The sequence below is a fragment of the Jiella endophytica genome (assembly GCF_004519335.1).
Taxonomy (GTDB): domain Bacteria; phylum Pseudomonadota; class Alphaproteobacteria; order Rhizobiales; family Rhizobiaceae; genus Jiella; species Jiella endophytica.
In genome coordinates this window covers 113,429-154,842 of the sequence record NZ_SOZD01000008.1, presented here as the reverse complement: position 1 = coordinate 154,842, position 41,414 = coordinate 113,429, and the positions used below count along the sequence as shown (strand labels likewise).

Sequence of the window (41,414 nt, the reverse complement as noted above, 5' to 3'; positions counted from 1 at the left end):
GGCGCCTCGCCCTCAACGTCGCCAGACTGCATCCCGACAAGACCCCCATGCGACGAAAACTCCTCAAGGCCGGATGGGACGAAAGCTTCTTCTTCGATCTCATTCGCCATATGCGATAGACCTGCCCCTTGAGGGGGAGATGCCGGCAGGCAGAGGGGGGCGCGACAGCAGCCAACCTGTCCGAACGCCGGCGCCGCACCCCGACCTGGGTTGCCACCCTCAAGGGCGGAGATCGAAGCGTCAGCGACGGCGCTTGCCTTCAGGCGATCGCCCTGACCGGCGGCGGGCGCCCTTGATTGTCGGCCCCGCGCCGTCGTAGTCACGCGCGACCGGCGGGCATCGGCCGGACGGTCGAAACGGACGGAATTGCGATGACCGATGCGAGGCAGACGGACGAGGCAACGCAAGCCGCCGACTTCCGCCGCCACGTCTTCTACATCCACGGTTTCGACCCGCGCGGCGCCTCGATCTATCACGGCCATTTCCGGTCCGGGCTCAAAGCCGCCTCGGCCCGCTGGCAGCGGCGGATCGAGATTGCGGAAGCCGAGCCCGAGGCAATCGAAGCGGCCGCCTGGACCGTTTCGGCGAAGATCGGTGCCGAGGGGCCGAGCGTCACAGCACGCTACGAAATGCTCCTGTGGACGGATATCGTCGGGCGCTACTGGTTCCCGCGCCGGCAGATCCGGCTCGCGGGCGAATCCTTCCGCTTTGCCTGGACTTGCTGGCGCCGCGGCATCCTCGGCCGCTTCTACCGGCCGGCCTGGGCGCTGTTCGTGGCGATCCTGATGACGCCGGCGCTGGTGCTTCTCGCGCTCGCCTTCGGCATCGCCGCCCTTGCGGCGACGCTCGCCGGTGTGTCGACTGCCGCCACCTCGCTGGGCGCTCCCGGGTGGCTGGCCACAGGCGCGGCGGTCGTCGCAGCCGGCGCCGTCCTCGCCCTCTGCATCTTCGGATGGAGCCGCCTGAAGGCCTGGCTGAACGTCTGGTGGGTGACGCGTTTTCTCGGCTATCTCCGCGGCACGGCCGACGGCCGGTTCGATCGCGACGAGGGCCGCGCCGAAGCCTTCGCCGAACGGATATTCGAGGTCTGGCAGCGGCGCGAGGTCGACGAGATCCTGGTCGTCGGCCACAGCCTCGGCGCCATCCATCTGGTGCGGGCGGGCGCGCGGCTGCTTCGCCGGCTGCCGGACGATGCAGCCTCCGGCGCGCCGAACATCGTGCTCCTCACCCTCGGCCACACGGTGCCGCTCTATACGCTGCTCGGCGGCGACGAGGGTTTTCGTAGCGATCTCGCCGACATCGCCACGAGCGACCGCCTGCGCCTTCTCGACGTCACCTCCGGCTCCGACCCCGGTTCGAGCTGCCGCATCCCTCTTATCGAGGGGATCGATCTTTCCGGCAGGCCCTCGCGGGTCGTCAGTCGCGAGCCGGACTTCCATGACATCCTCGAGCCCGATACCTTCCGGCATATCCGGCTGCGGCCACTCGACTTTCATTTCCAGTATCTCAAACCCTCCGAGCGCGGCCACGGCTTCGACTATTTCGAACTGGTGACCCGGCCGCGACCCATCGAAACGAGCGTCGCAAGACCATGACCACCGACTTCCGCCCGGCTCTGCCCAAGGCCCAGGACGATCATCCCGAGACGCCGCTGGAGCGCATCCGCGGCCATCTGAAATCGAGCCTCGGCCTGTTTTTGAAGGGCAGCTACGGCTTCATCGGGGTCAGCCGCCACCGCATCCCGTCGCTGCCGACGATGAAGAAGCGCGAACTCTTCAATGTCCGCGATCCGGAGGTGATCCGGGACATTCTGATCAAGCGCTACAGGGAGTTTCCGAAGGGCGAACTGATGGAGCGGATGATGCGCAAGCTCTCCGGCTATTCCATCTTCGTCTCCAACGGCGAAGCCTGGGAGCGCCACCGGCGGATCGTCGACCAGGCCTTCAGCAATGCCGGCGTCAGGAACGTTTTCACGCTGATGCGCGACGCCTCCGACGCCAGCATCGCGCGCCTGGCTTTGCAGGCCGACACTGGCAAGGAAGTCGCGATCGATGCGGAGATGACGCATTTTGCCGGCGACGTGATCTTCCGGACGATCTTTTCCGAGCCGATGTCGGCCGAAGACGCCAACCGGATCTTCTCGGCCTTCGACGAGTTCCAGGCGATCGCCTTCGCGCAGGGGATGATCGGCCTCGTCGGCGTGCCGATCCACTGGCTGTGGTCGAACCGGCGGGCCCGCAGGATGGCGAAGGAGATCCGCAACGTTCTCAACGGCCCGCTGCAGCGCCGGCTGAAGGCGGTCAAGCAGGGCCGCGCGGTGCCGACCAACGACATTCTGTCGGTGCTGATGACGGCCGAAGACCCGGTGACCCAGACGAAGTTCGAGGGCGAGGAACTGCTCGACCAGATCGCCATGCTCTTCCTTGCCGGCCACGAGACGTCGGCCGCCGGCATCGCCTGGGGTCTCTACTGCCTCGCCAACCGGCCGGACGTGCAGGCGGAGATGCGCGAGGAGGCGCGGACGGTGCTCGCCGACCGGCAGCCGGAATTTTCCGACATGAAGCGGCTGGAGCGCACCCGCGACATCTTCCGGGAAGTCCTGCGGCTCTATCCGCCGATCGCCTATCTGTCCCGCGACACCCAGAAGCCGGAACGCCTCGGCGACCAGGACGTGCCCTGCGGATCGCCGGTGGTGGTGCCGATCTGGCTGATGCACCGGCACACGAGTTACTGGCAGAACCCCAACGACTTCGATCCCGACCGCTTCACCTCACCCGAGACGCGCGAGGCGCAGCGCTGCGCCTATATGCCGTTCTCCATGGGGGCGCGGGTCTGCGTCGGTGCGTCGTTTGCCCTGCAGGAAGCGACGCTCGTGCTGGCGGAGATCGTCCGCCGCTTCGAGGTCCGGCCGGTTCCGGGCCACGAGCCGCAGCCGGTCTCGCGTCTGACCGTGCGTTCCGAGAACGGCATCCGGCTGTTCGTCAGCAAGGCTGACTAGATCGTCGCCTTCCTCGCAATATCGATGCATGAGAAACCGTTGGATCGCGTGGATATTGCGCGAGAGTCTTTTTGCGCTCCCTTGCGGAATATCCATAAATCCAACATGATCTTCGCAGATGCAAAAGATCATCGCGTCGATTTTTGGCTTGAACCCTTGGGGGAGGATGAATGGCCGGCGGAGCAAAATTCCATATCGTTTTCGTAAAGCCGACCCATTACGACGACGAGGGCTATCCGCTGCAGTGGCGGCGCTCCACCATCCCGGCCAATTCGCTCGCCTGCCTGAACGGTATCGCGCAGGACTGCATCTCGCGAAAGGTCCTCGGCGACACCGACATGGTGATCCACACGATCGACGAGACGAATACGCGCGTTAAGCCGAAGAAGCTGATCGAGATGATGACTGCGGACGGGGGCAGGGGCATGCTCGCCCTCGTCGGCGTCCAGTCGAACCAGTTCCCGCGCGCCGTCGATCTTGCCCGACCGTTTCTCGCGGCGGGCATTCCGGTCTGCCTCGGCGGCTTCCACGTCGCCGGCTCCCTCGCCATGCTCGACGGAACGCCGCCCGAGATCGAAGACGCTGGCCGCATGGGCATCAGCTTCTTCGTCGGCGAGGCGGAGGGCGGGCGCTTCGATCAGGTGCTGCGCGACGGCTTCGCGGGCAAGCTGCAGCCCTTCTACCGTCACGATGCCGACCTGCCGGGCCTTGAAGGCGCCGAGATTCCCTTTCTCGACCGGGCGCAGGTGGAAAAGACCTTCGGCCTTTATTCGAGCTTCGACATCGGCCGCGGCTGCCCCTTCCAGTGCACCTTCTGCACCATCATCAACGTCCAGGGGCGGGTCAGCCGCTTCCGCTCGGCCGACGATCTGGAAAAGATCGTCCGCGCCAACTGGGCGATCGGCGTCGACCTGTTCTTCGTCACCGACGACAATCTTGCCCGCAACCGCAACTGGGAGGCCTTTTTCGACCGGCTGATCCAGCTTCGCGAGACGCAAGGCATCAAGATCCGCATGCAGATCCAGGTGGACACTCGCTGCCACAAGATCCCAGGCTTCATCGATAAGGCGGTGCGCGCCGGCGTCGACCAGGTCTTCGTCGGGATGGAGAACATCAATCCCGACAACCTCATCGCGGTGAAGAAGAACCAGAACAAGATCATCGAATATCGCGAGATGTTCCTCGAGTGGAAAAAGCGCTCGGTGATGATCACCGTCGGCTACATCATCGGCTTTCCAAACGATACGCGGGAATCGATCCTGCACGACGTCGACGTGATCAAGCGGGAACTGCCGATCGATCTCATCTACTTCACCAACCTGACGCCGCTACCGGGAAGCGAGGATCACCAGACGCTCGCCAGGAAGGGCGTCTGGATGGACCCCGACCTCAACAAATACGACCTCAACCATCGCGTCACCCATCACGAGAAGATGCCCGACGCCGAATGGGACAAGGTCTATGAGGAGGTCTGGGGCCGCTTCTATTCCTGGGATCACATCGCGACGATCATGAAGCGGATGCGGGCGACCGGATCGGTCCGCAAGATGATGCTGCTCTTCCGCATCCTTGGATACCGCAACTACCACATGATCTACGGGGTCCACCCGCTCGAAGGCGGCTATCTGCGCGTCAAGTCGCGGCGCGACAGGCGCCACGGCATGAAGCTCGAAAACCCGCTGATCTTCTATCCGCGCTATGCCTACTCCGAGGCGCGGGCGATCGTCCTGATGTTCCGGGACTATGTGCGGATGAAGCGGATGGCCGACCGGATCTGGGCCGATCCCGAGGCGGAAAGCTATCGCGACCTCGCCATCACCCCGCCGGATGCCGACGAACTCAACCTGGCTCTCTATTCAGAGACGCGTGGCACGTCGGCGGAAATCGCTCGCATGCGTCGCCAGGAGGCCCTGATCCGCGAGGCGCGGGTGAAGAAGGAAAAGGCGGCCTGACGAGCGCAGTTCCCGTTGGACATCGAACCGTCGCGGCAGATTAACGCGTCGGCTGTCCAGCTGGCAGTTCACCTGCATCAAAGCCCTGCATTTCGGCCGACGGAGCGTGGCGCCATCGCAGCCCATGGCTTCGCCTGATCGTCAGTCAGCGCGATCTCTGCTTTCTCGCCGCTCTTCTTGCGCCGACGCTGCGGCTGCCTGTGGATAGTCTCGCAGATCGTAAAGAGAGTTGACGCCTAATCAAAAGCCTAGCACGATAGCTCAATCGAAATGCATGCCTTTCGTTTGTGCAGCGAGGCAACTCTTCGCGCTCGTCTCTGACGTGGATGGGTTCTTTCTTCCGAGGCGTCGACGTCTCGTTGCGATTTTCTGAGCCCGGCGGACGGCCGGCAAGCTCGTCGCGGAAAGGAATCCCGCATGTCTCTCACCATGAAGATTTTGATCGGAATGCTCGCCGGCGTCGTCGTCGGCGCGGCGATCAACACGGCCGACGTGGCCTTCCTGAACGAATACGTCGTCGGCGGTTTCTTCGCCATGATCGGCACGATGTTCGTCAACGCCCTGAAGCTCCTGGTCGTGCCGCTGGTGTTCTTCTCGCTGATCTGCGGCGTCGCCGGCATCGGCGACATCCGCCTGCTCGGCCGGGTCGGCGGCAAGTCCTTCGGCCTCTACATCTTCACCACGGCGGTGGCGATCGGCGTTGCCATCCTGCTCGCCCAACTCGTGGGTCCTGGGCAGGGCTTCGACATGCAGGGCGTCGAGGCCGGCGGCATCTCCGCCAAGGAGGCGCCCTCGGTCTGGGAGGTCTTCGCGAACATCGTTCCGACCAATCCGATCCAGGCCTTCGCCTCGGGCGAGATGCTGCAGATCATCTTCTACACGGTGCTGCTCGGCGTCGCCGTGGTGATGCTGGGCGACCAGTCGGCGCCGTTCATCCGCGCCTGCGAATACATGAACGAGGTGATGATGAAGATCGTCTCCATCGTCATGGCCGCCGCCCCTTACGGCGTCTTCTGCCTGATCGCCAAGACCTTCGCCGAACAGGGCATCGACCTGTTCGTGCCGGTGATGGCCTATGTCGGCACGCTGGTCGGGGCGCTGTTCCTGCATCTCTTCGTCACGCTGATGATCCTCCTGAAGCTTCTGTCGGGGCTCAACCCCTTCACCTTCATGCGGAAGATGCGGCCGGCCCAGATCTTCGCCTTCTCGACGGCGAGCTCCAACGCCACCATCCCTGTCACCCTGCAATGCGTGACCGAGCGCATCGGCGTGAAGAACTCCGTCGCCTCCTTCACGATCCCCTTCGGGGCGACGATCAACATGGACGGCACGGCGATCATGCAGGGCGTCGCCACCGTCTTCCTTGCCAATGTCTACGGCATCGAGCTCGGCATCACCGGCTATCTGACGGTGATCGCCATGGCCGTTCTCGCCTCGATCGGCACCGCCGGCGTGCCGGGCGTCGGCCTGGTGATGCTGACCATGGTGCTCAACCAGGTCGGCCTGCCGATCGAGGGCATCGCGCTGATCCTCGGCGTCGACCGGCTGATGGACATGATCCGCACGGCGGTGAACATCACCGGCGACGCGGTGGTCTCGACCATCGTCGCCAAGATGGAGGGCGAGTTCGACCAGGCGGTCTTCGACGATCCGAATGCCGGGATCGAGACCGACCACGATCTCGACATCGACCACGCGGCCGAGGAGCGGCTCGCCGGCGAGGCGCGGCGCCATCCGCGCCCGCAGCCGGCGACCTGAGCGTCCGCCAGGCCGGAATTTTTGGACTGATGCATTCAGGGCGGCCGGCGACGGCCGCCCCGTTTCGTTGCGTCCGGCAGCCGGCCGGCGGGCTCGGGGAACATCGGGGCAGGCGCGTGCTTGCGCCTCCGGAGCCTCGCGACTATGGAACACTGGCGCTTTGGCATCGGCGCAGGCGCTCTTGCCGATTCTCTCGGCGGGCCTGCTTCGCCCGATGCCGAAGGAGCCTTTCATGCGTGCGCCCGGTCGCGCGCAGGGCGCCCGGATGGCGCGGCGGTTTGACAGAAACAGGAAGTCGGCGATGGAATTCGAGGCGGCCCGCATCAAGATGGTCGACAACCAGATCCGGACGACGGATGTCACCAGTCACGAGATCCTGAGGGCCTTCCTGCAGGTTCCGCGGGAGGAATTCCTCCCCGCCTCGCGCCGTCCGCTCGCCTATGTCGACGACGACATTCCGCTCGGCGACGGGCGCTACGTGATGGAGCCGTCGCCGCTCGCCAAGCTCCTGCAGCTCGCCGCCATCGACAAGGACGACGTGGTCCTCGATGTCGGCTGCAACACCGGCTACTCCTCGGCCATCATGTCGTATCTCGCGAGCTCGGTCGTGGCGCTGGAGGAAGATCCGGCCCTCGCCGCGGCAGCGACCGACAATCTCGCCCGGCTCGACTACGTGACCTGCGCCGTCGTCGAGAACGCGCTTCTCGAGGGCTGCCGGGCCGAAGCTCCCTACGACGTGATCATCTTCCAGGGCTCGGTGGAGGTCCTCCCGGACACCTTCTTCGACCAGATGAAGCGGGGCGGCCGGATGGTCGTCGTGCGCGGCATCGGCAACGCCGCCGAGGCGATGCTGTATGTCAAGGACGAGGATGGCGTCGTCTCCGAACGCTTCGCTTTCAACTGCTCCGTAAAGCCGCTGCCGAGCTTCCGCCGCAAGCCCGAGTTCGTTTTCTAAGCTGCCGCGAGGTTCCGTTGCAGATTTGCCCCGGTCGCCGGAAAACCGGCGGCCTCTCGGCAATATTAGACTGCTTCGTTCATTTAATCAGTTATTAGCTTCGGGCAGGCGGTTTGGCGCCGGAGTTGTCGCTCAGCGACCCCGCGCAAAGACCGGATTGCGATGCAGCCCGGAGTATCGATTGGTGCTGAAGACCTTCTCCCTCCTCGCCCTGTTGTCCGGCTCCGTTTGCCTCGGTGCCCTTTCGCCGGTGAACGCGGAGACCCTCGCCGGGGCCCTCGCGAAGACCTATGCGAACAATCAGGATCTGAATGCGGCCCGCGCCCAGCTGCGGGCGACCGACGAAGCCGTGCCGCAGGCCAAGGCCGGCCTGCGCCCGCAGGTCAACGGTGTCGGCACCCTGAGCGCGAGCCGGAGCCGTACGACGTCCGGCGACGGCATTTCGCCGGCCAACGCAGAGGCTCTTTCGTCGAGTTTCGGCATTCAGATCAACCAGACGATCTTCGACGGCTTCCAGACCCCGAACAACATCCGCTCGGCCAAGGCACAGATCCAGGCCGCGCAGTACAACCTGTCGAACACCGAGCAGAACACCCTGCTCGACGCCGCGACGGCCTATATGAACGTCATCCGCGATCGGCAGATCGCCGATCTGAGGCGGCAGAATCTCGGCTTCCTCAACGAGCAGGTCCGGGCCGCCCGCGCCCGCTTCGACGTCGGCGAAGGCACTCGCACCGATGTCGCTCAGGCCGAATCGGAACAGGCGCTCGCCACGGCGACGCTCAACAGCGCCCTGTCCAGCGTCGCCTCGAGCGAGGCGACCTATTTTCAGGTCATCGGCGACGCGCCGAGGAATCTCTCGCCGGCCAGCGCCCCGATGAGCCTGCTGCCGCGTTCCGTCGCGTCTGCCTATGCGCTGTCCCAGCGCCAGCATCCGGCGATCCTCGCGACGCTCTCCGCGGTCGACGCCGCGGCCTATCAGGTGAAGTCGGCTGAGGGCGCGCTGCTGCCGCAGGTCTCCCTCTCGGGCGAGGTGTCGAACACCTATTCGCTGAGCGATACCGGCGGCGGCAATCTGCCGGGTGTGAACACCACTGCCGGTATCCCGGACGTCATCACCCAGAACGAAGTCTCCGGGACCGTCGCCGCGCAGATCACCATCCCGATCTATCAGGGCGGTGCGGCGAGCTCGCTGGTTCGCCAGTACAAGGAGACCCTCGGCCAGCGGCGGATCGAGGTGGACGGCACCCGCGATCAGGTCCGGGCCGCGGTCGCCACCGCCTGGGCCGAGCTGCAGGCGGCGAGAGCCAACATCACCGGCTTCGAGGCGCAGGTGCGGGCGGCGCGGCTCGCCCTCGACGGCGTCATCGAGGAGCGCAATGTCGGCCAGCGCACGACGCTCGATGTGCTCGATTCCCAGGCGGACCTGATCTCCGCGCAGATCCTGCTGGTCGGCTCACGGCGCGACGAGGTGGTGGCCGCCTATTCGCTGCTCTCCTCCGTCGGCCTCCTGTCGCAGAAGTCGCTGAAGCTCGCGGCGACGAATTACGATCCGAATGACCATTACATTGCGGTCGAGGACAAGTGGTACGGCCTGCGCACGCCCGACGGTCGCTGAGCGCTCGGCCAAAGCGAGGGCTGGTCGCGATCGACGCGGCCGGCCGGCATTGCGCACGCATGGCGTCCCCCTGGTGCCGATCGGGGAATTAATCTGGTGAAACCGCGGCTTCCGGGCCCATCGGGATTCACCTCGCTGGCCGTTCGGCATAGGCTTCGCGCATGATTCGGGCGTTACGAACGGAACGTCGCCAAATTTGCGGGAGCCATTCATGAGCAACGCGCTGCCGGCCCGAGACCAGTCGATGGACGAAATCCTCGCCTCGATCCGCCGGATCATCGAGACCGGAGACGAACGCCTGGCGCGCAACGCCTCGGCCATCGATGCGGCGGCGCGCGCCGCCGTCGAGCCTGCCGCGACGCGTGCGAAGGCTGCCGGCGGGACGCGTGCGACGGCCGTCGGCGCGGCCCAGCCGATGCCCGAAATGGCCAGCCAGGCCGACGAGATCGCCCGGGCGCGGCTGCGTGCCGAATCGCTGGCGGCGGGCGGCGAGCCCCTCGGCGAAGACGCTTCCGAATATCCCGCGGCCGACACCGCGCGGGTTTCCGCCAATGCGCCGCGCTCGATCCGTCGCCCGGCGCCGGGCCATGTCGGCGATTTGCCGGAATGGCCGCAGGCGATCGCCGCCAACGACCGCTATGTCGAGGTGGCGGCGGAGATGTTCGTCGACGAATTCGACGAGGCCGGCTTTGCCGAGGAACTGCTGAACGGCGCGATCGCCGCCGAGGAGCCGGCCGAGGCCGTGTCGGAAGCGGCCGAGCTCGCCGAGCCTGACGCTGGCGAGGGCGGCACCGACTTTGCCGCCGACCGCACGCGCCTTGCGAGTTTCCACCCGGCGGCGTCCGTCTCCGAGCCTCTCGACGACGGCATGAAATTCGCCCATGCGCTGATATCGCGCGAGGCGGGCGAGCGAGTCGCGGCGTCCTTCTCGGAGCTTGCCGCGGCGATCCGCGACGACCATCTGCGCGATTCCGACGCGATCGTTCGCGAGGTGATGCGGCCGATGCTGCAGGAGTGGCTGGACGAGAACCTGCCGCGTCTCGTCGAGCAGCTGGTGCGCGAGGAGATCGAGCGCATCGCCCGCGGCGGCAGCCGCTGACCCGATAATCTGCCGAGATCAGGATCCCGCGCGGGGCGGGCACCGGAGGGTGCCGCGCCCCGCTTCGCGTTGACAGGCGCAAGAGCAAGTGGGTAACCGGAAGGCAACGCGATTTCGCTTTCTGGACAATTCATGATCGACAAGACCTATGACGCGGCTGCCATCGAGCCGCGGATCGCCGCCCGATGGGAGGACGCGAACGCCTTTGCGGCCGGCGCCGGGGCGAAGGAGGGCGCCGAGCCCTATTCGATCGTCATTCCGCCGCCCAACGTCACCGGCTCGCTACATATGGGCCACGCGCTCAACAACACGCTGCAGGACATCCTGATCCGCACCCAGCGCATGCGCGGGCGCAACGTCCTCTGGCAGCCGGGCCTCGACCACGCCGGCATCGCCACGCAGATGGTGGTGGAGCGGCAGATGGCCGCATCGGGCGAGAACGTCACCCGCCGCGAGCTCGGCCGCGAAGGCTTCATCGAGCGGGTCTGGCAGTGGAAGGCGGAGTCCGGCGGCACGATCCTCGGCCAGCTGAGGCGCCTCGGCGCCTCTTGCGACTGGTCCAGAGAGCGCTTCACCATGGACGAGGGCCTGTCCAAGGCCGTTCGCCACGTCTTCGTCGAACTCTACCGCAAGGGCCTGATCTACAAGGACAAGCGGCTCGTCAACTGGGATCCGAAATTCGAGACCGCGATCTCCGACCTCGAGGTCGAGAACCGCGAGATCGACGGCCATATGTGGCACTTCAAATACCCGCTGGCCGGCGGCGAGACCTATGACTATGTCGAGAAGGACGACGACGGGAACGAGATCCTGCGCGAGACGCGGGACTACATCTCCATCGCCACGACCCGGCCGGAGACGATGCTCGGCGACGGCGCCGTCGCCGTCCATCCGGAGGACGAGCGCTACGCACCGATCGTCGGCAAGCTTTGCGAGATCCCCGTCGGCCCGAAAGAGCACCGCCGGCTGATCCCGATCATCACCGACGAATATCCGGACAGGAATTTCGGCTCCGGCGCGGTGAAGATCACCGGCGCCCACGACTTCAACGATTACCAGGTCGCGCGGCGGAACGACATTCCCTGCTACCGGCTGATGGACGAGAAAGGGGCAATGCGCGCCGACGGCGACGCCTATGCCGAGGCGGCCGGCCGGGCCGCCGAGATCGTCCGTTCCGGCGAGACGCCGGAGGCCTCCTTCGTCGACGAGATCAACCTCGTCCCCGACAGCTTCCGCGGCCTCGATCGCTTCGCCGCCCGCGAGAAGGTCGTCGCCGAGATCGATGCCGAAGGGCTGATGATCATGGTCGAGGACAAGAAGATCATGCAGCCCTTCGGCGACCGTTCCGGCGTCGTCGTCGAGCCGATGCTGACCGACCAGTGGTTCGCCGACGCCAAGACGCTGGCCGAGCCGGCGATCGCCGCGGTTCGCGAGGGGCGGACGAAGTTCGTGCCAGAGAACTGGTCGAAGACCTACTACCAGTGGATGGAGAACATCGAGCCCTGGTGCATCTCGCGCCAGCTCTGGTGGGGCCACCGGATCCCGGCCTGGTACGGGCCGGACGGCTCGATCTTCGTCGAGAAGAGCGAGGAAGAGGCCGTCGCTGCCGCACTCGCCCATTACGTGACCAACGGAACGATCACCGACGAGGACGCCCGCGCGATGGCGGCCGATCCGGAGCGCCGCGAGAGCTTCCTCGCGCGCGACGAGGATGTCCTCGACACCTGGTTCTCCTCGGCGCTCTGGCCGTTCTCGACGCTCGGCTGGCCGGACGAGACGAAGGAGCTCTCGACCTATTATCCGACCTCGGCCCTCGTCACCGGCTTCGACATCATCTTCTTCTGGGTCGCTCGGATGATGATGATGGGGCTCGAATTCATGGAGCGCGAGCCCTTCGAGACGGTCTATGTCCACGCTTTGGTGCGCGACAAGACCGGCGCGAAGATGTCGAAGTCGAAGGGCAACGTCATCGATCCGCTCGACCTGATCGACGAGTTCGGCGCCGACGCTTTGCGCTTCACCCTCGCCATCATGGCGGCGCAGGGCCGCGACGTGAAGCTCGATCCGCAGCGCATCGCCGGCTACCGCAACTTCGGCACCAAGCTGTGGAATGCCACGCGCTTTGCCGAGATGAACGGCGCCGTCCACGGCGCCGCGCTCAGCCCTCAGAGCCTGACCCAGCCGCTCAACCGCTGGATCGTCACGGAGCTGTCGCGCACCATCGCCGAGGCCGACGAGGCGCTGGCAGGTTATCGCTTCAACGATGCGGCGAGCACCATCTACCGCTTCGTCTGGAACCTCTTCTGCGACTGGTATCTTGAGCTTTCCAAGCCGACCTTGTCCGGCGAGGACCAGGACGCCGCGAGCGAAGTCCGCCATGTGACCGGCTTCGTCCTCGACCAGGTCTTCGCGCTGCTCCACCCGTTCATGCCCTTCATCACCGAGGAGCTGTGGCAGGTGACGGGAGGCGAGACGAGTCGCGAAAAGCTGCTCTGCCACACCGCCTGGCCGTCGGTCGACTTCGCCGATCCGGAGGCGGCCAGCGACATCAACTGGCTGGTGGCGCTGGTCTCGGAGATCCGCTCGATCCGCGCCGAGATGAACGTGCCGCCCGGCGCCGAGGCGGCGCTCGTCGCGATCGATCCGGACGGCGAGACGGCAGACCGGCTGAAACGCCACGACCTGCAGCTGCGCCGGCTGGCGCGTCTTGCCGGCGTCACCACGGCCGTGAGCGCGCCGGCCCAGTCGGCTCAGGTGATCGTCGCCGGCGCGAGCTTCGCCCTGCCGCTCGCCGGCATGATCGACGTCGAGGCGGAGCGGGCGCGGCTTTCCAAGGCAAAGAAGAAGGCCGAGGACGAGATCGCCCGGATCGACAAGAAGCTCTCCAACGAGCGCTTCGTCGCCAATGCGCCGGAAGAGATCGTCGAGCAGGAGCGCGAGAAGCGCGAGGGGTACCGGCTCGAGGCCGAGAAGCTGGCGGCTGCGTTGGCGAGCCTGGGGTGAGTAACAGCCGGCCTCCCTCGACGAAGATGGTTTCGATGAATGGGATTGGTCGGGGCGAGGCGCCACTCCTCGAGCTCTGTCCGAAGCTGGCGAACGGCATTGTCTTGGAAGCGCGGCACCCCCCTCTGCCCTTCGGGCATCTCCCCCTCAAGGGGGGAGATCGTCTGGCGCCAGTTTCGAGGCCCGGCGGGTCCGGTTTACGCGTTTGCCGTGAAAGGACCGAATCGGCGCGGTGATCGATGAAGGCATGATCTCCCCCCTTGAGGGGGAGATGCCCGGCAGGGCAGAGGGGGGTACTGAGGCGATCGTCGTCGTATCACCCGCAGGATCGGCGAGGCGTCTGGCCGCAAAGCTTCCGTCGCGGGGGCGCCACCGAAAGAAGGGCATCAGTCTTGGGAGCAGATCTATCCTATCCGACGGCGGTTCTGGCAGGGGCGCTGTCGTTCCTGTCGCCCTGCGTGTTGCCGCTGGTGCCACCCTATCTCTGCTACATGGCGGGGGTCTCGGCGGATGACCTGAAGACCGGCCCGGCGGTCGCCTCGACGGGCTATGCGCGGCTCATCGGCTCGGCGGTGATCTTCGTTCTCGGCTTTGCCACCGTCTTCGTCGCGCTCGGCGCGGGGGCGAGTTCGATCGGGCTGTTCCTCAGGCAGAATCTCGACTGGCTCGGCATCGTCGCCGGCGTCGCCATCATCGTCATGGGGCTGAACTTCCTCGGCGTCTTCCGCCTGTCATTCCTGTCCCGCGAAGCGCGGCTGCAGGCGCCGGACAAACCGCGCAGCCTTCTTGGCGCCTATCTCATGGGTCTCGCCTTCGCCTTCGGCTGGACACCCTGCATCGGGCCGGTGCTGGGCGCCATTCTGGGGCTTGCAGGAACCAGCAGCACGGTCGGCGAGGGCGCTGTCATGCTCGCCTTCTATTCCGCCGGCCTCGGCATTCCCTTCATCCTGGCGGCCGCGTTCTCAGGCGTCTTCCTGCGCTGGCTAGGCAGCTTTCGACGCCATCTCGGCATGGTCGAAAAGGCGATGGGTGGCCTGCTCGTCGTCACCGGCGTGTTGTTCCTGACTGGTGGCATGCAGTCGATGTCGTTCTGGCTGCTCGAGACCTTTCCGGCGCTCCAGTCGATCGGCTGACCGCAAAAAGCCGGCTCCGGTCGCGTTTTGGCCGGATTTCGTGCTACGGCGCGAGCAGGTAACCCACCCAGAGTTTTTCAGAGGCTTTCCATGGCAAGACGCTGCCTGTCGATCATCCTGGCCGCGGGCGAGGGCACGCGGATGAAGTCCGCCCGCGTCAAGGTGCTGCACGAGGTGGCGGGGCTCGCCATGGTCCGCCATGTCGTCGCCGCGGCAGGCAAGGCGGGCTCGGACCGGATCGCCGTCGTTTCCGGCCGCGACAGCGACGCGGTCGTCGCGGCGGTGCGCAAGGACCGGGACGATGCCGAACATTTCGTCCAGGACGAGCGGCTCGGCACCGCCCATGCCGTGCTGGCGGCGCGCCCGGCGATCGAGGCCGGCACCGATGACATCCTGGTCCTCTTCGCCGACACGCCGCTGATCCGGCCCGAGACCCTCGCCAGGGCGCGGGCCTCGCTGATCGCCGGCACCGACATCTGCGTCATCGGCTTTCGCCCGAAGAATCCCGCCGGCTACGGCCGGCTGCTCGAGCGCGACGGCGAACTCCTGGCGATCCGCGAGGACAAGGACGCCAGCGATTCCGAGCGCGCCATCGATTTCTGCAATGCCGGCGTGATGGCGCTGTCCGGCGAAAGGGCGCTGGCGATCCTCGACGCCATCGGCAATGCCAACGCCAAGGGCGAATACTATCTCACCGACGCCGTCGAGATCGCCCGGCGCGAGGGGCTGAAGGTCCGCGCCATCGAGGCGGAAGCCTTCGAGGTGGCCGGCGTCAACAACCGCGCCGAATTGTCCGCCGTCGAGGCGACGTGGCAGGAACGGCGCCGCCGCCACGCGATGATCGAGGAGGGCGCAACGCTGATCGCCCCCGAGACGGTGACCTTCTCCCACGACACGGTGCTCGCCCGCGACGTCACCGTCGAGCCGAATGTCGTCTTCGGCCCAGGCGTCAGCGTCGGCGAAGGCGCGGTGATCCATGCCTTCTCCCATTTGTCGGGCGCGCGCGTCGCGCCGGGCGTCTCGGTCGGTCCCTTCGCCCGGCTGCGCGAGGGATCGGACCTCCAGGCCGGGTCGAAGGTCGGCAATTTCTGCGAGATCAAGAACGCGACGCTCTTCGAAGGCGCCAAGGTCAATCACCTCAGCTATATCGGCGACGCCGAGATCGGCGCGCGGACGAATGTCGGTGCCGGCACGATCACCTGCAACTACGACGGCGCGCTGAAGCACCGCACCGTGGTCGGCGCCGATGCCTTCATTGGCTCGGACACCTCGCTGATCGCCCCGGTCAGCGTCGGCGACAACGCCTATATCGGCACCGGCAGCGTCATCACCGAGGACGTCCCGGCCGGCGCGCTGGCGATCGCCCGCGAGAGGCAGGTGAACAAAGACGGGCGGGGGCTTCAGATCGCCGAGCGCAACCGCGCCGCCAAGGCGGCGAAGGACGGCGGCAAGCCGGTGAAGACAGCGGCTGCCTCGGGCAAGCCTTCCGCCGCCGCGGGCAAGTCGTCCGCCGGTGCGGCGAAAGCCGGCACCAAGCCGGCGGCGAAACCTGCCGCAGCCGCGGGAAAACCCGGTGCGGGCGCTAAAAGACAATCGTAACGTTAAGTCATCAATCGTTATTCTGCCCCGCTCCGGACATGCGATAAAGCGGAGCGCCGGGCCGTCGCCGCGCCAATGTCGCCATTCGGCGCGGCACGGCGTGCGGTCGTCGCCGCGGCGGGCCGATGCCAGAAGTCGGCGGGGGCCCGCGAAACATGAAATGCGGGCGCATGTCCGAAAGCTCTTCGACGGCTTTCCGGGCGATGCGGGCTCCAGCGCGAGGATCGAGAGAATGTGCGGTATCATCGGGATCATCAGCCGCGAGCCTGTGGCAGGCCGGCTGATCGACGCGCTGAAGCGGCTGGAATATCGCGGCTATGACTCGGCCGGTGTCGCGACGCTGGAAAACGGCCGGCTGACCCGCCGACGGGCCGAGGGCAAGCTGTCGAACCTTGCCAAGCTCGTCGAGACACAGCCGCTGGAGGGGACCATCGGCATCGGCCATACGCGCTGGGCGACCCATGGCGTTCCGAACGTCACCAACGCCCATCCCCATGCGACCAAGCGTCTGGCCGTCGTCCACAACGGCATCATTGAGAACTACCGCGAACTCCGCGCCGAGCTCGAGGCGGACGGCGCCCGCTTCGAAACCCAGACCGATACCGAGACCGTCGCCCATCTCGTCACCCGCGAACTCGACCGGGGCGCCTCGCCGAAGGACGCCGTCGAGGCCTCGCTGAAGCGCCTCGAAGGGGCCTTCTCGCTGGCCTTCGTCTTCGACGGCGACGAGGAACTCCTGATCGGCGCGCGGCGTGGCAGCCCGCTCGCCGTCGGCGAAGGCGAGGGCGAGATGTTCCTCGGCTCCGACGGCATCGCCCTTTCGCCCTTCACCGATTCGATCCGCTATCTGGAGGAGGGCGACTTCGCCGTCCTCGAACACGGGCGGATCACCATCTATGACGAGCACGGCGCCGAGGTGACGCGGCCGATCAAGCGCTCCGGCGGCAAGAGTTTCTATGTCGACAAGGGCAATTACCGCCACTTCATGCAGAAGGAGATCTATGAGCAGCCGGAGGTTCTCTCCCACACGCTCTCCTCCTTCGTCGACATGACCACCGGGGCGACGCGGCTGCCGAAGGGCCAGGCGATCGATTTCTCCAAGGTGCGGCGCATCGCGCTGTCCGCCTGCGGCACCGGCTTCTATGCCGCATTGGTGGGGCGCTATTATTTCGAGCGCTACGCCCGCATCCCCTGCGATCTCGATGTCGCGTCGGAATTCCGCTACCGCGAGAGCCCGCTTTCCGACGTCGATCTGGCGCTCTTCGTCTCGCAGTCCGGCGAGACTGCCGACACGCTCGCCTCGCTGCGCTACGCGAAAGCCGAAGGCCTGAAGACCGCGGCGATCGTCAATGTCGTGGAATCGACCATTGCCCGCGAGGCGGACCTCGTCTTCCCGACGCTCGCCGGGCCGGAAATCGGCGTCGCCTCCACCAAAGCCTTCACCTGCCAGCTGATGGCGCTGGCGGCACTGGCGATCCGCGCCGGCGTCGACCGGGGCGTCATCTCGGGCGACGAAGAGACCGAGTTCACCCGCATCCTCGCCGAGGCGCCGCGGCTCGCCAATGAGGCGATCCGGCTGGAAGGCGCCATCGAGGCGCTGGCCCGCAAGATGGCGACGCGTCGCCACGCGCTGTTCCTCGGCCGCGGTTTCTCCTATCCGCTGGCGCTCGAAGGCGCGCTGAAGCTGAAGGAGATCAGCTATATCCACGCCGAGGGCTATGCCGCCGGCGAGCTCAAGCACGGGCCGATCGCGCTGATCGACGAGACCATGCCGGTGGTGGTGGTGGCGCCGCACGACCGCAGTTTCGAAAAGACCGCCTCGAACGTTCAGGAGGTCGCGGCGCGGGGCGGCGAGATCATCCTCTTCACCGACGTGAAGGGCGCTTCCAGCGGCATCGTCGACGGCGCCGAGATCATCGCCGTGCCGGAGATGCCGGAAATCCTGACGCCGATCGTCTACGCCGTGCCGCTGCAGCTTCTCGCCTATCACACGGCGATCCAGATGGGCACCGACGTCGACCAGCCGCGCAATCTCGCCAAGTCGGTGACTGTCGAGTAGGCGTCATCGACGTCGCGCTATGCTGCGATTGCGAATGAAGCCTTGCTTTCGCCCCGGCGCGGAACGATGCTTCCCTTCGACGATTTTCTCTCCGGTCAAATCGCCGCGTTCGGCCGGCGCCCGGTTCGCGATGGCCGAAAGGTGACCTTCGATCATGATGCGGCTCAGAAACTACTTCCTGACGGGCTTCATCGTCTGCGCGCCGCTGGCGATCACCGCCTGGATCACCTGGTCCTTCATGGGCTGGGTCGATTCATGGGTGAAGCCCTATATTCCGGCGCGCTACTGGCCGGATTCCTATCTGCCTTTCGCGATCCCCGGCTTCGGCCTCGTCGTCGCCTTGATCCTGATCACGCTGATCGGCTTCCTGACCGCCAACATCATCGGCCGCACCATCATCGGCTGGGGCGAGCGGCTCCTCTCCCGCACGCCGCTGGTGCGCACGGTCTATACGGCGCTGAAGCAGATCTTCGAGACGGTGCTCGCCGACCGCTCGGCCTCCTTCAAGACAGCGGCGCTGATGGAATATCCGCGCAAGGGCGTCTGGTGCGTCGTGCTCGTCGCCACGGACGCCCGCGGCGAGGTGGCGCGGGTCCTTGCCGACCAGTCCGACGAGATGACCGCGGTGTTCCTGCCGCCGACGCCCAACCCGACCTCGGGCTTCCTGCTCTATGTGCCGCGGCAGGACCTGCGCATTCTCGACATGAGCATCGAGAACGCCCTGAAGCTGGTCGTCTCCTCTGGCCTGGTGACGCCGGACGATCCGGCCGCCCGGATCTCGATCGACGAGGCCGCGAAGATCATCGCCGCCCGCCAGGGCCGCGAACGCGAGACCGAACCGGCGGCGTGACAAGCGGTCATCTTGCCCGGGCTGCCACGGTCGCACTTCGAGCTTCCCAGAAAATTCAGTTCCTGATTTAGTTCGTCTCGCAAACCACCGAGAGGTGAGCGATGACGTTTCCGACGAATACAGAGAGCGATGGTCCACACTTTCGCTTTCTGACCAGACGTGACCAACGCTTCTTTCCACCATACCGGCAGAGCGCCACGGAAAAGGAGCAGATCAAGGCTCTGGCGAGCTTTCTGAACCTCATTGGCGTCGGGTTTATCACGGTCGGAGTCATCGCACCCGCAATCGGGATCCTGCGAGAGATCATCACCGGCGAGGGGCTCGATCTCGACCGATCACAGATGCTTCAGATCGCATCTCTTTTGGCGGCAAGCGCTGCTGGTGGTATGCTGTTCCGCGTCGCCTCTCATCGTGCATTCATTGCTCTACAGGACAATCTCAACGAGGTTGGAGATGTTTCCTGAAGTCCTATTTGCCGCTTCTCTTCCCATCATCGCCCGGTTGATAGCTCTCGGTTATGTGGAGCTGAAAATCCGGCGCGCGAAGAAGCCGATACTTCAGCGGGATCGCGATATGATTTACAGCGGATCATCGTCTGGGCGGCGCCACGCCCACGCGGCCGAGTAGCTGCCTGTCAGCTGGTCTCGGCCGCTGATCCACCAAATATCGACCAGCCCATGCGGGCCGTCAGCCTTTCCAGCGCGATGCGGCCGAGATGCGAATTGCCGGCGGCGTCGAGCCCCGGCGCCCAGACCGCAACGCTCGCCTTGCCGGGCACGATGGCGAGGATCGCGCCGCCGACGCCGCTCTTGCCCGGCAGGCCGACCCGGTAGGCGAATTCGCCCGAGCCGTCATAGTGTCCGCAGGTGAGCATGACGGCGTTGATGCGCCGCGCCCGCTCGGCCGTCACCACCGAATGGCCGGTCGCCGGGTTCCTGCCCTGATGGGCGAGGAAGCTGCCGGACCGCGCCAGCTGGCGGGCCGTCATGGCGATGGCACAGTGGTGGAAATAGACGCCGAGGACAAATTCGACCGGATTGTCGACGACCCCGAAGCCTTTCATGAAGTTGGCGAGCGCCCGGTTGTTGTAGCCGGTGCGCTCCTCCGAGGCGGCGACCGCCTTGTCGATGAAGACGCTGTCGTCGTTCGACAGGAACTGCAGGAAGCGCAGGATCTCGCCCAGCGCTTCGCGCGGCTGGTGGCCGGAGAGGATCATGTCGGTGACGGCGATCGCGCCGGCATTGATGAAGGGATTGCGCGGGATGCCGCGCTCCTGCTCGAGCTGGACAATGGAGTTGAACCGGCTGCCGGACGGCTCGCGCCCGACCCGGTTCCACAAGCGGTCGCCGGCAAGACCTAAGGCCAGCGTCAGGGTGAAGACCTTCGAGACGCTCTGGATCGAGAAGAAGGTCTCGCAGTCGCCGCCCTCGACGACGGAGCCGTCGGCGAGCGCGACGGCGATGGCAAACTGGTTCGGATCGACGCGGCCGAGTTCGGGGATGTAGGTCGCGACCTGCCCGCGGTCGGGCCGCGCGGCCATTTCGGCCGCGATCTCGGCGACGACGTCGGAAAGCTGGGGCATGGCGGTGTCCCTTCGGGTCGTTTCGGGCGTCGCGCTTGCGGTCGTTCCGTCCGGCGAGGGTGCCGCCGCGCCGACCCCCCCCTCTGCCCTGCCGGGCATCTCCCCCGCAAGGGGGGAGATCGTCCGAGCGTTGCGGCTGCGGCCAATCCCGGCATTTCAAGCTTCCTGAATGACGGGATGCCCGGAAGTTCGTGGTCCGTCAAATCCGCCTGATCTCCCCCCTTGCGGGGGAGATGCCGCCCTTCGACAGGCTCAGGAGGCCGAGGGGGATGCCTCGGCGCAACGGCCGCCGTGTTTCTCTCCCTCCTGCCATCCCGTCCGCCCGAGATGTCGCCCCGCGCCAAAACCTCCGGCGGCGCGGCGCGGCCCGGTTTTCGCCCATGCGATGCACCCCTCTCCGTAAGGAGCCGGGTCTTTTCCGCCCGACAGGCGGACAGCGGAACGCCGGAGGCAGGCCCTCCGATAGTCTGGTATTCTACGGCCCGCCTCCGGCGTTCCGCGCGGCGTCTTTTCGGGGTCTTCTCGGCTCACCCACCCTGTCCTGTGCTTTGGCCTTGTGAGCCAAAGCGCCGACCTCGGGCCGGCAACACCGGCTGCTGGCTCTTCGCCCGCCGCACCTTTTCAGCACGGCGACCTCAAGCGGACCGATCCGCACCCGCGCCGTATTACGCGAGGGCCCTTCGACAGGCTCAGGAGCGGAGCCTCGAACCCGTCCGGGATGCGAACACCCTCCGGAAGGGGTCGCACCGCGGACACCGCCCGCCCTCCCGAACGATCCCGGCGATCGTCCGTGTCCCTCGGGATGGCGGTGCGGCGATTGTGTACGGGGTGGGAGGTGGCGGGGATATCTTTTCCCCGGCTCCGCTGACGGTACGAGGCGAAAGGCCTGTTCTTCCAGCGGTTGTGCCGCAAGCGACCGCACAGAACGAAGCGCCGCAATCCCCGCTTCGTCATCCTCGGCCTTGTGCCGGGGATCTACTGCGGGCGACGCGATGGATCGGCGACGGCGACGGACCGCCGATGAGGCTATGACGGCTTTCGTCGGCAGAACCGACCGATGGAGATTTTCCTCGGCCGAGCCGACGGACCATGGCTCGACGCCGAAAACGCCTTTCCGCCGCCGGATCGGATAGGGCCACCCGCAGTAGATCCTCGGCACAAGGCCGAGGATGACGACGCGTTTGGCATGATCGCTGCTGCGTTGCCTGACAGGGCGAAGCACACCCGCATCGTCATTCTCGGGCCCCGTCCCGAGAATCTAGGGGCGGATTCCGCAGCCTCGGCAGGTCGTCCCTTTTTCCGACTAATCACAGCGGTGGAGTGCCATGCGATCGCTGGATTCTCGGGACGGGGCCCGAGAATGACGAGGCACTGATGCCGTCGCCTGGCTTTCCTTCTCACCCCGACCTCAGCAACCGCACCGCCTCGTCCTTCCCGAACAGATAGAGCAGCGCCCGCAGCGCCTCGCCGCGTTCGCCCTGCAGATCCGGGTCCTTCGCCAGCACCAGCCGGGCGTCGTCGCGCGCCACCTCCATCAGGTCGGCGTGGTGTTCCGTCCTCGCGATGCGGAAGAACGGCAGGCCCGATTGCTGGGTGCCGAGGAGGTCGCCTTCGCCGCGCAGCTTTAAATCTTCCTCGGCGATGCGGAAGCCGTCTTCGGTTTCGCGCATGACTTTCAGGCGGGCGGCGGCGGTTTCGCTCAAGGGGCCGCGATAGAGGAGGACGCAGGAGGAGGGCTTGTCGCCGCGCCCGACGCGGCCCCGCAGCTGGTGGAGCTGGGAGAGGCCGAAGCGCTCGGCGTGTTCGATGACGATGATCGTCGCCTCCGGCACGTCGACGCCGACCTCGATGACGGTGGTGGCGACGACGAGGCGCTTTTCGCCGCGCTTGAAGGCGCCCATGACGGTGTCCTTCTCCTCGGCATTCATGCGGCCGTGGACGACGCCGACGGTCTCCGGACCGAAGACCTCGGCCAGCTGGCGGCCGCGCTCCTCGGCGGCCATCAGGTCGCTCTTGTCGCTCTCCTCGACCAGCGGGCAGACCCAGTAGACGCGCTGCCCGCCTGCGATGGCGTTGCCGATGCGCTCGACCACCTCCTCGATGCGGTCGGTCGGCAGGGCCACGGTGGCGATCGGCTTGCGACCCTTGGGTTTTTCGGCGAGGCGCGAGACCTCCATGTCGCCGAAGGCGGAGAGGACGAGGGTGCGCGGGATGGGCGTCGCGGTCATCACCAGGAGATCGGCGCCACGGCCCTTTCTGGTGAGGGAGAGCCGCTGGTGGACGCCGAAGCGGTGCTGCTCGTCGACGATGACGAGGCCGAGATCCCCGTAAGCAACGTCTTCCTGAAAGAGCGCATGGGTGCCGACAATAATGTCGGTCTCGCCGCTCGCGATCGCGTCGAGCTTGGCGGCTCGGGCGCGGCCGTTGTCGCGGCCGGTCAGCAGCGTCATGGTCAGGCCGGCGGCGTCTGCGAGCTTCGAGAGGCCGGTGAAATGCTGGCGGGCGAGGATTTCCGTCGGGGCGAGCAGCGCCGACTGGCAGCTTGAGCCCGCCGCCACCGCCATCGCCATCAGCGCGACGATGGTCTTGCCGGCGCCGACGTCGCCCTGGAGAAGCCGCAGCATGCGCTCAGGCGCCGCCATGTCGGCGGCGATCTCGGCGAAGGCTTGCTCCTGGCCGGCCGTCAGCGCGAAGGGCAGGGCAGCGCGGACTTTTGCGAGGCGGCCGGCGGGGTCGGTCAGCGCCCGGCCGGGCACCGCCTTCTGGTTCTGACGCGACAAGGCCAGTGCCAGCTGGCTCGCCAGATATTCGTCATAGGCGATGCGCCGCCAGGCGGGGTTTTCGGGCGAGATGTCGGCGGCGTCGGCTGGATCGTGCAGCCGCGTCAGGGCCTCGGTGAAGGCAGGAAAGCCTTGGCTCTTGACCACCGAAGGCTCGATCCATTCGAGGAAGGCGGGCACCCGCTCCAACGCCTGGCCGATCGCCTTGCGCAAGACCTTGCCCGACAGCCCCGCCGTCATCGGATAGACCGGCTCGACGAGGCTCATCGTCTCGGCCCGCTCGAGGCTGGCGACGAAGTCCGGATGGACCATCGACGGCCGGCCGTTGAACCACTCGACCTTGCCGGAGACGACCATCGTCTCGCCGAGGGGGAAGAGATTCTCCATCCAGGCCGGCTGGGCCCGAAAATAGGTGAGCGCGATCTCGCCGGTCTCGTCCTGCACGAAGACGCGGTAAGGCGCGGATTTCTGCGCCCGGCCGGGGGCCTGATGCCGGTCGATGCGGACCGTGAGGGTGACGATCGACCCTTCCGGCGCGGTGGCGATCTCGGCGCGCTGGCGCCGGTCGACGAGGCCGGTGGGCAGGTGGAAGACGAGATCACGAATGCGCAGCGTCTCGCCGGGGCGCAACAGCAGCGTCTGCAGAAGGCCGGCAAGCTTCGGCCCGACGCCTTCGAGGGTCGTCACGGCGGCAAAGAGAGGGTCGAGGAGGGACGGGCGCATGGGGCGGGATTTGACCGCATCGGGCGGTCATTGCAAGCCGGCGGGCGGCGTGGCGGGCCGGTCGTTTCAATGCAGACGCCGTCGCTCCCGCTTGGCCGATCTCCCCCCTTGAGGGGGAGATGCCGCCCTTCGACTGGCTCAGGAGGCAGAGGGGGGTGACGCCGCGCCAACCTGTCCCAACGCCGGCGCCATACCCCCCTCTGGGTTGCCACCCATCTCCCCCTCAAGGGGGGAGATCGACGCGTCAGCGACCGCGCGTGCTTGCAAGCGATGGCCATGAGGCCATCGTCGAAGAGCGTGAACCCGGTCGCTCTCCGGGCCGGGACAAACGCCTGCGCTATGGCGAAAAGCGTCAGGCCGCGGCCGAGAAACAGGGCGCCGAAAAATCCGCTGAGGGCAGTGTGCAGGGCGACGAGGTCCAGGCACGCCGCAAAAGCGGGGTCGAGGCTTGCCATGACGCAAAGGCCGTAACCGACGGTGAAGAGCGCGGCTTTCCGGACGTTGAGGACGGGTAGACGCGCGGAGCCCCAACCCCTACATCTCGTCGCAACTTCCGACACGCAGGAGAACCGGGCCATCGAAACGCGTGGCCCGGCTTTGGCGCGTTTCCATCGGCAATATGGCGATCTTTCCATGACAGGCATGCAGCGCTCATCGAGCGATCTCGACATCCGCCGCCGCAAGGCGCTCTTCCGCTCATGGCATCGCGGCATCCGGGAGATGGATCTCGTGCTCGGGCAGTTCGCCGACGCGAAGATCGGGGAGATGAGCGAGGCCGAGCTTTCTGATTACGAGCAGCTGATGGAAGCGCAGGATCGCGATATCTTCGCCTGGCTGACCGGCGAGGCCGAGACGCCTCAGAATTTCGACACGGCGGTGTTCCGGCAGATCCGTGAATTTCATGTCGGCTCCGACGAGCCCGGCCATCTCGCGGTCGTCGCCGAGCGCGGCGGGGGAGCCGAGCGTTGAGCCTGCCGGAGCCCCTGAAGAAGGCCCTCGAGAAGGACGGCGCGCTCGACATCGGCGGCGTCGTCGAGGGCTCGGAAGCCTTCGTCCTCGCCGAGGTCGCCCGAAGCCGGGCAACGAAGCGGCCGCTCGTCTTCGTCATGCGCGACGGCAACCGTCTCGCCGAGGTCGAGGAGGCGCTGAGATTCGTCGCGCCGGACCTGCCGGTGCTCAGCCTGCCGGCCTGGGACTGCCTGCCCTACGACCGCGTCGGCCCGTCGTCGGACGCCGCGGCGCTGCGGCTCGCGGCGATGGCCTCGATCGCCAGCCTCAGGGACGATCCGCACCGGGCGGTGATTCTGACGACGGCGAATGCGCTTCTCCAGAAGATGCCGCCCGCCGAACTCCTCGCCGAAGAGGCAATCTCGGTCGGCGCCGGTGGCCAGATGCCGATGGAGAAGATTGTCACGGCGCTGACGCGGGGCGGCTTCGAGCGCGTCGCGACGGTGCGCGAGCGCGGCGAATATGCCGTCAGGGGCGGCATTCTCGACGTCTTCGCGCCGGGCGCCGAGGAGCCGGTGCGGCTCGACTTCTTCGGCGACACGCTGGAGACGGTGCGGGCCTTCGATCCGGCGAGCCAGAGGACGACGAAGCAGCTGAAGCGCTTCGAGCTCTCGCCGGTCTCGGAGGTGTCGCTGAACGAGACGACGATCAGCCGCTTCCGCTCGAACTACATCAAGCGCTTCGGCGCCGCCCAGCGCGGCGATGCGCTGTACGAATCGATCTCCGAGGGCAAGCGCTTCTCCGGCATGGAGCACTGGCTGCCCCTGTTCTACGAGCGGCTCGACACGCTGTTCGACCATTGCCGCGGCTTTGCCTTCGTCCTCGATCATCTCACCGTGGAGGCGATCGCCGAGCGCCGGGCGCTGATTGCCGATCACTACGAGTCGCGCAAGCGGCAGAGTGGCGAGACCGGCGGCGAGGGAGGCGTGCCCTACCATCCGGTGGAGCCGGACGCGCTCTATCTCGGCGAGGACGAGCTGGCCGGCGGCCTTGCCAGCGCCGCGCCGGTGCGCTTTTCCGCCTATGGTGTCACCGACGTCATCGGGCGCCAGGCCTTCAATCTCGACTACAGGCGCGGCCGGAATTTCTCCACCGAGCGGACCGCCGAAGGCGTCAATGTCTTCCAGGCGGCGGTCGAGCATGTGGCGAAGCTGCGGGCCGGGGGCCAGCGTGTGCTGCTCGCCGGCTGGACCGAAGGTTCGCGCGAGCGCCTGACACAGGTGCTCGAGGAACACGGGCTCGGCAGCGTCAAGCCGGTCGACAACCTGAAGCAAGCCCGCGAGGCGCCGAAAGATTTCGTCGTCACCGCCGTCCTCGGCATCGAGGCGGGCTTCGAGACCGGCGATCTGGTGGTCGTCGCCGAGCAGGACATTCTCGGCGACCGCCTCGTCAGGCGGGGCCGCAAGCGCCGGCGGAATTCCGATTTCATCTCGGAGGTCGCCGGTCTCGACGAGGGCGACATCGTCGTCCATGTCGATCACGGCATCGGCCGCTTCGTCGGGCTGAAGACCATCGAGGCGGCCGGCGCGCCGCACGACTGCCTGGAACTGCGCTATCACGGCGACGACCGGCTGTTCCTGCCGGTCGAGAATATCGAGCTTCTGTCGCGCTATGGCGGCGAGGGCTCCGAGGCGATGCTCGACCGGCTCGGCGGCGGCGCCTGGCAGGCGCGCAAGGCCAAGCTGAAGAAGAAGCTGCTCGAAATGGCGGGCGGCCTCATCAAGATCGCCGCCGAGCGCGAGATGCGCGGCGCGCCGCGGCTCTTGCCGCCGGAAGGTCTCTGGGACGAGTTCGCCGCGCGGTTCCCCTATGAGGAGACCGAGGATCAGCTCGGCGCGATCGATTCGGTCGCCGACGATCTCGCTGCCGGCAAGCCGATGGACCGCCTCGTCTGCGGCGATGTCGGTTTCGGCAAGACCGAGGTGGCCCTCAGGGCCGCCTTCATCGCGGCGATGAACGGGCTGCAGGTGGCGGTCGTCGTGCCGACGACGCTGCTCGCCCGCCAGCATTTTAAGACCTTCTCGGAGCGGTTCCGGGGTCTGCCGATCCAGGTGGGACAGGCCTCGCGGCTGGTCTCCTCGAAGGAGCTCTCGAACGTCAAGAAGGGCATTGCCGACGGCACGCTCGACATCGTCGTTGGTACCCACGCGCTGCTCGGCAAGGCGGTGAACTTCAAGTCGCTCGGCCTTCTGATCGTCGACGAGGAGCAGCATTTCGGCGTCAAGCACAAGGAGCGGCTGAAGGAGCTGAAGTCGGACGTCCACGTTCTCACATTGTCGGCGACGCCGATCCCGCGGACGCTGCAGCTTGCCCTGACCGGAGTCCGCGAACTGTCGCTGATCACCACGCCGCCGGTCGACCGCATGGCGGTGCGCACCTTCGTCTCGCCCTTCGATGCCATGGTGGTGCGCGAGACGCTTTTGCGCGAGCGCTACCGGGGCGGCCAGAGCTTCTATGTCTGCCCGCGGGTGTCCGATCTCGCCTCGGTCAAGGAGTTCCTCGACACCCAGGTGCCGGAGCTGAAGGTCGCGGTCGCCCACGGCCAGATGGCGGCGGGCGAACTCGACGACATCATGAACGCCTTCTATGAGGGCCAGTACGACGTGCTGCTCGCGACGACCATCGTCGAATCCGGCCTCGACATCCCGACGGCGAACACGCTGATCGTCCACCGGGCCGACATGTTCGGCCTCGCCCAGCTCTACCAGATCCGCGGCCGTGTCGGCCGATCCAAGCAGCGGGCCTATGCCCTGCTGACCCTGCCGGCGAACAAGACGCCGACCAAGGGCGCCGACCGGCGGCTGAAGGTGCTGCAGTCGCTGGATACGCTCGGCGCCGGCTTCCAGCTGGCGAGCCACGATCTCGACCAGCGCGGGGCCGGCAACCTTCTCGGCGACGAGCAGTCGGGCCACATCAAGGAAGTCGGCTTCGAGCTCTATCAGCAGATGCTGGAAGAGGCGGTCGCCGAGATGAAGGGCGTCGAATCGGAGACCGATGGCCAGTGGTCGCCGCAGATCACCCTCGGCACCGCGGTGATGATCCCGGAGCACTACGTCCCGGACCTGCAGCTGCGCATGACGCTCTATCGCCGGCTTGCCGATCTATCCGATGCCCGCGAGATCGACGGCTTCGGCGCCGAGCTGATCGACCGCTTCGGGCCGTTGCCGACTGAGGTCGAGCACCTGCTGAAGGTGGTTTTCATCAAGGCGCTCTGCCGCAAGGCCAATATCGAGAAGCTCGATGCCGGGCCGAAGGGCGTCGTCGTCTCCTTCCGCGACAAGTCCTTCGCCAATCCGGCGGCGCTGGTGCGCTATATCGGCGAGCAGGGGGCGGCGGCGAAGATCCGGCCCGACCAGTCGATCGTCTTGATCCGCGACTGGCCGACGCCGGAGAAGCGGCTGAACGGCGCGGCGACGATCGCCACCAATCTCGCCCGCTTCGTCGACGAGGGCGAGAAGAAGGCGGCCTGAGACGAGCGCCGCCACAGGCGAAGCCATCCATGGGGGCATCGCGCCACGCCGCAGCGCCCGCCGTCCGTTTCAAGGCGTTTCACCCTAGCTTGTCGAGATAGGAGGCAGTCACCGCCTGAGCCGGGGTAAGTTCGCCATCAGGCGCTGTGCCGCCGCTCGGCATCGAGCCGAGGCCGTCAGCGTCGATGAACAGCCAGGCCTTCGAGGCGAGGGTCTCCAGAGCGGTCCGATTGCGCAGTGTCAGATAGTCCGCCAGCGTCTCCTGAGCGGTGGCACGCAGGCTCTCGATATAGTCCTCGTCGATCTTGCCGGTAACACCGTTCGCCGCGCCCGGAAAGGCCGTGGCGGGGGCCGCGTCGGGCTGGTCCAGCATCAGGTCGGAAGAGGCTGCCAGCGGCTCGGGACGGACCGGCAAGGCAGGCGATATCACGGACATGCGGCAAGGCCTCCGGTTTCGAGACTTGCCGCGATCCTGCTCTTAAAATTCTTTTCGCTGATTATCTATTCGTTTGACAATTTTAACGGTCGATCAATCGTTTGCTGATCGAGGTTTCAGACGCCGTCGCTGCGATAGGCAGCCTGCGCGACGGCGACGCTGACCGACCCGGTGGACGCCTCGACGGTCGCTTCGCCGCCATCGCTCGACGTGACCGCGGTGACCATCACGATCGAGGCCTCGGCGGCCTGTCCTTCCAGCTGCATGCGGGTGCGGATCGCCCGGGAATTGGCGGCCCGCTCCTCGGCTCTCGCCTTCAGCTCCTCGATATAGGCCTGGGTGATCTCGGGCGAACGGGCCGCGCCGGCCAGCGATGCGCGCAGTTCCTCCGGAACGGGCGCGGCGCTGCGGGCGGACGGCGAGAAGGCAGCGGGGCTTTCCGCATATGCCGCAACCGGCGATCCGAGCGAGGCCAACTGGCTGGTCATTGTCACAAGGGGGATTCCCGAATGCATGTCTTCGGGAACAGGTGAACGGCAAAATGTTTCGGCGATCCTTTCCGCACGGCGACGATCTTAATCAATCGGCCCCGGGCGGCGGAGAATGGCGCCTCGGCGCGGGGAATGGCTGGCGAAGTCTTTCCCGGATGCGGCGCAATTGAATCGCTTCCTCACGGACCCGCCTCGCGCGCCGTGGGTTCGAAAGGAGGCACACAGGACGGTCAAGTCCCTGAAACAGGCATCGGCCCGAAAATCGATTGCGATTTTCGGGCCGATGTTCGCGACGAAGGCGATCCGTGACGAAGCCGAGGCGGGATGGTGCCGGCCGGTCAGGCGGCCCTGCGGTAGGTCGCTGCCGCCGGAGCGCTCTTTTCGACCTCGAACTTCTCGACGATCCCGTCGAGCCTGTCGGCCTCGCTCGCCAGCGAACGTGCCGCGGCCGTCGCCTCTTCGACGATGGCGGCATTCTGCTGGGTCGCCTTGTCCATGGCGTCGGCGGCGCTGGAGAGCTCCCGCAGGCTGGTCGCCTGGTTGCCCGCCGAGCTGGCGATCTCGTTGATCGTATCGGTCATCGACGTGACCTCGGCGACGATCTCCTCGAGGCTCTTGCCCGATGCCGTCACCAGCTCGACGCCGCTTTCCACCTGTTCCGAGGAGGTCGAGATCAGGCTCTTGATCTCCTTGGCGGCTTCCGCCGAACGCTGGGCGAGCGCCCGCACCTCTTGGGCGACGACGGCAAAGCCCTTGCCGGCCTCGCCCGCCCGTGCCGCCTCGACGCCGGCATTGAGGGCGAGGAGATTGGTCTGGAAGGCGATCTCGTCGATCACCGAGATGATCTGGTTGATCTGCTGCGAGGAGCTTTCGATGCGGTTCATCGCCTCGATGGCCGAGGCGACGACTTCGCCGCCGCGGGTCGCCTTTTCACGTGCCGTGGAGGCGGTTTTCTGGGCAGCGCTGGCATTCTGCGCCGTGGCGTTGACTGCCCGCGAGATCTCGTTCAGCGCCGCGACGGTCTCTTCGAGCGTCGCCGCCTGCTGTTCGGTACGGCGCGACAGATCGTCGGCCGTCGAGGCGATCTCGTTCGACGTTGCCGCGACAGAACGGACCGATTCGGTCACCTCGCCCATCGCTGTACCGAGCGAGCCGATCGCCGAATCGAAGTCCTGGCCGATCCGCTCGAAACCGGCCGGCATCTTGGCGCCGACGCGGACCGACAGGTCGCCGCCGGCAACCTTGGCGAGGCCGTTCGCGAGCGTCTCGAAGGCCGCGACCTGCTTCTTGGCCGCAGCCTCTTCGGCAAGGCGGGCCTTTTCCTGCTGCTCGCGCATTTCGACCATGATCGACATGTCGACCAGAAAGGTGAACAGTGCTGGGCGTCCGTTCACGGTGCCCTGCATCAGCGTCACGAAGCCGGGGAAGGTGCTGCCGTCGCAGCGCTTCATCTGCCATTCGAAGCGGGTGACGCCGTCCCTTGCGACGGCCTGCATATGCCGACCGGCGAGTTCGGAGGACGCCGTGCCGCAGGGCTGGCGCTCGGGAGCGAGATTTTCCGGCCGCATGCCGATCAGCTGCGACCGATTGCCCTTCAGCATGCGCTCGGTGGCGGGGTTGCACTCTGTCAGGATGCCGTCGACGAAGACGTAATAGGCGTCCGGCGACAGGCGGAAAACCTCTTCCGCGACCTGATCTCCGAAGGTTTTGCTCGACCGAATTCTATTGAACACTTATCATTCTCCGGATTGGGCAACGATCTACGGGAACAATCGAGAAAATTCGTCAAAAAATTACTATCGGCACTGCGCTCTTCAGGGGCATGGACGACAAGATCCCGAGCAGACTTGCCGCCGCCGTGGCAAAAAGGCGCAGGAGCGCTGTAGAGGGAGCCGATATTTCCGAGCGCCGGAGGGTGGCGCCCCTCGACCCTTCCAGATGATGGCCTGCGTGCAGCGTTTTCTTCCCGCCTTCCCTGCGATCTTCGTCCTGCTCTGGTCGACCGGCTTCATCGGCGCGCGCTACGCCATGCCCTATGCCGAGCCGTTCACCTTCCTGTCGATGCGCTTCGGCCTCGCCCTCGGGCTGCTCGGCATCATGGCCGTGGCCGCCCGGGCGCCATGGCCGCGGGTGCGCCTTGCCGGCCACTCGATGATTGCCGGCAGCCTGATCCACGGTGTCTATCTCGGCGGGGTGTTCTTCTCCGTGCGCCACGGACTGAACGCTGGCGTCGCGGCGCTGATCGTCGGGCTGCAGCCGATCATCACGGCCGTGATCGCAGCGCCGGCGCTCGGCGAGACGGTTCGGCCGCGCCATGCGCTCGGCCTGGCGCTGGGACTCGCAGGCGTCGCGCTGGTCATCCTGCCGAAGCTCGGGGCGAGCGGCGACTACCACTTCGTCAATGTCGCACCGGCCTGCCTTTCGGCGCTCGGCATCTCGATCGGCACCATCTGGCAGAAGCGCTTCGCCACCGGCATCGACGTCAGGACCGGCACCTTCTACCAGTATCTCGGCGCGCTGCTGCCGACGCTCGTCATGGCCGCAGCGTTGGAGACGATGGCGGTCGAATGGAACGGCGAAGTCGTCTTCGCCCTCTTGTGGCTGACCGTCGTCCTGTCGATCGGGGCGATCTTCCTGATGATGATCCTGATCCGGGAGGGCGCGGTGTCGAAGGTCGCATCGCTGATGTATCTGACGCCGGGCGTCACCGCGGTGATGGCGTATCTCCTGTTCGGCGAGACGCTTACCCTCGTACAACTCGCCGGCCTGCTCCTGGCGGGCGTCGGCGTCGCGGCCGCGATGGGCCGCATGCGGCGGCCGGCGGGGTGAACCGCTGGAAAGAGCGACGAGTCGCGGTTCGATGAATTGCTCGTCGATCTTATATGCTTGTGGATGACCACTCGTTTCGAAACCGAAAGGACGGCATGTCCAGTTTCCTGACCTACATGGCTCTCCTGGTGATGATCGTAACGGCGGGGGTGCTGCTCGCCGGGCTGGTCAACATGATGCGCGGCGGCTCGGGCAACACGTCCCAGAAGCTGATGCGCGCCCGCGTCATGCTGCAGGGCCTGGCGGTGATCCTCATCGTCGGCGTCCTGCTGCTCGCCAAGCATTGAGGACCGGTCTGAGGCCGAATCGGAGCGAGGGAGGCGGAGTTGGTCCGGCTGAACAAGATCTATACGCGCACCGGCGACAAGGGCGAGACCGCGCTCGGCAACGGCGAGCGCCGCTCCAAGGCGGATCTGAGGGTCGAGACCTACGGGACCATCGACGAACTCAATGCCGTGATCGGTCTTGCGAGGCTTTATACCGGCGACGCGCTAGACGCGATGCTGGCTCGGATCCAGAACGAGCTCTTCGATCTCGGCGCCGAGCTCGCGACCCCCGACACCGGCAAGAAACTCGAATTCGAACCCTTGAAGGTCGTGGATAGCCAGGTCGAGCGGCTCGAGGCCGAGATCGACGCCATGAATGACAAGCTCTCGCCGCTGCGGTCCTTCGTGCTTCCAGCAGGTTCGCCTGCCGCGGCGCATCTGCACCATGCGCGCACGGTGGCGCGGCGGGCCGAGCGGCTGATGATCGCGCTGGCCGTCAAGGAGGGCGAGCCCGTCGCCGACACCGCGATCCGCTACGTCAACCGGCTGTCCGACCACCTCTTCGTCGCCGCCCGCATCGCCAATGACGAGGGCCGCGCCGACGTTCTCTGGGTGCCGGGCGGCAGCCGCTAGATCGCCGCCGAGGGCGGGCGGCATTGCGAGCGTCCGGGCCATAGGGCTGATTTTCGCGTCGTGCCTCTTAGGTTCCGCCGTGAATGCCGCGCGACCGGCCTGTTGTCGGCGCTTGCCAAGGCGCCTCGCTTTGCGCGAGAAGTGCGCCGACAAAATCAGAGTTTCGACGTATCGAAGGAGCGCCCATGAAAGTTCTCGTCGCAGTCAAGCGGGTGGTCGACTACAACGTGAAGATCCGGGTGAAGTCCGACGGTTCGGGCGTCGAGCTCGCCAATGTCAAGATGAGCATGAACCCCTTCGACGAGATTGCCGTCGAGGAGGCGATCCGCCTGAAGGAGGCCGGCACCGCGAGCGAGGTGATCGCCGTTTCGGTCGGCCCGCAGCAGTCGCAGGAGACGATCCGCACCGCGCTGGCGATGGGGGCCGACCGCGGCATTCTCGTCAAGACCGACCAGCCGACCGAGCCGCTCGCCGTCGCCAAGATCCTCAAGGGCGTCGTCGAGGCGGAAGGCCCCGACCTCGTCATCGTCGGCAAGCAGGCGATCGACGACGACTGCAACCAGACCGGCCAGATGCTCGCCGCGCTGCTGGGCTGGAGCCAGGGCACCTTCGCCAACGAGGTGGCCTTTGCCGACGGCCATGCCAAGGTCACCCGCGAGGTCGACGGCGGCCTGCAGACGGTCGATCTGAAGATGCCGGCGGTCGTCACCACCGATCTGCGCCTCAACGAGCCGCGCTACGCCTCGCTGCCGAACATCATGAAGGCGAAGAAGAAGCCGATCGAGGAGAAGAGCCCCGACGATTTCGGGGTCGACGTCTCGCCGCGTCTGGAGGTTCTCAAGACCGAGGAGCCGAAGAAGCGCGAGGGCGGCGTCAAGGTCGCCTCCGTCGACGAGCTTCTCGGCAAGCTGAAAAACGAGGCTGGCGTCCTCTGAGGGCGTCCGGGTGGAACGCCGCCGGGAGCCCTTGAAGGCGAGGCGGCGTGACCCGGCCAGGACAGGCTCGGCGTCTGCCGGGCGGCTATTTCGAGGATTTTGCGCTTCATCGCCGTCCAGGCGATCCGACCGGAGCGCCGGAGAGACAAGATGACCACACTTCTCATCGCCGAACACGACAATCAGAGCCTTTCGGAGCAGACCGCCAAGGCGCTCGCCGCGGCCACCAAGCTTGGCAGCGACGTGCATGTTCTCGTTGCCGGTGAGGGGGCCGGCAGCGTCGCGGAAGCCGCGGCGAAGCTCGAGGGGATCGCGAAGGTGCTGACCGCAGATGACGCGGCCTATGCCCATCAGCTCGCCGAGCCGCTCGCCGATCTGGTCGTCAAGCTCGCCGGCGACTACGACGCCATCGTCTTTGCCGCAACGACCACCGGCAAGAACGTCGCACCGCGCGTCGCGGCGCTTCTCGACGTCATGCAGGTTTCGGATGTGACCGGCGTCGTCGCTGCCGATACGTTCGAGCGGCCGATCTATGCCGGCAACGCCATCCAGACGGTGAAGTCGAAGGACGCCAAGAAGGTCATCACGGTGCGCACCTCGGCCTTCCAGGCGGCAGGCGAGGGCGGATCTGCGGACATTGCGAGCGTCGACGCTGCGGGCGATCCTGGGCTTTCGAGCTTCGTCGAGGAGAAGCTCGCCCATTCCGAGCGGCCGGAGCTGACGGCGGCGAAGATCATCCTCTCCGGCGGCCGGGCGCTCGGCTCGAAGGAGAAGTTCGACGAGGTCATCCTGCCACTCGCCGACAAGCTCGGCGCAGCCGTCGGCGCCTCGCGGGCGGCGGTGGATGCCGGATACGCCCCCAACGACTGGCAGGTCGGCCAGACCGGCAAGGTCGTGGCGCCGGAGCTCTACATCGCTGCCGGCATTTCCGGCGCGATCCAGCATCTCGCCGGCATGAAGGATTCCAAGGTCATCGTCGCCATCAACAAGGACGAGGAAGCGCCGATCTTCCAGATCGCTGATTACGGCCTCGTCGGCGATCTGTTCCAGATCCTCCCGGAGATGAAGGACAAGCTGTGATGCCTGCATCCGCTTGATCGCCGCTCCACCGGCGACTATGCTGCGATGCAACAAAAAGACATGGGAGAGAGCCGCTATGGCCACTGAGATCAGGACGGTCGGCGTCGTCGGTGCGGGGCAGATGGGCGCGGGCATCGCCCATGTGGCGGCTCTCGCCGGCTTCGATGTGAAGCTCTACGATCTGGCGGAGGACCAGATCTCGGCAGGCATGCAGCGGATCGAGAAGTCGATGGGCCGCCAGCTCGCCTCCGAGAAGATCACCGAGGCGGAAAAGGCCGACGCCCTCGCGCGCATTTCCGTCACGGTCGACGTCAAGGACCTTGCCGATCGCGACCTCGTCATCGAGGCGGCGACCGAGGACGAGACCGTCAAGCGCAAGATCTACCGCGAGATCTGTCCGCATCTGAAGCCCGAGGCGATGCTGGCGACGAACACCTCGTCGATCTCGATCACCCGGCTGGCGGCGGCCACCGACCGGCCCGAGCGCTTCATGGGCATCCACTTCATGAACCCGGTACCGGTGATGAAGCTGGTCGAGCTGGTGCGCGGCATCGCCACCGAGGAAGAAACCTTCGGGGCGGCAAAAACCTTCGTCAGCGCGCTCGACAAGACGATCACCGTGTCGGAGGATTTTCCGGCCTTCATCGTCAACCGCATCCTGCTGCCGATGATCAACGAGGCGATCTACACGCTCTATGAGGGCGTCGGCTCGGTCACCTCGATCGACACCGCGATGAAGCTCGGCGCCAACCATCCGATGGGGCCGCTGCAGCTCGCCGACTTCATCGGCCTCGATACCTGCCTGTCGATCATGCAGGTGCTCTATGACGGGCTGGCGGATTCCAAGTACCGGCCGTGCCCGCTGCTGGTGAAATATGTCGAGGCAGGCTGGCTCGGCCGCAAGGCCGGCCGCGGCTTCTACGATTATCGCGGCGAGGAGCCCGTGCCGACACGCTGATGGCGCGTTCGGCGGCCTTGCCGCTGCCGCTGCCGCTCTCGCTCATGCGCCGGCGGGCTCGGCCTGCTTTACCGCGTCGATCAGCCTGATCGCGTCGGGGCTTGCCCATTCGGCCGGCCCCGCCACCGCCGCGCGCGCGCAGCCGTCCGGCCCGACGATCAGCGAGACCGGCAGGCCGAGAGTCAGGCCCCTGGTCTTCAGGTCGTTGAAGGTCGCGAGCGTTCCGTCATGCAGCAGCGGCAGGCTCTTCAGATTGGTTTCGGCGTAGAATTTCTTCGGCTTTGCGGCATCGCCATTGTCGACATTGATCGGCAGCACGGCGAAGTCCTTGCCGCCCTTCTGGCGCTCCAGCGCGTCGAGGGCCGGCATCTCGGCCCGGCACGGCGCGCACCATGTCGCCCAGACATTGACGAGCAGCGTCTGCCCGGCGAAGTCGGCGAGCTGCGCCTTGTTGCCGTCGGCGGTCTGAAAGCTGATCGCGCCCGCGTCGAAGGGCTCGTCCAGAGCCCGAACCGCGGCGACTTCGCCGGTCGCATTGTCGTCGATCGCGGCGGTGAAGGTTTTGTCGAGGGGGCAGGACGAGGCGACCGCGTTGCCAGACCGGGTTTCGCTCACGTATAGCACACCGAACCCTGCGGCGATGCCGAAGACGAGCGCCAGGCCCGCAATGGCGAGAAGGCGCCTGTCGAAGCGCCGTGGTCTTTCAGCCGTCATTCGCCGATCACTCCCAAACTTTCGTCCAACGGTACCGATGAGCCAGAAATCCAGCAACGAGATGTGGGGCGGACGCTTCGCCTCCGGCCCCGACGCGATCATGGAGGAGATCAACGCCTCGATCGATTTCGACAAGCGGCTCTATCGCGAAGACATCCAGGGTTCCAAGGCCCATGCGGAAATGCTGGGCGCTCGGGGCATCATTTCGGCGGAAGACGCCGCGCGGATCGTCGAGGGTCTGGAACAGATCGAAGGCGAGATCGAGAGCGGCAGCTTCACATTCTCGCGACAGCTCGAGGACATCCACATGAACGTGGAGTCCCGCCTCGCCGAGCTGATCGGGCCGGCGGCCGGGCGTCTGCACACCGCGCGCTCGCGCAACGACCAGGTGGCGCTCGACTTCCGCCTGCATGTGCGTGCGGCGCTCCAGACGCTGGAGGCCAAGCTCACCGACTTCCTCGCCGCGCTGCTCGACAAGGCCGAGGCCCATGCCGAGACCGTCATGCCGGGCTTCACGCATCTCCAGGTCGCCCAGCCGGTGACCTTCGGCCATCACTGCCTTGCCTATGTCGAGATGGCCGCCCGCGACCGCTCGCGCTGCCGCGACGCGCTTCGGCGGCTGGACGAATGTCCGCTGGGAGCCGCGGCGCTGGCCGGCACCGGCTTTGCCATCGACCGGCACATGGTGGCCGAAGCGCTGGGCTTTTCGACGCCGACCCGCAACTCGCTCGACACGGTGTCGGATCGCGACTTCGCGCTCGAATTCCTCTCGCTCGCGGCGATCTCGGCCACCCATCTGTCGCGGCTCGCCGAGGAGATCGTCATCTGGTCGACGCCGCAATTCGGCTTCGTCAGGCTGTCCGACGCCTTTTCCACCGGCTCCTCGATCATGCCGCAGAAGCGCAATCCGGACGCCGCCGAACTCGTGCGCGCCAAGCCCGGCCGGATCAATGGGGCGCTGATCTCGCTTTTGACGGTGATGAAAGGCCTGCCGCTGACCTATTCGAAGGACATGCAGGAGGACAAGCAGCAGGTCTTCGACGCCATCGATTCGCTCAGCCTGGCGCTGGCGGCGGCGACCGGCATGATCCGCGATCTTCAGGTGAACGCCGAGGCGATGCGCAAGGCTGCCGGCCATGGCTATTCGACCGCGACGGACCTTGCCGACTATCTGGTGCGCGAGCTCGGCCTGCCGTTCCGCGAGGCCCACCACGTCACCGGCCGGGCGGTCTCGCTCGCCGAAGGGTCCGGCCTCGGGCTGGAGGAACTGCCGCTCGATGTCCTGAAATCGCTCGATGGGAGGATCGGCGAGGGCGTCTATGCGGTGCTCGGGGTCGATGCCTCGGTGCGCAGCCGCACGAGCTTCGGCGGCACGGCGCCGGACAATGTCCGCCAGCAAGTGGCCTACTGGCGACAGCGCCTTGCCTCCGAGTGAAATTCCGGCTCGCGGCGGGTGCTTTTGCTGGCGGAACCCGCTATCACCGTTCCCGACCATCGGAATGGCGCGATCTGCGCGGGGCATTCGGCAATGAAAAAGCGATCCTTGAAGCTGGTATGGACGAGCCTCGTGGCGACGGCGCTCCTGGCCGGCTGCGGCGTGAAGAATCTGCCGGTCGGCCCGACCACCAAGGAGGTGCCGCCGGTCGTCAAGGGCGCGGACAACAGCCGCAAGAGCGGCGACACCGCTGCCATGCTCCGGCCGAAGTCGCTGACGGACGCCAGCCGGAACCTCTCGATCAGCGGCGCGGAGGTCTCCAAGAACGACGTTCCGCCGCGGCCATTCATCCTCGATCCGCTGCTGAACTGACGCGATGAACCACTTCGAATTCAAGGACGGCCGCCTCCACGCGGAGGAAGTCGGCATCGAAACGATCGCCGCCGAAATCGGGACGCCGTTCTACTGCTATTCGACGGCGACGCTCTCGCGCCACTATCAGGTCTTTGCCGGCGCCTTTTCCGATATCGATGCGCTGGTCTGCTACGCCGTCAAGGCGAACTCCAACCAGGCGGTGCTGGCGACCCTCGCGGCGCTCGGGGCCGGCGCGGACGTGGTGTCCGGCGGCGAGCTGATCCGGGCGATCAGGGCCGGCATTCCGCCTCAGAAGATCATGTTCTCCGGCGTCGGCAAGACCGTCGCCGAGATCGACATTGCTCTTGCCTCGCAGATCTTCTGCTTCAACGTCGAATCGGAACCGGAGCTCGAGGCGATCTCGGCCCGCGCCAGCGAAGCGGGGCTGGTCGCCAACGTCTCCTTCCGGATCAATCCGGATGTCGATGCCGGCGGCCACGCCAAGATCTCCACCGGCAAGAAGTCCGACAAGTTCGGCATCGCCTTCGACCGCGCCGAGGCGGTCTACGAGCGGGCGCGGGCACTGCCCGGCATCGCCGTGACCGGCATCGACATGCATATCGGCAGCCAGATCGAGGCGCTGGAGCCGTTCGACCGGGCCTTCGACCGACTGGCAGGATTGGTCAGGCGGCTGCGCGCCCTTGGCCATCCGATCAGTCACGTCGATCTCGGCGGCGGGCTCGGAGTTCCCTATCGACGCGATAACCTGCCGCCGCCCGAGCCGCCGGCCTATGCCGAGATCGTCAAGCGGCACGTGCGCGACCTCGACTGCCAGGTGGTGTTCGAGCCCGGCCGGCTGATCGCCGCCAATGCCGGCATCCTCGTCTCCCGGGTGATCTACGTGAAGGAGGCCGAGGGCAAGACCTTCGTCGTTCTCGACGCGGCGATGAACGACCTGATCCGCCCGACCCTTTACGACGCCTGGCACGATATCGCGCCGGTGCGCGAATCGACCGGCGACGACCGCTTCACCGTCGACGTCGTCGGGCCGGTCTGCGAGAGCGGCGACTTCCTTGCCAAAGATCGCGAGATGCCGCGGGTGAAGGCCGGCGACCTCGTCTATATCTCCTCCGCCGGCGCCTATGGGGCGGTGCAGTCCTCGACCTACAATTCGAGGCCGCTCGTCGCCGAGGTTCTCGTCAAGGGCGGGGAGTTCGCCGCCGTGCGGCCGCGCCAGACCATTGACGAATTGATCGGGCTCGACCGGCTGCCGCCCTGGCTCTCCATCGATCACTGAGCGGGCGAACGTGCCGCCGCCGGCTCTGCGACGCACGGCAAGGTCTTGAGGTCGCAGGGTCTTCACAGTCCCGTCAGCCGCCTCCACTTCGCCTCAAATCCTGCTACGGTTGAAGCCTGACGGTGCGAGACGGGGCAGGGAATGGCTGACAGCGGCGCAGCACGGACATGGCAGCCCACGCGGCGCCTCGGATGGACCCGGCGCGCCACCCATGCGGCGATGATGGTCGAGCGGACCTGGCCCGCGGTTCTCGGCCTTGCCTGCACGGCCGCGCTGTTTCTCGCCTTTGCCTGGTTCGGGCTGTTCCGGCTGATGCCGGACATGCTGCGCATCGTCGTGCTCGGCGCTCTTGCAATTCTCGCAATCCTCTCCGTCGCTTCGCTCGCCATCGGCCGGCGGCGCCTGCATCTGCCGTCGCGCGTCGAGGTCGACCGGCGGATCGAGGCGACGAGCCGGCTGCGTCACCAGCCGCTGCGCGCCCAGGGCGAGCGGCCGAGCGGCGACGATCCCTTCGCCGTGGCGCTCTGGCGCGAACACCAGCGGCGGATGGAAAAGGACCTTCGCCATCTGACCGGCGGTGCGCCGGCGACGCGAAGCGAGCGGCTCGACCCGCTCGGCCTTCGTGCCGTTGCGGCGCTGCTTCTCGTCACGGCATTCGCCTTTTCCTTCGGCCCCGCTGGCGGGCGAATCGGCGACGCCTTCCTGAGGCCGGTCACCGAGGCGGCAGCCGGCCGCCGCGTCGATGCCTGGGTGACGCCGCCGGCCTATACGAGGCGGGCGCCGATCTTCCTTTCCGCCGCCGATGCCCAGCCCGTCACCGTCCCGGAAGGCAGCCGCTTCTCGCTGCGCGTCAGCGACGGCGCCGATGTGGCGGTGAACTTCAGGCCGGCGAAGGAGGGGGCTGAGGCAGTCGCCGTGCCGTCGACGGCCGAGGTCGAGGCGGCAAAGAAGGCGGCCGAGGAACAGGCAAAGGACGGCGGCGCCAAGCCTGCCGAAGGCGATACGAATTCGGCGGACAAGTCCCAAGCCCCGGAGAAGGCGGAAACGGCGACGGCGGACGCTGCGCCGGCCGATGGTCCGCGGGACTACGAGTTCACCCTCGGCGAAGGCGGCTCGCTCAGCGTCGCGACGAGCTTTTCCTCGCTCGGCGAATGGCGCTTCGACGTCATCCCTGACGATGATCCGACCATCGCCTTCAAGGAGGAGCCGAGCGAGGCCCGCAACGGCGCGCTGCAGCTCGCCTACGAGGTCGGCGACGACTACGGGGTGCGCAAGGCGCAGGGCGAGATCGCGGTGGAAGGCGAGAAGGCCGCCGGGGCGAGACCGCTCTATCCGGCGCCGGAGATGCGCCTGGCGCTGCCACGGCGCGGCAAGGGCACGTCCGAGGCGAAATCGAGCG

32 protein-coding genes (1 of these 32 cut by a window edge) are annotated in these 41,414 nt (G+C 66.5%); 26 read left to right on the top strand and 6 right to left on the bottom strand.

Translation table 11 applies throughout. From position 1 onward, the window contains the following. Window positions 1-371 precede the first annotated feature (371 nt). The 13 genes from E3C22_RS21440 (at window position 372) to E3C22_RS21375 (ending at window position 19,488) form a co-directional block, all read left to right on the top strand. On the top strand, window positions 372-1,595 hold the full coding sequence (locus tag E3C22_RS21440) for a hypothetical protein (RefSeq protein WP_134763924.1): 1,224 nt from the start codon (window positions 372-374) through the stop codon (window positions 1,593-1,595). After that, complete coding sequence (locus E3C22_RS21435; protein ID WP_134763923.1) at window positions 1,592-2,998, top strand: cytochrome P450; 1,407 nt, start codon at window positions 1,592-1,594, stop codon at window positions 2,996-2,998. The genes E3C22_RS21440 and E3C22_RS21435 overlap by 4 nt, the downstream gene beginning before the upstream one ends. Window positions 2,999-3,168: 170 nt before the next feature. Next, window positions 3,169-4,950, top strand: coding sequence for a B12-binding domain-containing radical SAM protein (locus E3C22_RS21430; RefSeq protein WP_134763922.1), 1,782 nt, complete (start codon window positions 3,169-3,171; stop codon window positions 4,948-4,950). A 417-nt stretch (window positions 4,951-5,367) separates the two neighbouring features. Beyond that, the gene (locus E3C22_RS21425; RefSeq protein WP_134763921.1) at window positions 5,368-6,708 is read left to right on the top strand and encodes a dicarboxylate/amino acid:cation symporter; all 1,341 of its coding nucleotides are present in this window, start codon (window positions 5,368-5,370) and stop codon (window positions 6,706-6,708) included. A gap of 301 nt (window positions 6,709-7,009) precedes the next feature. Next, window positions 7,010-7,663, top strand: a complete 654-nt coding sequence (locus E3C22_RS21420) for a protein-L-isoaspartate O-methyltransferase family protein (RefSeq protein ID WP_134763920.1) — start codon at window positions 7,010-7,012, stop codon at window positions 7,661-7,663. A 184-nt stretch (window positions 7,664-7,847) separates the two neighbouring features. Continuing rightward, window positions 7,848-9,281: a TolC family outer membrane protein gene (locus tag E3C22_RS21415; RefSeq protein WP_280988060.1), complete on the top strand. Its 1,434-nt coding sequence runs from the start codon at window positions 7,848-7,850 to the stop codon at window positions 9,279-9,281. Between the two features lie 211 nt (window positions 9,282-9,492). Beyond that, window positions 9,493-10,380, top strand: coding sequence for a DUF2497 domain-containing protein (locus E3C22_RS21410; RefSeq protein ID WP_134763919.1), 888 nt, complete (start codon window positions 9,493-9,495; stop codon window positions 10,378-10,380). Window positions 10,381-10,512: 132 nt separating this feature from the next. Further along, window positions 10,513-13,383 carry a valine--tRNA ligase gene (locus tag E3C22_RS21405; RefSeq protein WP_134763918.1) on the top strand — a complete coding sequence of 957 codons (2,871 nt, stop codon included), beginning with the start codon at window positions 10,513-10,515 and terminating at the stop codon, window positions 13,381-13,383. A gap of 392 nt (window positions 13,384-13,775) precedes the next feature. After that, window positions 13,776-14,516 (top strand): cytochrome c biogenesis CcdA family protein, encoded by a 741-nt coding sequence (locus E3C22_RS21395; protein WP_134763917.1) that lies wholly within the window; start codon window positions 13,776-13,778, stop codon window positions 14,514-14,516. 90 nt (window positions 14,517-14,606) lie between these two features. Continuing rightward, window positions 14,607-16,115: a bifunctional UDP-N-acetylglucosamine diphosphorylase/glucosamine-1-phosphate N-acetyltransferase GlmU gene (gene glmU / locus E3C22_RS21390; RefSeq protein ID WP_134763916.1), complete on the top strand. Its 1,509-nt coding sequence runs from the start codon at window positions 14,607-14,609 to the stop codon at window positions 16,113-16,115. A 232-nt stretch (window positions 16,116-16,347) separates the two neighbouring features. Next, window positions 16,348-18,174, top strand: coding sequence for a glutamine--fructose-6-phosphate transaminase (isomerizing) (glmS, locus tag E3C22_RS21385; protein WP_134763915.1), 1,827 nt, complete (start codon window positions 16,348-16,350; stop codon window positions 18,172-18,174). A gap of 154 nt (window positions 18,175-18,328) precedes the next feature. Then, complete coding sequence (locus tag E3C22_RS21380; protein ID WP_134763914.1) at window positions 18,329-19,024, top strand: DUF502 domain-containing protein; 696 nt, start codon at window positions 18,329-18,331, stop codon at window positions 19,022-19,024. A 101-nt stretch (window positions 19,025-19,125) separates the two neighbouring features. Beyond that, a complete protein-coding gene (locus E3C22_RS21375) occupies window positions 19,126-19,488 on the top strand; it encodes a hypothetical protein (protein ID WP_134763913.1) in 363 nt (120 codons plus the stop codon). Window positions 19,489-19,658: 170 nt separating this feature from the next. Here the strand turns inward: E3C22_RS21375 and E3C22_RS21370 are convergent, their stop codons facing one another. After that, window positions 19,659-20,606, bottom strand: a complete 948-nt coding sequence (locus tag E3C22_RS21370) for a glutaminase (protein ID WP_134763912.1) — start codon at window positions 20,604-20,606, stop codon at window positions 19,659-19,661. A 1,397-nt stretch (window positions 20,607-22,003) separates the two neighbouring features. Then, window positions 22,004-24,109, bottom strand: coding sequence for an ATP-dependent DNA helicase RecG (gene recG / locus E3C22_RS21365; protein WP_134763911.1), 2,106 nt, complete (start codon window positions 24,107-24,109; stop codon window positions 22,004-22,006). 257 nt (window positions 24,110-24,366) lie between these two features. On the opposite strand from recG, the gene E3C22_RS21360 reads away from it, so the two are divergent. From E3C22_RS21360 to mfd, 3 genes are all read left to right on the top strand, one after another. Next, window positions 24,367-24,624, top strand: coding sequence for a hypothetical protein (locus tag E3C22_RS21360; RefSeq protein ID WP_134763910.1), 258 nt, complete (start codon window positions 24,367-24,369; stop codon window positions 24,622-24,624). 118 nt (window positions 24,625-24,742) lie between these two features. Next, window positions 24,743-25,078, top strand: a complete 336-nt coding sequence (locus E3C22_RS21355) for an FAD assembly factor SdhE (protein WP_134763909.1) — start codon at window positions 24,743-24,745, stop codon at window positions 25,076-25,078. 2 nt (window positions 25,079-25,080) lie between these two features. After that, the gene (mfd, locus tag E3C22_RS21350; RefSeq protein WP_425365000.1) at window positions 25,081-28,587 is read left to right on the top strand and encodes a transcription-repair coupling factor; all 3,507 of its coding nucleotides are present in this window, start codon (window positions 25,081-25,083) and stop codon (window positions 28,585-28,587) included. 79 nt (window positions 28,588-28,666) lie between these two features. Here the strand turns inward: mfd and E3C22_RS21345 are convergent, their stop codons facing one another. The 3 genes from E3C22_RS21345 to E3C22_RS21335 form a co-directional block, all read right to left on the bottom strand. Beyond that, window positions 28,667-29,023 (bottom strand): hypothetical protein, encoded by a 357-nt coding sequence (locus E3C22_RS21345; protein WP_134763907.1) that lies wholly within the window; start codon window positions 29,021-29,023, stop codon window positions 28,667-28,669. 116 nt (window positions 29,024-29,139) lie between these two features. Beyond that, entirely contained in the window at window positions 29,140-29,511 is a 372-nt protein-coding gene (locus tag E3C22_RS21340; RefSeq protein WP_134763906.1) for a hypothetical protein, read from the bottom strand. Between the two features lie 341 nt (window positions 29,512-29,852). Further along, the gene (locus E3C22_RS21335) at window positions 29,853-31,247 is read right to left on the bottom strand and encodes a methyl-accepting chemotaxis protein (RefSeq protein WP_134763905.1); all 1,395 of its coding nucleotides are present in this window, start codon (window positions 31,245-31,247) and stop codon (window positions 29,853-29,855) included. Between the two features lie 208 nt (window positions 31,248-31,455). Between E3C22_RS21335 and E3C22_RS21330 the strand changes: the two genes are divergently transcribed. The 6 genes from E3C22_RS21330 (at window position 31,456) to E3C22_RS21305 (ending at window position 36,215) form a co-directional block, all read left to right on the top strand. Next, window positions 31,456-32,343: a DMT family transporter gene (locus tag E3C22_RS21330; RefSeq protein ID WP_134763933.1), complete on the top strand. Its 888-nt coding sequence runs from the start codon at window positions 31,456-31,458 to the stop codon at window positions 32,341-32,343. A gap of 95 nt (window positions 32,344-32,438) precedes the next feature. After that, the gene (locus tag E3C22_RS21325; protein ID WP_134763904.1) at window positions 32,439-32,630 is read left to right on the top strand and encodes a twin transmembrane helix small protein; all 192 of its coding nucleotides are present in this window, start codon (window positions 32,439-32,441) and stop codon (window positions 32,628-32,630) included. Between the two features lie 39 nt (window positions 32,631-32,669). Next, window positions 32,670-33,242 (top strand): cob(I)yrinic acid a,c-diamide adenosyltransferase, encoded by a 573-nt coding sequence (locus tag E3C22_RS21320; protein WP_134763903.1) that lies wholly within the window; start codon window positions 32,670-32,672, stop codon window positions 33,240-33,242. A gap of 185 nt (window positions 33,243-33,427) precedes the next feature. Continuing rightward, on the top strand, window positions 33,428-34,177 hold the full coding sequence (locus E3C22_RS21315) for an electron transfer flavoprotein subunit beta/FixA family protein (RefSeq protein WP_134763902.1): 750 nt from the start codon (window positions 33,428-33,430) through the stop codon (window positions 34,175-34,177). A 150-nt stretch (window positions 34,178-34,327) separates the two neighbouring features. Then, the gene (locus E3C22_RS21310; RefSeq protein WP_134763901.1) at window positions 34,328-35,257 is read left to right on the top strand and encodes an electron transfer flavoprotein subunit alpha/FixB family protein; all 930 of its coding nucleotides are present in this window, start codon (window positions 34,328-34,330) and stop codon (window positions 35,255-35,257) included. 76 nt (window positions 35,258-35,333) lie between these two features. Next, window positions 35,334-36,215, top strand: a complete 882-nt coding sequence (locus tag E3C22_RS21305; RefSeq protein ID WP_134763900.1) for a 3-hydroxybutyryl-CoA dehydrogenase — start codon at window positions 35,334-35,336, stop codon at window positions 36,213-36,215. Between the two features lie 42 nt (window positions 36,216-36,257). Here the strand turns inward: E3C22_RS21305 and tlpA are convergent, their stop codons facing one another. Next, on the bottom strand, window positions 36,258-36,929 hold the full coding sequence (tlpA, locus tag E3C22_RS21300) for a thiol:disulfide interchange protein TlpA (RefSeq protein ID WP_134763899.1): 672 nt from the start codon (window positions 36,927-36,929) through the stop codon (window positions 36,258-36,260). Window positions 36,930-36,966: 37 nt separating this feature from the next. On the opposite strand from tlpA, the gene argH reads away from it, so the two are divergent. From argH to E3C22_RS21280, 4 genes are all read left to right on the top strand, one after another. Continuing rightward, window positions 36,967-38,364 carry an argininosuccinate lyase gene (argH, locus tag E3C22_RS21295; protein ID WP_134763898.1) on the top strand — a complete coding sequence of 466 codons (1,398 nt, stop codon included), beginning with the start codon at window positions 36,967-36,969 and terminating at the stop codon, window positions 38,362-38,364. Between the two features lie 93 nt (window positions 38,365-38,457). Then, window positions 38,458-38,736, top strand: coding sequence for a hypothetical protein (locus E3C22_RS21290; protein WP_134763897.1), 279 nt, complete (start codon window positions 38,458-38,460; stop codon window positions 38,734-38,736). Between the two features lie 4 nt (window positions 38,737-38,740). Further along, window positions 38,741-40,015, top strand: coding sequence for a diaminopimelate decarboxylase (gene lysA / locus E3C22_RS21285; protein WP_134763896.1), 1,275 nt, complete (start codon window positions 38,741-38,743; stop codon window positions 40,013-40,015). A gap of 141 nt (window positions 40,016-40,156) precedes the next feature. Beyond that, window positions 40,157-41,414: the 5' portion of a TIGR02302 family protein gene (locus E3C22_RS21280; RefSeq protein WP_134763895.1), read on the top strand. 1,442 nt of this gene lie beyond the right edge of the window; the window shows 1,258 of its 2,700 coding nt (coding positions 1-1,258); it begins with the start codon at window positions 40,157-40,159; its stop codon lies beyond the right edge, outside the window.

What these genes read in the sequence shown, in the direction of transcription:
- E3C22_RS21405 (WP_134763918.1), top strand. Translation starts at nt 10,513, where the DNA reads ATGATCGACAAGACCTATGACGCGGCTGCCATCGAGCCGCGGATCGCC.
- E3C22_RS21375 (WP_134763913.1), top strand. Translation starts at nt 19,126, where the DNA reads ATGACGTTTCCGACGAATACAGAGAGCGATGGTCCACACTTTCGCTTT.
- tlpA (WP_134763899.1), bottom strand. Translation starts at nt 36,929, where the DNA reads ATGACGGCTGAAAGACCACGGCGCTTCGACAGGCGCCTTCTCGCCATT.
- glmS (WP_134763915.1), top strand. Translation starts at nt 16,348, where the DNA reads ATGTGCGGTATCATCGGGATCATCAGCCGCGAGCCTGTGGCAGGCCGG.
- E3C22_RS21380 (WP_134763914.1), top strand. Translation starts at nt 18,329, where the DNA reads ATGATGCGGCTCAGAAACTACTTCCTGACGGGCTTCATCGTCTGCGCG.
- E3C22_RS21435 (WP_134763923.1), top strand. Translation starts at nt 1,592, where the DNA reads ATGACCACCGACTTCCGCCCGGCTCTGCCCAAGGCCCAGGACGATCAT.
- E3C22_RS21305 (WP_134763900.1), top strand. Translation starts at nt 35,334, where the DNA reads ATGGCCACTGAGATCAGGACGGTCGGCGTCGTCGGTGCGGGGCAGATG.
- E3C22_RS21330 (WP_134763933.1), top strand. Translation starts at nt 31,456, where the DNA reads ATGGCCTGCGTGCAGCGTTTTCTTCCCGCCTTCCCTGCGATCTTCGTC.
- argH (WP_134763898.1), top strand. Translation starts at nt 36,967, where the DNA reads ATGAGCCAGAAATCCAGCAACGAGATGTGGGGCGGACGCTTCGCCTCC.
- E3C22_RS21430 (WP_134763922.1), top strand. Translation starts at nt 3,169, where the DNA reads ATGGCCGGCGGAGCAAAATTCCATATCGTTTTCGTAAAGCCGACCCAT.
- E3C22_RS21345 (WP_134763907.1), bottom strand. Translation starts at nt 29,023, where the DNA reads ATGTCCGTGATATCGCCTGCCTTGCCGGTCCGTCCCGAGCCGCTGGCA.
- E3C22_RS21315 (WP_134763902.1), top strand. Translation starts at nt 33,428, where the DNA reads ATGAAAGTTCTCGTCGCAGTCAAGCGGGTGGTCGACTACAACGTGAAG.
- lysA (WP_134763896.1), top strand. Translation starts at nt 38,741, where the DNA reads ATGAACCACTTCGAATTCAAGGACGGCCGCCTCCACGCGGAGGAAGTC.
- E3C22_RS21290 (WP_134763897.1), top strand. Translation starts at nt 38,458, where the DNA reads ATGAAAAAGCGATCCTTGAAGCTGGTATGGACGAGCCTCGTGGCGACG.
- E3C22_RS21410 (WP_134763919.1), top strand. Translation starts at nt 9,493, where the DNA reads ATGAGCAACGCGCTGCCGGCCCGAGACCAGTCGATGGACGAAATCCTC.
- E3C22_RS21425 (WP_134763921.1), top strand. Translation starts at nt 5,368, where the DNA reads ATGTCTCTCACCATGAAGATTTTGATCGGAATGCTCGCCGGCGTCGTC.
- glmU (WP_134763916.1), top strand. Translation starts at nt 14,607, where the DNA reads ATGGCAAGACGCTGCCTGTCGATCATCCTGGCCGCGGGCGAGGGCACG.
- E3C22_RS21355 (WP_134763909.1), top strand. Translation starts at nt 24,743, where the DNA reads ATGACAGGCATGCAGCGCTCATCGAGCGATCTCGACATCCGCCGCCGC.
- E3C22_RS21340 (WP_134763906.1), bottom strand. Translation starts at nt 29,511, where the DNA reads ATGACCAGCCAGTTGGCCTCGCTCGGATCGCCGGTTGCGGCATATGCG.
- E3C22_RS21325 (WP_134763904.1), top strand. Translation starts at nt 32,439, where the DNA reads ATGTCCAGTTTCCTGACCTACATGGCTCTCCTGGTGATGATCGTAACG.
- E3C22_RS21420 (WP_134763920.1), top strand. Translation starts at nt 7,010, where the DNA reads ATGGAATTCGAGGCGGCCCGCATCAAGATGGTCGACAACCAGATCCGG.
- E3C22_RS21440 (WP_134763924.1), top strand. Translation starts at nt 372, where the DNA reads ATGACCGATGCGAGGCAGACGGACGAGGCAACGCAAGCCGCCGACTTC.
- recG (WP_134763911.1), bottom strand. Translation starts at nt 24,109, where the DNA reads ATGCGCCCGTCCCTCCTCGACCCTCTCTTTGCCGCCGTGACGACCCTC.
- E3C22_RS21370 (WP_134763912.1), bottom strand. Translation starts at nt 20,606, where the DNA reads ATGCCCCAGCTTTCCGACGTCGTCGCCGAGATCGCGGCCGAAATGGCC.
- E3C22_RS21310 (WP_134763901.1), top strand. Translation starts at nt 34,328, where the DNA reads ATGACCACACTTCTCATCGCCGAACACGACAATCAGAGCCTTTCGGAG.